The organism is Nitrosomonas nitrosa, assembly GCF_003051105.1.
GTDB classification, from domain to species: domain Bacteria; phylum Pseudomonadota; class Gammaproteobacteria; order Burkholderiales; family Nitrosomonadaceae; genus Nitrosomonas; species Nitrosomonas nitrosa.
In genome coordinates this window covers 1-42111 of the sequence record NZ_QAOO01000026.1, presented here as the reverse complement: position 1 = coordinate 42111, position 42111 = coordinate 1, and the positions used below count along the sequence as shown (strand labels likewise).

Below are 42111 nucleotides of genomic sequence, written 5' to 3'. Positions count from 1 at the left end.
AATCAGAGATGGGTGCTGGGTGAAATTCGTGTTTTTTATGCGAATTCTCTTAAAAAACACAATTAGGAACATATTTGAAGGAATAATTTCATTGCGCTTCTAGGAAGTGCTTAAAAATTAGGCAGCTCACTGTCGAAAAAATGGGGTTTTCGGGCTGACACTATCTAGGCTGTCTGCGCTACGATCGCTGCTCACAGACAACCTTAGATACAAAACATGCGCGTAGCATCGCTTCATGTCGCACATCTTATTACAAAATTTGACTTCAAGATCTCTCACACTGGAAAGTGGGTTGTTTTATCAGCATAACGTATTGCAACGGGAAGTTTTATTCGGCGCAATGGAAATTGCAGGCTACATCATCTGGTATGTTTTTTCCTCGATTTTTTGCACAAACGCCATTCAGAATCATTCCACCTGTATAACCATAACGATCTCGGCAAACCCAGACCACAAACAGTTTCTCTAATTTTTCAATGTACTGTGTAACCCAGCTACTTAAATTATTCAAATCTGCTATGAACATTTTTATTGATCTAAATCAATGAAAATAACCTGATTCGGCTCATAATTTTCTCTGCTTCCACATAAACAAAGGAGTCAATAACATTATGAGTTCATTAGATAAATCGAATGATTCTGAAACACTCAGAAATTTTGCTGTCAATATCGCAGTCATATTTGGGGTATTGGCGGGTTTGATAATGGCATCTATGTACTTTGCCAGTAGCGGAGGCTGATTTGCCGGCAAGTACGCGGCGTGAAATGCTGCCGCACTGGCTTGACTATAGCTCGCCCTGCTGGATCCGAGATAATCCGGCAGGGCAATCAGCCATCGCACCCAGAAGATACATGTGGGGCACGAAACCAGGCTTTACAGATGATTAGTTGCAGGGTTTTATACTGCGGCAAAGACGCATCAGTGTTTCCGACTTCCCTTTACCCACAATACCTTGGGTCAACAACCCAGTAAGCGCAAATATCGTCACCCTACACCCTAGTAAGCTGTCCGAGAATAGCAATCGTAGCGAGGGTGAGTTTGGCTGAGATGGATTTTCCGATCGTTTGAGGCGAATAGCCGCTCTGTTTAACGAAAAATATCGGCAAATCCGGCCAACCAGGCTCGTCCACAGTAGATCAGTCGCTATTCAGACAGCCCTCCCAGCTAACAACTTGACAGCGAAAATCAAAGCACTCCAAATCAAGTTGACTATCTATGACCTCAGCCTCTCTATCAGTTTCCTGGTGTGTTTAACGCGCTCTGCCACGTCGGGGATGTTCACTTGGATCCTCAACCGATCCTGACCGGCCAAACTATATTCCTTGCCGCTTTGTATGAGTGCGATAATTTTGGCTGCTTCTACCGGTGGATTGGGTGCAAATTGAATGTTTATGCAGTCTGCGGTAGCATCGATGCGCACGATACCCAGTGGTTTGGCCGCCACACGCAAGCGGTGGCAATCTAGCAACGCACGGGCTGGATCGGGCAGCAATCCGAAACGGTCGATCAGCTCGCGGTACATCTCATCCAGTTGCGCGTCATCAGTACAATTCGCCAGGCGTTTGTATAGCACCAGACGTTCATGGACATCATTGCAATAATCGTCAGGCAGCAAGGTGGGCACATGCAATTTAATTTCAGTAGCGATTCCAAGCGGGTGTTGCATATCCGGTTCGTGTCCTGCCTTGAGCGATTTGATCGCGTTCTCCAGCATGGTGCTATAGAGATTGAAGCCAACTTCCTGCATTTCACCGCTTTGCGACTCGCTCAGTACGGCACCGGCTCCACGGATCTCCAGATCGTGCATCGCTAAATAAAACCCTGAACCAAGCTCCTCCATCGACTGAATTGCTTCCAGTCTTTTCCTGGCCTGTGCGCCGAGCGCTTCTTCCTCCGGCGTCAACAGGTAAGCATACGCCTGGTGGTGGGAGCGCCCCACTCTACCGCGTAATTGGTGTAGTTGGGCCAGACCGAATTTATCTGCACGGTGGATGATGATGGTATTGGCGCTGGGAATATCGATGCCGGTCTCGATGATGGTGGTGCACAGTAGCAGATTGAAGCGTTGCTGATAAAAATCCCGCATGACATGCTCGAGCTCACTTTCCCGCATTTGCCCATGGGCGATATGGATACGTGCTTCCGGCAGAAGCCTGGACAGCTTCTCAAACATGTTTTGAATGGTGCTGACTTCGTTGTAAAGAAAATAAATCTGCCCACCTCGCTTCAATTCACGCAAGCACGCTTCGCGTATAACGCCTTCAGAAAATGGATGAACAAAGGTTTTAATGGCCAGCCGTCTTTGTGGCGCGGTCGCGATAATGGAAAAATCCCGCAGCCCGTCCAGCGACATCGCTAGGGTTCGGGGAATCGGTGTTGCGGTCAGCGTCAGCACATCGACTTCGGCCCGCAGCTTTTTCAACTGTTCTTTCTGACGCACCCCAAAGCGATGCTCCTCATCGATAATCACCAATCCGAGATTCTTGAATTTAACCTTCTCTTGAATCAGTTTGTGCGTGCCAATGATGATGTCTATTTGCCCCTTGGCCAGACCCTCCAGAGCCTGCGTTTGTTCTTTGGCTGAGCGGAAGCGGGAAAGCTCAGCAATTTTTACCGGCCATTGATCAGCAATCAAACCAAAACGATCGGAAAAATTCTGAAAATGCTGCTCTGCCAGCAAGGTCGTCGGCACCAGGACAGCAACCTGTTTGCCATCTGCTACCGCAATAAACGCGGCACGCAAGGCGACCTCGGTTTTACCAAAGCCCACATCGCCACAGATCAGCCGGTCCATCGGCTTCCCTGAAGTCAAATCACTGATGACCGCATCAATCGCCGCCGCTTGATCAACCGTTTCCTCAAAGCCAAACCCCTCCGCGAACGCCTCATAATCATGCTGCTTGAATCTGAACACGTGCCCTTCGCGCGCTGCGCGCTGCGCATACAGATTCAGCAATTCGGCCGCAGTATCGCGCACCTGCTGCATCGCCTTACGTTTGGCCTTTTCCCACTGCCCGCTGCCCAGCTTATGCAAAGGGGCAGATTCGGGCGATACACCACTGTAGCGGCCGATTACATGCAGTTGAGACACGGGCACATAAAGTTTGTCGCCCCCTTCGTATTCCAGCGCGAGGAATTCACTCGTCTGTCCCGGCTCGCCCTCCCCTAGATCCATGTTGACGAGACCGAGATAACGACCAATCCCGTGCTGCTCATGCACCACCGGGTCGCCCGGTTTGATTTCAGACAAATCACGCAGCATGGCATCCGTCGAGGATGCTTTGCGTGTTTCCCTTTCCCGTCGCCCATGTACATGCGTCGCGTACAGTTCGCTTTCGGTAATCAAAGCATATCGATCGGCCAGAAGGATATAACCGTTATTGAGTGGTGCGACACTGAGCATAAAAGGTTCATTGCTCGCCTGAAACTCTGCATAATCCTTACAAATTCCGGGAAACAATCCGTATTCATGCAGATAGTCAGCAATCAATTCACGGCGCCCCATGCTTTCCGCCAGCAGTAACACCCGCCCGCCCGATCGCGTAAATTCATCGATAAATACGCGCATTCTTTCCAAAGGATTATCCGCGTGGCGATCCACCCGGACGAGCGGCAAGGGATGCGTAAAGGATTCATCGGCAGCAGTTTGGTTCGATTGAATCTGAATACGCGCATAAGGTTTGAGCTTGCCAAAAAATCCATCGGCCGTCAGAAACAAATCGGTTGGCGGCAGCAAGGGCCGGTCCGTATCGCCACGTAATAATTGATAGCGGGATTGCGTGTCCCGCCAGAAATTATCGACAACGGGATGAATATCCTGATGCAGACACAGCACGCAATTCTCAGGCAGGTAATCGAATAGAGTCGCCGTCTGTTCAAAAAAAAGCGGCAAATAGTATTCGATCCCTGCAGGTGTTGCGCCCTTACTGATTTCTTTGTATATCCGGCTGCGTGAAGGATCACCTTCGAACTTTTCGCGAAAATGGATACGGAAGCGCGTGCGGCCCGTTTCATCCAACGGAAACTCACGCGCCGGCAATAATCTGATTTCTTTGACTGGATAAATGCTGCGCTGGGTATCCACGTCAAAGGTACGGATCGATTCGATTTCGTCATCGAGCAAATCCAGGCGATACGGTAGCGGGCTCCCCATTGGAAACAAATCGACCAACCCACCGCGTACGCTGTATTCTCCAGGTGATAGCACTTGTGCTACGTGCGTGTAGCCTGCTAGTGTCATTTGGCTGCGAAATGTAGCCAGATCGAGTGTACTGCCCTGTTTGATAAAAAAAGTATGCGCTGCCAGGAATTCCTTTGGCAACAAACGATACAACGCGGTAGTGACTGGCATAATCAATACATCGCACGCCCCATTCAAAACCTGGTAGAGCGTGGCCAATCTTTCAGAGATCAAATCGAAATGCGGTGAAAACGTGTCATAAGGCAAGGTTTCCCAGTCTGGCAACAGATGAACCTTCAGCTCAGGTGCAAAAAAAGGTAATTCATCGAGTAATCGCTGAGCATCGAGCGCATTGGCAGTAATGATCGTCAACGGCCTGGCCGATGGTGCAGATCTCGCCAGTTCGGCAAGAACAAAGGCATCGCTGGAGCCATCGAAGCCGGCATAGCGCGTCAACTTACCAGCGGTGGGCAACACAAGCTTAAAGTGCTTCATCTAAAAACTTCAATTTCCAAATAGGAGTAGCGCGCCACCCAGGCCAAGCGCCGTAACGATCATACCTAAGGCAGTGCGCTTGGCCAGCAGCGAACTACCGATCACCACTATCAAACCCAGCTTAAAAACAATGTTTGAAATTGTCGCCAACGTGATCGCTGTCACGGCCTCTGTCGCTTGTAGCTTACCCAGATCCAGCAAACGCAAGCTACTGAGTGTGATCGCATCGACATCCGTCAACCCGGAAATGACGGCTATCGCATAAAGCCCACTGCTACCGGCAATATCCGATAACCATGCGCTCAGCAATAACACCACTGCGTACAGCAATCCAAATCCTGCTGCCGTCGTGAATTCAGTGGGATTCTTAGTTTGGGGAATAGGCACTTCCTGTTGCCGGGTCAATGCATGCCACCAGAAAACCGTTACGATCAGCCCCATAACAAGACCGACCCCGAGTATAGGTAGTAGCAACGGCAAGATGGAAGGCGCAATGATCGCGCTGATCACCGCCAATCTTACCAATACCGTCAAATTGGCCAGCAAGATGACGACAACGGCCAGTCCCACCAAATCTGAATTTTCTTGGCTGCGGCGCGTAAATACCATGGTTGTCGCAGTACTGGACACTAGCCCCCCGAAAACGCCCAAGAGAACGGCGCCATAACGTTGGCCGATAAAACGCAATGCAACATACCCCGTTAAACTGATGCCGGAGATCAATATGATCATCAGCCAGACCTGATAGGGGTTGATGGCATCATAAGGTCCATAATTCTCGTTGGGTAAAATCGGCAGAATAATGAAAGTCAGCACAGCAAACTGCAACATCGAGATCAAATCGCGACGATCCAGGTCGTGCGTCATACCATGCAATTCGGTTTTAAAATAGAGCAAAATGGTCGTAACGATCGCAAGCATGCTTGCCAGTACCGTTTCTCCATACCAGACAATCGCACCCAAGCCATAGCATATGAGGATAGCGACGACCGTTGTGGTTCCCGGGTCAGCCAATTCATCTTGCTTTCTAAAATAAGCCGCGATCGTCATGATTCCGACCAGAAGCAGACCCCCCAATAGCAATAGGGGTGAATGAGTTTTTTGCGTCAGCATGGCAGTCAGCGTACCGAATAACGCAACCAAGGCGAATGTCCTGAGCCCCGCTCTAGCGGCTGGGCTCCGCTGACGTTCCAGGCCGATCAGCAAGCCGATAGCCAGGCTCGCGGCAAAATCCGCGAGATGCTCAAGCTCCCCGCCTGGTAAAAATGCGCTGTTCATGTTGTCAACGAGTCGATCGAGAGCCAGTGCTCCAGTAGCAATTGTAGTGTGGTATTACCGTTATATTCATTGGCTTGCACACGAAAGACAGCATTGATCCGCGGTGGCAGCAAATCTGTATGGAAAAACAAGATGGCATCGTAACGCTGATTTGAATCAAATTTCTTCAGCCGTAATTTTAAATGTTTTTCACCCACGACACGTTGGTTTTCCACATAAAAAAACGCGTTGAAACTAGGTTCGGGAAAACCTTGCCCCCAAACACATTCGGCCAAACAGCGAGCCAGCTCCAAGTTCAACTCGGCATCATCCAAATCGCCGTCAGTCTCGATGACACGGGTCAAATCGGCCGGCGTCAGCAAAGATTGGCTGGTCTGTTCGAAAGCAGCACGAAAATCCTCAAAATTCTGCTCAAGTAGCGTCAGCCCTGCTGCTGCCGCATGTCCTCCAAACTTGAGAATCAATCCTGGATGACGCTTGGAAACGAGATCCAGAGCGTCCCGTAAATGAAAACTTGGAATTGAACGTCCGGAACCTTTGATTTGGCCCTCGTTACCGGGCGCAAAAACAATCACTGGGCGATGAAATTTTTCTTTGATGCGTGAAGCAAGCAAACCGATTACGCCTTGGTGCCAGCTCGGATCATATAGGCATATACTGCAAGCAGACTCGGTCACTAATTCTTCTGCCTCGACAGCAGTTGCCAGCTTGACCAATGCATCCTGTTGCATATCGGCTTCGATTTCTCGCCGCTGACGATTCAATTCATCTAATTTTGCAGCTATCTGGTCGGCCGTGAATTCATCATCGGTTATGAGGCATTCTATGCCCAGCGTCATATCATCGAGCCGGCCCGCTGCGTTCAATCTTGGACCCAGCATGAAACCCAGTTCGTAAGCCGTCGCTTGCCGGCTGTCCCGTTTTGCCACGCGCAACAATGCATTGATACCTGCACACCCCCGCCCTCGACGAATACGCTGCAAACCTTGCTGTACTAAAATGCGATTGTTGCTGTCGAGCTTGACGACATCCGCCACCGTTCCCAATGCCACTAAATCGAGCAGACTGGCCAGATTAGGTTCCTTACCATCGGCAAGGAATGCGCCCCGTGCACGTAATTCGGCACGCAAAGCGAGCATCACATAGAAAATGACCCCCACGCCAGCAAGATGCTTACTGGGAAAATCGCAGTCGGGCTGATTGGGATTAACGATGACTGCCGCATCGGGCAACTGGTCGCCAGGCAGATGATGGTCAGTAATCAACACTTGCATGCCCAACTGATTAGCTTCCAGCACACCGTCTACACTGGCAATACCATTATCCACGGTAATGAGGATATCCGGCCGCCACCCATCGCCGCGTGAAGCTGCAAGCCGCACAATCTCGGGCGTCAAGCCATAGCCATATTCGAAGCGATTGGGGACGAGATAATCCACGCTCGCGCCAAATTTCCTAAGCGCACGGATGGCGACCGCACAAGCCGTCGCTCCATCGGAATCGTAATCCGCAATGACGAGTAGCCTTTTCCGCTCAGTAATCGCATCGGCTAACCGGGCCGCCATCAGGGTAGCATTGCGCAACTGCACGAAAGGCAATAATTGCGATAACTCCGTTTCGAGCTGTTGAGGCTGTTCGATTCCGCGCGCCGCATAAATACGCGCCAGAACAGGCGGCAATCCGTTGCGATTGAGTGTTTCGAAAGCGTGCTGTGGGAAGCTACGGGGTGTAATTTTGGGCATTTGCCCGTTATTTTATCACTTGCCCCGAATGAACGTGAGTAGAGCCGCATTAATTTACGGCACCCGCTTGCTTGGTCAACCGAAACAACGAGACCGCGATGAAAAACGATAAGATACCCAGTAGCAACAAGCAGATGAAACACTGAGAAGCACAAAACAAATAGCGCGGCTACACAACCAACCCTCAGAGCTGATATGACTGAGCCCACACTCTTTATGCTTTACATCTGATTGACTGCTTCCGAATCTGATGCGACCCGCTCCACCTTTAACAAATGCAAACGGCGACTATCGGCCCGTAACACGGTAAATAAGAAGCTATCGATGACGATCGTCTCTCCGTTCTTGGGCAGCCGGCCGAACTTACTGGTCACAAGTCCGCCTATCGTGTCGAAATCCTCGTCACTAAAAGCGGCGCCGACTGTTTCATTGAAGCTGGCTACTTCTGTAATGGCTTTCACACGGTAATAGCCGCTGGTATCGGCCACGATATTCGCTTCGTCTTCATCGAAATCGTATTCATCCTCGATTTCACCAACGATTTGCTCCAAGACGTCTTCGATCGTGACCAAACCGGCTACACCGCCGTATTCATCCACCACAATCGCAATATGATTGCGATTACTGCGAAAATCCTTGAGTAGGATATTGAGCCGTTTAGATTCAGGAATAAAGACGGCTGGCCGAAGCATGTCTCGCACATTGAACTCCTCTTCTCCTGCGTAGTAACGCAGCAGATCTTTTGCCAGCAGAATGCCGATTACCTGGTCTTTACTGCCATCGGTAACGGGAAAACGTGAATGCCCTTTTTCAATCACGTACGGAATGAATTCATCCGGCTTATCGCTGATATCGATGGTATCCATTTGCGAGCGCGGCACCATGATGTCGCGCACTTGCATCTCGGATACATGCATCACACCTTCGATCATGGCCAGTGCATCGGCATCGAGTAGATTGCGTTCATAGGCAGAATGCAGCAAAGCAACCAACTGCTCACGATCTTCAGGCTGACGCATCAGAAGTGAGCCTATATGTTCAAACCAACTGACTTTGGGCGAGGTATTACTCATGATTAATTTCAGCATTGAGTGATAAAGGCGCAAACAAGCGCTGTTGAAAAACTTGAATAATTATGTGAGCAGCTTTGCAGTATTTACTGTTCTTGCAATGGGCAGCAAATACAATCATCCCGAGCGAAATTGTCTTATTGCCAATACGATGAAAAGGATTGGGGCAATCTCTAACAAACTGCAGAGCAACGTTTTCTGTCGTCATGACGGCATTGAAAACAAGTTGAAAATACGTATTGAGACCTGAGTTCCCCTTTTTTGCCGGACGTTTACAAGGAGGCTGCCCAAGAATAGCGATGGTAGCGTGGGTGAGTTTAGTTGAGTTGAATTTTTCGATCATTTGAGGCGAACAGTCATCCTATTTAACGAAAAGGATCGGAAAATCCGGCCAACCAGGCTCGCCTGCAGTAGATCAGTCTATTCTCGGACAGCCCCCTTGTATCGACCACACATAATATATCTCTCGACAGCTTGTCAATGCGCATGGTAGGGATCGGCATAACCAAGCCGGGTAATAATATTTGTTTCAAGCTGCTCCATGACCTGGGCTTCTGCATCATGCTCATGATCATAGCCTTGCAAATGCAAGACACCGTGTACTGTGAGATGCGCATAATGCGCACGCAAATTTTTCAGTTGCTGTTGTGCTTCACGCATCACAACGGGTACGCAGAGTACGATATCACCAGACAAGGGCTGCAATTCGTCATAGACAAATGTCAACACATTGGTAGCTTGGTCTTTTCCCCGGAAATGACGGTTAAGTGCCCTACCTTCCTCTTCATCGACGAGCCGCACGGTAATCTCGGCAGGCCGTTCCAAGGCAGCGTTCACCCACTTACGGAACTGTGACCGGTTCGGCATCTCGGGAAAATCGGCAGCGTATTGCAGCGATAACTTGAATTTTTTAGTGTTTGTGGTGGGTGAAGGTTCGGAAACCTTACTGGCGTTCTTCATGTTTCTCGTAAGCATCGACAATGCGCTGGACTAGCGGATGGCGCACGACATCTTCGGTTTTGAAATGAGTGAAGGCGATCCCGCGTATTTTTCCCAATACACGCTCTGCGTCGACCAAACCGCTTCTCTGATTTTTAGGCAGATCGATCTGAGTGATATCGCCCGTTATGACCGCTTTGGAGCCAAAGCCTATTCGAGTCAGGAACATTTTCATTTGCTCCGGTGTCGTGTTTTGCGCTTCATCCAGAATAATGAAAGATTGATTCAAGGTACGCCCTCGCATGAAAGCCAACGGAGCTATTTCGATCGTATTGCGTTCAAACTGCCTGCTGGTTTTATCGAATCCCATGAGGTCATAAAGCGCATCGTAAAGCGGGCGCAAATAGGGGTCAACCTTTTGTACCATATCTCCCGGCAAAAACCCCAAACGTTCCCCGGCTTCGACCGCGGGCCGTACCAGAATAATACGCGAAACCGTCTCACGCTCCAAAGCATCGACTGCACTGGCCACTGCCAGATAAGTTTTCCCCGTACCGGCTGGCCCAATGCCAAAAGTAATGTCATGCTCCTGAATTTGTTGCAAGTATTGTGTTTGACGCGGGGTGCGGCCATGCAGATTGCTGCGGCGAGTAAGTAATTTCGGTACGGCGATCTCGGCAGAAGTGACTTCCCCTGTCTTCGTCTCTGCAAAATGATGCGTATTGGCAGCCTCGATCAAACCGAGTTGCACTTGTTCGATACTGAGATGGTGATGGGATTGGTTATAAAAATTCTTCAATACTTGCGCAGCAAGCTGTGTTTGATTCGCTTGGCCGCGCACACTGAAATGTTCACCACGACGGGCAATCACAACATCCAGTGCGTTTTCAATCTGCTTGAGGTTTTCATCTAGCGTACCACAGAGATTGGCTAGGCGCCGGTTATCAGCCGGAGAAAATGAAATCTCGACAGGTTTAGGTTTCAAAACAGTTGTTAAAAAAATGTGACGTATTGATTCTCGCAGGGGTTACGTAAGAATGCAAGCAGTAATAAACGATTCTCTTCTATCTCTACTACGCTATATTTAGCCGATAATTTCGCCACGCAACGAATGCGCCAAAGCCGCGGTGATTTTGAGATGTACAAATTGCCCGATCAGCTCAGGGGAGCCGGCGAAATTGACCACGCGATTGTTATCGGTCCTGCCACCGAATTCGTCAGAATTCTTTTTGGAGCGCCCCTCTACTAACACCCGTTGCGTTGTCCCCACCATACTTCGACTAATGGCTTGCGCTTGCTGAGTAATGCGTTCCTGTAAACGATAAAGCCGTGCAAGCTTCATTTCATGGGGCGTATCATCAGGCAGATCGGCTGCCGGCGTACCAGGGCGGGGGCTATAAATAAAACTGAACGATTCATCGAAATTAACATCTTCGACCAACTTCATCGTGGCTTCAAAATCAGCCTCAGTTTCTCCCGGAAAACCAATAATGAAATCAGAACTAATGGAGATTTGAGGACGCACCGCACGTATACGGCGTATGATCGATTTATACTCGAGCGCACTATAACCTCGTTTCATTGCCGCTAATATCCTATCCGCACCCGATTGTACCGGCAAATGCAAATGGCTGACTAACTTGGGAAGCTTCGCATAAACATCTATCAAGCGGCTGGTAAATTCCCTGGGGTGCGAAGTAGTGTAACGGATCCGCTCAATGCCTGGAATTTCATGGATATATTCGAGCAGTAACGCAAAATCGGCAAATTCATCCGCCCCTATTTCACCACGATAAGCATTAACATTTTGACCGAGCAAGGTAACTTCCTTGATCCCTTGAACCGCCAACCCAGCCACTTCCACCAATACATCTTCGAGCGGCCGCGACACTTCCTCACCGCGCGTATAGGGCACGACACAAAAGCTGCAATATTTGCTGCATCCTTCCATAATCGATACAAAGGCTGTCACCCCTTCTGTACGCGCAGGCGGCAGATGATCAAACTTTTCGATCTCCGGAAATGAGATATCGACCTGGGGCCGTCCCGTCGTTTCGCGTTCATCGATCATTTCTGGCAATCGATGCAACGTTTGAGGTCCGAATACGAGATCCACAAAAGGAGCACGCTTAACAATCTCAGCCCCTTCTTGACTAGCCACACACCCCCCCACTCCGATCAATAAATTTGGCTTGGCTTTTTTTAGATGACGCACACGGCCCAGATCATGAAAAACTTTTTCCTGGGCTTTCTCACGTACAGAACAGGTATTGAACAAGATCACATCCGCTTCATCGGGGCTGTCGGTCAACTCCATCCCCTTTGCAGCATGTAGCACATCTGCCATTTTATCCGAGTCATACTCGTTCATTTGGCAGCCAAAAGTTTTGATATATAGCTTGTTACTCACGGAATTAAATTTACAGAGATGATTATTTATACAATGCCAGAAAATTGCGGAGAAGCGCCTGCTGAGTACCCAAATAGGAAGCGCGAAAGCGCAAGTCTCCACTCGTTTTATTCACCCGATAAGCCGATACACTGTTCGCCCATAGCGTGTTGCATGACAATTTGAATTTCTACGCGCAATCAGCTTCCAACCTTCTTCTCGGGCACGCTCAACTAGGCAGGGCAAGTATATAACGAATCCTTTACCAAGACCATGGTAAACTATTCGTGCAGACTCATGTGTCTTTTTAGAATTACTTCAATTTTCAATACGTTAACCAGTTAGCCATGCCACAACAACCCGATTTATTCGCAGACGAAATTGCCGCCGCGGTTCGCCAACAAGCTGAAAACAACTCAGTAAGCGCACTAAAGGCCATCCCTCAAGGCACGCAACTTTCACCCAGCCAGCAGCGCTTCAACCGGATGCTCGACCGTATCGAGAAACTTAAGAAACAACTACACGAAATGCAAACAATAAGCGATGCACACCGTCCTGTTTACCATCAGACGATTGCACCGCTGCGCGCAAGTGGCCAGGCCCTCACGCGCGAACTCGTGTTATGGTTGGATAAAAGGCTGGCGCGCAAAGGGCTCAGCAACAATCAACAGCGTATTGCCGCTACGATTCTATGTCATCTTAGCGAACCACTTGCCATCCAGGGTGATGTCGAAATGCAGACGCTTCACGACAAACATAGCCCTGAAAGCCTCGCGCAGAAGGAACAAGCCGCCGTTTCAAGCATGCGCGAGATGATGGAGGATGTATTGGGAGAATCGTTCGCTGACGATGACTCATTCGATAACCTTCACGATGCATTGAACATTGGCATGAAGCGCTTGCGTGAAGCGGCCGAAGCCGAAGAGGAAAAACGTCGACAAGCTAAACAACGTAAGAAGAAGCCCACTGCTGCTCAGCTTAAAGCTGCTGCAGAACAACAAGAAGCAAATACTACGCTGCGTAAAGTATTTCGCCAGCTTGCGAGTGCACTGCATCCCGACCGCGAAAGTGATCCCAACGAGCGCGACCGCAAAACCGTATTGATGAGTGAGGCCAACGCTGCTTACGAACGCCGCGATCTGATCACACTCTTGCAAATTCAGCTACGCGTAGAACTCGCCGATCACACCTCCCTCGCCAGAATGGCAGAAGAAAAAATTGCTTCACTGCTTGTGTTACTCAAGCAACAAGCACAGGAGCTCGAAGACGAACTGTATCATCGCCATCAAGTTATCCGCCAAGAATTTGGCCTCAACCCCTACCAAAGCATTAGCAAAACCAGTCTCCAGCAAAGCTTAAAGCTGGCAGAAAATTCACTTAAACGAAACTTGGCTGCGATGGAAGAAGATTTACAAAAAATACAAAACGATCAATATTTAAAACGCTGGCTGAAAGATCAGGATCAGCTTTTTAATGATGATACTTTCTTAGATGAATTGGGTGATTGGCTAGATCCGTATAAGTATAGGTAGCGTTTATTGTGATGAGCGTTCATATTCTCAGCGCATTCCAATCTACCTTAACGATGAGTTGTATAAATTCGCACAATATCTATAACAACGCCTCCACCGCCGCTTTCCAACCACGATATAGCCGTTCGCGCTCGCTTTCGGCCATTGCAGGCTGGTAAACTCGGGCTTTACGCCAGCGTTGTGTTATGGCTTCCAACCCTGGAAGTATGCCTGTATAAAGACCCGCCAGGCACGCCGCACCGAGGGCAGTTGCTTCTGTCACTTCCGGTACCTCTACCGGTTTGTTCAGCATATCGGCAAGAAACTGGCACATGAAGGCATTAGCCACCAACCCCCCATCGATGCGGATGACTGTTGCTTCACACGCACTGTCCGCTTCCATTGCTGTCATCAAATCGCGCGTCTGATAACCTTGTGCTTCCAATGCCGCACGTACGATGTGCGCTTTGGTCGTCTCACGCGACAACCCCATGATTGCACCACGCACATCCGGCCGCCAATAAGGCGCGCCCAACCCAGTGAAAGCAGGTACAAAATAAACCTCGTTATTGTCGTGAACGCTCCGCGCCAGGTCTTCGCTCAATCCCGCGTCAGAAAAAAATTCCAAGCCATCCCGCAGCCACTGAATTGCCGCCCCGGCAATAAAAATCGACCCTTCCAGCGCATAGACCATCTTGCCATCCAATCGGTATGCGGGCGTAGTCAGCAAACGGTTTTGAGACACCCGAAAATCGGAACCGATATTCATCAAAGCAAAACAGCCGGTGCCGTAGGTTGATTTGACCATACCGGGTCTGACACAGCCCTGTCCGATCAAGGCTGCATGTTGATCGCCAGCCATACCGCAGATAGGAATTTCGCGTCCGAATAAGGCCGGATCAGTCACACCGAAATCTGCGGCATTATCAAGCACTTCAGGCAGAATCTGCTCTGGAATATCGAACAGCGCCAGCAATGCTTCATCCCACTTCTGTTCGACGATGTTGTAGAGCTGGGTGCGTGATGCGTTGGTCACATCACTGGCGTGCACACGCCCCCCCGTTAGACGCCACAGTAAATAGCAATCGATCGTGCCAAAAGCCAATTCGCCCCGCTCAGCCCGCTCGCGTGCGCCTTCGACATGCGCCAGTATCCAGGCAATTTTTCCAGCGGAAAAATAGGGATCGAACAGCAAACCGGTTTTAGCTTCCACCATGGGTTCGTGTCCCGCAGCCCTGAGTTGCTCACACAGCGGGGCTGTCCGGCGATCCTGCCAGACTATGGCATTGTAGACGGGCATACCGGTCTTGCGATCCCACAGAATAGTCGTCTCGCGTTGATTGGTAATACCGATAGCGGCTATTGCTTTTGCTTCATCGGGCAAGGAACGAACGATGCGACGGCACACATCGAGCGTATCACACCAGATGTCTTCAGGATTCTGTTCGACCCAACCTTTGTGCGGGTAGTGCAGTGCCAGCTCTTTCTGTTGTGTAGAAAGCACCTCTAGCTCAGCAGAAAACAGGATCGCACGGGAACTGGTGGTTCCCTGATCAATTGCCAGAATCAACGATGGCTTGTTACTCATGATTGAGCCTCCATTAAATTTCCTCTCACTCATGGTTTAGGATATTGTCTGCGATCACGGCAAATGATTGAATCGAAGCCATCGGTGTGGATCTTAGGGTTTGATGCGGTCGATCTGTCGATAGCCTGAAAAGATTCACAGCGTGCAAACAATAGAGCGGCTCACGACCGCTCAGTTACTGGGTGAGCACTTCACAGGATAAAGCGCGCTTAATTTCAATAATCCGGGCCTCGCGGACCTTAAGATTGATCAGTGCTGGCAAATCCGCTGTATCAACTGCACTGCCCTTAAGTTTGGCAGCGATAGCGCCTGCATTGACATTTCTAGCTGCGCTCAATGCTTTCATCAGTCTTTCAATGGGCGGATAGGGCTTATCGGCATAGCCAGGACGTCCATGAAAATCGCATGCACACGCTTGCAGAAAAGCTTCAAATCGGTAAGGTTTACGATAAGCATCTGTTGCCTGCAACATATCTGCAATCGTTGTGGGATGCAATGTTTCTGCCCGATGCACATCTCCATGAAAGCGCGCCACCAACAAGGCCAAATCACGCTCTTCCTTCGGAATTCGGATTCGCTCACATAAATCTTTCGTCAGCGTGACACTTCGCTTTTCATGTCCAATATGCTTCGGCCATTCTTCTGGCGGAGTCGTGCCTTTACCGAGGTCATGTGTAAGCACAGCAAAACGAATCGCCAGCGAATACTGCCGGGACGCGGCATAATCGATTGCCATCATGATATGCACGCCGGTATCGACTTCGGGGTGAGACTGGATGGGCTGCGGCACACCAAACAACGCATCGACTTCTGGAATGATACGTGACAATGCCCCACATTCCCGCAAAGCGTAAAACATGCGCGAAGGGTGGTGTTCCATCAAGCCACGTGCAATCTCCTGCCATACGCGCTCCGGCACCAGCGCTTCCACCTCTCCGTTATGCACCATTTCCCTCATCAAATCGAGTGTTTCGGGCGCAACGTGGAAGCCGAAACGTGCGGCAAAACGCGCGACACGGAGTATCCGAACAGGATCTTCCACAAAAGCTGGACTGATATGGCGCAGAATGCCAGCCTCCAGATCGGCAATACCGTTGAACGGATCAATAATGTTTCCAGTTTGATCTTTTGCAATAGCATTCACCGTCAGGTCACGCCGTGCTAAATCTTCCTGCAAGGTCACTTCAGGCGAGGCATAGACTTCAAATCCCTTGTAACCACGATAAATTTTGCGCTCAGTGCGCGCAAGCGCATACTGTTCTTGCGTTTGGGGATGCAAAAAAACAGGGAAATCCTTGCCGACAGGGCGATAGCCAAGCCGCACCATTTCCTCTGGATTGGAACCAACAACAACATAATCATGGTCCTTCACCGGGAGCCCGAGCAATTCGTCACGCACCGAGCCACCTACCTGATAAATTTTCATGAAAATAATTATTGCTTAGGAGAAACTGTACCTAAACGCTCCTTCAAAGTCGGAATATAGGGATAACCAAAATTATTGGCATAATAAACCGAATTATTCAGAACGACTTTGACATAGTCACGTGTCTCGTTAAAAGGAATCGTTTCCGCATAAATTGCGCCCTCCAGCGGTTTCAATTCATCCCGCCATTGCTTCGCCCTACCTGGCCCTGCGTTGTAGGCTGCGGCAGCCAATAAGGGTTGATTGTCAAACAAAGTCAGCACATGTTTTAGGTAATATGTCCCTAGCCGTAGATTCGTATTGATATCGGTCACCAGATGATTGTGAAAATTCTGCATACCCAGTTTTCCCGCAACCCACTTAGCTGTAGCCGGCATCAATTGCATCAGCCCCATCGCGCCCGCACTCGATTTGATATCTGCGATAAAGCGGCTTTCCTGGCGAATCAATCCATATACGAATGCCTCATCCAGATCGTGATAACGCAATACCTCTCTCATCTGATCACGGTAAGGCGCAAGGTAGCGTAAATTGAAATTATGCTCTGATACTGTCTGAATCGCAGTATTGATCGCTCGATCGTATAAACCATGGCGATAGGCTACTTCTGCAGCAGCCAGTAATTGCTGGTCCGTGAAATTACGGATTGTCCATATCCATTCACGATTGGCTTCGACGCGTTGATTGAGCTGATAAAGTGCAAGTGCACGTTGAATTCCCGGCACTTGTTGCATGGCGCTAATTTCTTGCAGGTTTGGCTGATAATTGGTGGGTGGAACGCTTAGCATCACACCCAATTCTTCTTTTGCCAATTGTCCATAATAGCTATGCTCATGACTGAGGTGCGCAAGTATTTCATTGGCGGCACCCAACTCACCACTGGCTTTCAGTGCCCGCGCCTTCCAGTAGCGCCACACATCTGTTTGCTGCGCTGAAGCTGGCATACTCTCAATACATTGCAGAACGAGGTCCCATTGACCTTCTCGCAGCGCAACCCGCGTCTTCCAAATCAATTTTGCTTCCGTCAGAGGATAGGGTTGCTTGCCGCTGGCAGCTTCCTTAAACCAACCCAGCGCACGCGTATCCTGCCGCAGCGCTGCCCGGTAAGCGAGATTGCCCATAAAATAAGATTGATCCGACTCTGGCAAGTGTTTACGGATTTTGTACCATCGTGCATAGGCATGGTTGGTACCACTACGCAACAGATGCGATAAGGCGAACAAGACAATCTCCCGGTCAGACCGGATTCTATAGTCATGTGGATTTCTCTCTAAGTAACGCTGGGGATCCTTCGCGGCTTCATTGAGCTTCTGTACGTTAAGTGTCTGATTAGCCGGCAAGTAGCGGCTAACATGCCGCGCGACACCGGTGTTACCCGCCTCGAGCGCCAATCTGATGCGCGTCCAAACGTCTTCCACCGAGAGTTGACCAGAAGTCATCAGTTGATTGAAGACCGGGGTACAACTATCGGGCATATCCCGCTCGGTAAACCAAAGCGATTTGGCTTCTTCGAAAGCGGCACGTTCTTTCGCAGCCAAGCGATACTGCAAGAAATAGCATGTTAGCCCCTCATCCTGATTAACCAGTTTGGGGTATTCTTCCGCAAATAACGACCATTGCTGCCTTCTTCCTAGTACTCTAAGCCAGTCTGCACGCAGCCTATCCGCAACCAAACTGTCATCGTAGCGCGCAAGAAACGCTCGGATCGTCCCTACGTCGGTCGTTTCAAGATACAGGCGTAACTGATAATATTCCACATAGGGCGCAAGCACATCATTTTGTAAACGTTTAGCGTAGAACGCTACTCGTGCAGCATCGCCTGCCCTGAACGCTTCCCTGATCGCCAAAAAATCTCCCCCTTGGTTTGCAAGGGGTGACGTCATGTAACAACACAGGAATAAGCTAAACAAAAATTTTCTCATGGCTAAACTATTCCTCTTAAATCCAGAAGAAAAATACGCAGTTATCAATTATCATGAACAGCCTGTCTCTAAAAATTAATTCTGGATTATCGCAGATTCATTGCGATAGCCTCCAACTTAGAGCGGTACAGTAGACTGAATAATCAAGAATCGCCGGATAAATTTATCAAATAACACCTTGAGCCAGCATTGCATCAGCCACTTTCACAAAACCTGCAATATTGGCACCATCGACATAATTAACACGACCATCTTCTTTTTCGCCGTACCGTAGACAGGCTTGATGAATCGCTCGCATGATCTCTTGTAAACGCGCATCGACTTCTTCATGAGTCCAAAAAAGCCGCATCGCTTGCTGGCTCATTTCCAGACCCGAAGTCGCCACCCCACCTGCATTACTCGCTTTACCCGGCGCAAACAGAACTTTCGCATGTTCGAAACGTTCCACCGCACCAGCGGCACAGGGCATATTGGCACCTTCCGCTACACAGATCACACCATTTTTGATCAGAATCGATGCATCGTCCTCGGTAATTTCATTCTGGGTCGCACAGGGCAATGCCACATCTACCGGTACATGCCACGGCCGCTCTCCAGAAAGAAATCGAGCACCAACCCGCTCCGCGTACTCTCCCACACGACCATAAAGTACATTTTTTATTTCCGCGAGGATAGCGAGCTTTTCCGGCGTAAATCCATCTTCATCGACCACCGTGCCGCTTGAATCCGAAATAGTTACGACTTTTGCACCAAAAGCCATCGCTTTTTCTATCGCATACTGCGCGACATTACCTGATCCTGAAACGGCTACGCGTAAACCTTCTAGGGATTGACCGACATGTTTCAGCATTTCGTCGACAAAATATACCGTCCCATACCCTGTCGCTTCAGGTCGTACTAATGACCCACCAAAACTGATTCCCTTACCAGTAAATACACAATCCGAACGATTAGTTAATTTCTTGACCATTCCTGACATATAGCCGACTTCTCGTCCTCCCACACCGATATCACCTGCGGGCACGTCAGTATCGGAGCCTACATGACGAAATAATTCACATGCAAAAGCCTGACAGAAACGCATGATTTCCCCGGGACTCCTGCCTTTCGGGTCAAAATCAGCCCCTCCCTTACCCCCGCCCATTGGCAAAGTTGTCAATGCATTTTTAAATGTTTGCTCAAATGCGAGAAATTTTAGAATAGATAGATTAACCGAAGGATGAAAGCGGAGCCCCCCCTTATAGGGGCCGATCGCCGAGTTATGTTGGATTCGGTAGCCTCGATTGACTCTCACTTCGCCGCTATCATCGACCCAGGCAACTCGAAAGATTACCACGCGCTCCGGTTCGACGATTCTATCGAGTAGGCCATGCTCGGCATAGCGAGGGTTATTGGTGATAAAGGGCCACAAACTCTCAATAACCTCGGTAACGGCCTGCATATACTCTGGTTGACCAGGGTTACGCTCAGAAACATCGTTCCTGAATTCCTCGATACTCTTGTATTTCATCCCGCTTTCTCCTCTAAAATTAATTGAATGAGCTGTTTTATTTACTTTATACATTCTGCCATCAATCCTGAAGTTTCACTGAATTTTTATGGCAGGACGATAAATTTCTTGACTAAAAAAACGCTATCGGCAGCTATCGCTTGTACAAACTAAATTATGAAACAAAAACAGCGTTAACAACGCGGTTTTTTTCTCTAGTAATAAAATACCAAGTTAAAAAACCCGTTACTAATTTTTTTCGAAAAAAATTAAAGGAAAATTGCCTTTGCAGGTTGCTGAAGATAAGGATTAGCAGAGTAGGGTCATCGGCAATCGTGAATTTTTTTGATCTATCTATTACTGGTTCCCTAGTTCCAGTGACAAAAGGATAGTCTGTACACGATTATTTGGCGCGCCATTGGTCCAAGCAAGCATGAACCCGGAGTCATGTTTAACCAATTGTGGAATACCGCTATCACGCCCTGGGTTTATATCAACCAGTCGCATCACAGGCTCCATTGTTCCATCGGTAAATAATTTCCGTCCTGCGAGACTCGCTTTTTGGGTTATGCGATCTATGGATGTTATCCATGTAATGAATGCCGTATGATCATTCAACCATGCGACTTTTATTCTGCCGGAAGGCTTATCGGCATCCACATCGATAGCCGTTCTGAATTGCAGTGGGTCACTGTCAGAAAACGCCACACGAACGCGTGGCCGATTGTTCTCAGCTGTGTACCAACTCGCCACGAGCTTATCGCCTTGCGCTGCTAAAGCCGGCCCATTGACCGGACAGCCATCTATCGACCATTTTTCCTGGCTAAGCGAAGAAGGTATCGTCCAATTATCTTGGTTCAATAGTGCAATATGATGATCCCGAACTTCATGGTCGCGCCGACTTCGCCAAGCAATTACCGGGCCGGCAGCTGTAATCGCTGTAGCGACCCAACAACAAGTGCACGTGCTCTTATCAATGACCTGAACCGTATCCAAGTGCCCATCACGGTACAGGCGTGTGTAACGTAGCGAAGTGCGGCCTGATTCATGATCAGATTCATCTAACCAAACAACTCCCGCCGCATTCCCAACAGGAAAGATCGCTACAAATCCATGACCTGCTGCAGTGCCAGGGCGATAGGGCATTTGTGGCCTGCTCCATGTCGCACCTGCATCCACAGAAATAGATAGCATGATGTCATGCTCATGACTGCGTCCGCTCTTAGCGCGTACTTGCCAATGCGCCACCCAGAATGTTTGATCTATCGGCGTCACCGCAGGAAAATCCGCCCAATTTGCAAACCATCCCGCACCCTGCGCCACTTCACCTCGCTGAAACCACTCCCCTTGCTTGAAAACCGCAAACTTAAGTACATGACCCGCTTCGAACGTTTCGGTCCAGCTCATCAATACCGCACCATCGGGAAGCGAGGCTAGACTCGGGAAACGCGCGCTTGTTTCTGACGGATTATCAATAATAAGTACCTGATCGATAGACTGCTCTACGGGTTGGCAAGATACAACAAGCACAATGATCACCGAGAACAATAGACCTTGGATTGCCCCCTTTAATGGAACGCCTTTTAACAAATTAAGCATCATCACCCTGAAAAAATCCACAAAACCAGCTTTCATTCTAGTCAGTTACAGCAACCTGGAAAATGCGGCAAATTGTCGCAGGTATGAATGGTTACCGAATTCCGGGCTCGGTCATTAGTCTCTTGATCAATGCTCAATCAACATCAAACGCCATCGCTCATAGAAAGCATTTGAATGCAAAATTGGCGAGAGGAGGCTAAGCACGTGACAAGAATGGTTCTGGCGAGCACGTGGCTGCCCTTCTTACCATCGATCTATTGGGCGAATAGCAAGCCGAAGATATTTGAGTGTAAAGCGAAAAACACTTGGACGAACTGCAGACCGGAACGTGATGACCTGCTTCCCTGATGATGCCATCCATGACACCGCCCCCGCTGATCTCTGGCTAGAGACCATCCTGGTTAGTCTGACTGGAATCCGGACAAGCAAAGCCACTCAAAGCGGCCTTTGCCCGTGGCGGATGAGGCAACAGTCACGTCAGTCGCGCGGTCGACTTCACGACACTTACGCAAAAAAGTGGGTTCAAACTAATTTAATTAGCAACACAATAAACAAAACAATCATTACCAGAGGAACGATCACAGCATTCCAATCCGAAGACGTCGCTTTCGGACTATTTCTCATCATTTCCATTGCTCTAGGAAATAATATTACCAAGAACATGACTAACGCTAATGCAGAGATAATTTGCATCCAATCCATATCCAGTATCCTTCCATTTGCTGTGCTCAAAAAACAAAACCCCGGATAGACCGGGGTTTAAAAGAGTTAAGTAAAGCGACTAACAACTAGTCTTCTCTACCCATAATCCCTAGAATTTGCAACAAGCTGATAAAGATATTAAAAATCGTCATATAGAGCCCGATGGTAGCTAACACATAATTGGTTTCGCCGCCATGAATAATACGGCTAGTGTCGTATAAAATGAAACCACTCATGATCAAGATAACGACAGATGATATCGCTAATGACATTGCAGGTATTTGCAAGAAAATATTAGCCAAAGCTGCAATTAATACCAACAAGAAACCAACCATCAAGAAGCCACCAAGAAAACTAAAATCTTTTCGTGTGGCAAGAGCATATGCGGATAAACCCATGAATATCACGCCTGTACCGCCTAGTGACAATGTAATGATATTTCCACCATTAGGCAGTGAAGCATACATAGTCAACATTGGACCCAGTCCAAATCCCAATAAACCTGTAATCAGAAAAACAATTCCGATCCCAGCTGTAGAATTGGCGAAACGAGGCAATACAAACATGGCAATCACCATGCCACCTATCACAGAAATCAAATAAGTCATTGGTGGCATATTTAAGAACATTGAAAGCCCAGCGGTTAGACCGCTGAACAATAGCGTCAACGATAACAGCATGTAAGTATTACGCAATACTTTGTTAGTTGCCAACTCAGATGTTGATCTTTGAGCAACTGTTGAATAACTTCGATTCATGTTAATGACCTCCAATCATAAATATAAAGTGCTGCTGTTTCTGATTTTAACAGGCAATCTGACACAGATGCCTTATTTATAGTTCATTTGTAAATATAACCTCAGTTGCACTCAGCTGTTTTAATTAATATTTTCATTTTGCAAAAATACAATTTACCAAACCTAGAAGATAGAAGAAAGCTTGGTGATTTCAAGTTTCTCCATTCATAGAATATCAGTTGTTTCCTTCGGATCTACTCATGCAAAGAAAAAACTATTTGAATAGTCTACTTTTAAGTTATTGATCTGTATAGATGCTATCTTGGATATTTACGAACTTCAACCCTCAGTTAGCTGCGAAATCTTAGACAATAATAGCGTAAAGAGAGAAAAAATGAGCGAATTTATGGGATTTCTTGAAACCGCCAAACCCACAAGAATTCATAGGAATTCACGCAAACACGCGTCGGTAGACGAAAAAATTAACCGCATGAAGGGTTGGTCTTTGGTGTTGGTGGCGGAGTGGAAACCCGCATCAAATCAAACCATATCAATGCGTTATGGGCAGCGCGAATAGCTGATCCTCAGCACAAGTCATACCAAACCCCTCGGCCACTGCCATACTGGTTCAGCGTGCCCCGTTCGACCAGTGCACGGAAATGCTGCTTGAGCGTGTTGCGGCTGGCTCCGGTCAATTTAATGGTCTCACCGATGGTGATGCGTCCGTGCTCGCGGGCGAACTCGACGATCTGTAGCTGCAGTTCAGGCATGGCCGCCAGCATGATCTTCTCGCGCTCGACCTTCTTCTCCAGGCGCCGCACCTGCTCAGCCAGGGAGCCCAGAAAGAACACCAGCCACGGCTGCCAGTCCGGCGATTCCGTGCGGATCGTGCCCTGAGTCTGCCGCAGTGCCAGGTAATAAGCTTCCTTGCTCTGTTCGATTACGCTCTCCAGCGAGCTGTATAGCACATAGGCGTACCCAGCCTGTAGGAGCAGGAGCGTGGTTTGCACCCGGGAAAGTCGCCCATTGCCATCCTGGAACGGGTGGATCTTCAGGAAAACGACAACGCACAGAGCGATAATCAACAACGGATGCAGCCGGGCCGTCTCACGCTCCTGGTTCACCCAGGCCACCAGCTCAGTCATCAGGCGGGGTGTGTCGAAGGGTGACGCTGTCTGAAATACGATGCCAATCTGTGCGCCGGTTTCGTCGAAGGCAGCAACGCTGTTCGAGTTGATCTTGTAATTGCCACGATGCCAGGTATCCTTCTCGCTGTAGCGCAGCAGGATCTGATGCAACTGCTTGATAGGATTCTCGGTAAACGGGATGTCCTGCCACTTTGACCCCACTAGATCCATCACCTCGGCATAGCCGGCCACTTCCTGCTCGTCGCGGGTGGCGAAGGACTTGATCTCCAGGTTCGACAGCAGCTGCTCAACCTCCCGGTCGGACAGCTTGCTGCCCTCGATACGGGTTGAGGAGCCGATGCTCTCGATGGTGGCTACGCGGCGCAGGGCTGACAGCCGATCCGGCGCAAGCGTACCCAAGGCGCGCCAAGCGCCTTTGAACTAGTCGATCCGAGCGATGAGGCTCAGGATCTCCGGGGTGATCTGAATGGTGTCGGTTCGCAGCATGAACCAATATACACCCATTTACACCCATTTTCGAGTCGCATCCATTAAAACCAAGGTAGATATTTTTCGGGCGTGAGGCAATCGAATGTGACCCCAATTGCTGCACGTAGATTGAATATGTAGAAATACATGGAATGTATTACACTTCGCTATCATGAAAACTGCAGCTCCCGCCCTTAATCATCATCGATCCACCGGTAGAGCGTGCGGCGGCCTATACCCAGCAAAGCAGCGGCGCGGCGTTTATTGCCATCGACTTCCTCAAGAATCATTCTGACATAGCGTTTCTGCAGTTCATCCAAAGTTGGAAGCATTGGCCCGGCTAGCAGTTTACTTTCATCAACATTTTTGCAACTGACTGCTTCAGTTTCCTGCGCGATATAGGCATCGAGTAATCGGCTCGGCAAGTGCTCTAGCTGAATCCTATCTTCTGCACAAAAGGCGACAGCGCGTTCTATGACATTTTGCAGCTCGCGTACATTACCGGGAAAAGCATAATGTTTGATCCGGCTCAAAGCTGGTTCTGTAAAACCACTGACGTGTTTACCTTGTGCGGCAGACATTTGCCGTAAAAATCGTAGTGCGAGTAATTCACGATCCTCCTCTCTTTCTCTTAAAGGAGGAACAGAGAGGGTGAAGGTTTCCAACCGGTAGTACAGGTCCTCACGAAAACAACCTTCCTCTATTTTTTGCCTGAGGTCCCGATGGGTTGCTGCAATAATCCTTACGTCGACCTGTTCTTCCTTATCCTGCCCAACCGGTCGAATTGAGCCATCCTGCAGCGCGCGCAGCAATTTTGCTTGAAGCGGTAACGGCATTTCACCTATTTCATCCAGCAATAGTGACCCTCCATGCGCTTCTTGCAGGAGTCCTTTACGCGCTTTATTGGCACCGGTAAACGCTCCAGCAGCGTGACCAAAAAACTCGCTTTCCAACAATTCTTGCGGAATACCCGCGCAGTTCACGGCCAAAAATGGACCGGTTGAGCGATCACTTTCTGCATGTAACGCTTTTGCAACCAATTCCTTGCCTGTTCCACTTTCACCCGTAATCAATACCGGTCCCTGAGCACGGGCTATAATCCGAATTTGATCGAAAAGACTTCTCATTGCACGACTTCGACCGAAAATACCGTGAAAACCTTTGCTTTTTGAAAGCTGGCGAAAGTGAAACAGTTCGTCCTTTAAGCGGCGGGTATCCATGACTCTTTTAACACTCAATTGAAAATGATCCAGATCGAGTGGTTTGGTAAGGAAATCATCGGCGCCCGACTGCAATGCTTCAACAGCCTGACGAACACTGCCAAAGGCCGTGATTACGATTATTCCTGGACGCTGCTCTTCTGCAAAACGACTGACAGTGCGCTTGACCAACTCCATTCCATTGCCATCCGGCAAGCGCAGATCGGTTACGATTATCGCCGGACAGGCAGTCTCCAGCCAGCCACGCGCTCCCGCCAGATCATTCCGCACCACAACATTCCATCCTTGTGTCTCCAGTTCATCGACGATGAGCTGAGCGAGTGCCTGATCATCTTCTACCAGTAATAAGGGCAATTGCTGTTTTGGCATTAGGTACTTTCCACCGATTGTGCCCTCGGAAGGGGAAAGACAAGCTCGAAACGTGCGCCGCCGAGCGAACTGTCTTTCACCTGCGCACTTCCTTGATGCTCTCTCATGACCCTTTGCACAATTGCCAATCCAAGGCCACTCCCTTCACCCGGTATTTTGGTTGTGACAAAAGGCTCAAAAATCTGTGGCCGCAGCGCCGGATCGATACCAGAGCCAGCATCCTCTACATAGAGAATCAGTTTTCGCGCAACCCGATCCGCCTCCCAGCCTAAGATAACCTTTCCATCCGGGCAAGCCTGACAAGCGTTACGCAGCAGATTGATTAACGCTTGCTCGATACTCAAAGCATCTCCTTCGATTTGGGCTGCCGACCCAGATATTAATTCAATATGCTGTCGTCCCTCTTCACTAAGCAAGCGCCTGGCTCGTTTAACCAGCATATCAACATCCAGCATCCGTTTTGGCGCACGGGAGGAGCGTCCGTAAAAAAGGAGTTGCTTGATGATAGATGTCATGCGCGCGACTTGATGCCTGATATCCTCAAGCTCTCGCCTATCTTGCTGATCTCTCGCTCTGCGCAGCAAGCGGTTCGCCCTGCCATCTACCACGCTCAGCGGCGCCCCAAGCTCATGCGCGACACCTGCAGATAACTGGCCGAGCGCGGCCAGCGTTTCAGTCTGGCGGAGTTTTTCTGCCATCTGGGCTCTTGCCTGACGTTGAGCATTTTCACGCTTCTCTGCTTGTGCGATGGCATCCAGCATTTCATTGAGACCTGCTGCTAACTTTTTTACTTCTGCAGGCCCCTGCTGAGAAGCACGATGATATTTTTCTCCCGCTTCGATTCTTTGCATAGTCCGTAGCAATCGTTCCAACGGATGCCCGATTGCCCTTTGATGCGTCAGTGCCAAAATACCAAGAATCAGCAACGAAACAACAGCAAACCCCCCCCAGGCCCAATATCTGAGTTCTGCCAAACTTTTATCAATGTCACTGCGCTTACGCGTCACCTGCAGCAATCCACTAGGCTGCCCCGCTAAATCAAACAATGGCAGAAAGAAGGAATATACTTTTCGCCCCTTAATCCGCTCATACTGTGCAAATTCACCATCCAGCGTCAGTTCGAGTGCTTCTGTGGCCTGCCGTCTAGTTGGATTAACCACACCGAAGCTAACCAACCGCCTTCCATCTGCATCAAACAAATAAGCGCCATACACTTCTGTCATACCAAACACTGAGGCCAAACTACTCTCAATTTGCTCGATATCATTTTTCTTTAGCGCTTGACTTACTGGCAAATGAATAGCTCTTGTAATGAGCTGCAAGTCACGCTGCATGCGCTCTTCTATGAATTGGCTGATCAAATTTTGACCAACGATCAGCATCAGTGCAAGCACCATTAATACTGGCAATGCGACTTGCACCATGAGCACAGTTCTCAAACTACCGAATAAGGTAGAAAGCCTTGTTCTTAACATTTTGCACACCAGATTTTAATGACACATGCGCCAAAATGACACATCTTAATGCAGTGAGCAAGCCCCCTATATTTTTACCACAGATGATGAGAAATAAAATATTTATTTAATAACAAAATGTTATAAAGAAAATAACAAAACTGGCATGATTTTGGCTTAAGTATTAATGTCTACATCATTGATTAGGAGAATTAGCATGAAAACATTAATGGTCAGTATTGTTATCTTTGTAGCTAGCATGGGATTGATTTCTGGCACTAACGCTCAACAAAGCTACGGCCAGGAAGGCGCAATGCCCCCAGCTCAGCAAAATAACTATGGCGCAGATGGTGCGATGCCGCCTGCTCAGCACCCCAACCCAGCTAATTTTAGCGAAGCTGATTTACAAAAATTTGCTGCTGCACAGAAAGAGGTGGAAGTTATAAGGAGAAACTATACTACTCGCCTTGAAAATGCGGGCAACCCCGACAAAGCACTTGAGCTACAGCAAGAAGCCAGTGAGGTGATGGTAGACGCCGTTAAAAAACAGGGATTAGAGATTGATACCTACAACAACATTGCCCGGGCAATGGGAAGCAACCCTGATTTACGTAGAAAACTAGAAGCGATGCAGTAGTCATCGAGCACCTCATTTACCACGGAGATCAGTATTTGTATAGCAACACACAATCACTGATCAATGTCATTCAACAGAAGATGTAGAACACTCCCCGTCTCTTTCCAACAGAGACGGGGTTTATATTCAGCGGAAATTTGATGTCGACTAATAGATGCATAAAGAAATAAAATCTTCCAGAAAGCTAAAATTGAGATTTTCAAACGAACTCACCATACAAAGGCGTTAATGAATCGCGGCATAACGCTATCAGAGATGATATAGCAACACACCTGACAAACATAATTGAGCACCATTTATCGCTATGGCGCCGCGATGGAAGTAGGTCGTATTCTGAAAATCTATGCTTTACGCTGGATTGTCAAGGTTTACTTGAAATAAAACAAAGGCATACTTGGCCTACTCAAGGAGCAAACAGCAAAATTTTATTCCCTCCTGCCCCCCCCCAATTTGAGGCAATGCTATCGATCAATCACTTCCAATTGACTGGCGAGCAATTGAATCTCCCTTGAGAGCGGAAGATTGAACCCCTTATATAAAACCCGGTAACATTGCCGATAGACTTGCAACGCCTGATCCGGCTGACCAAGCATGACGTAATACGACATAAGTCGTCTGTAATTTGATTCCACCAACGGGACCAATTCCATTCCTTTGTTCAATAACCAGCAAACACGTTCATGCTCTTTCGATTTTTCATGAAAATTTATTGAGCGCTCAAGAGCATGGGTAAGCTTATTCAATAGCTGCGCTTGCTTCATAAACGCCAGCCCAGAATCAGAATTTTTCATGAATGTATCGGTGTAGTAGGATAATAACCGGTCAGTCAACTTTTGGATCAATGCCGAGTTCCCGCCACTTAACGCTTTCTCCAGATCAATCACAGTCGCTTCAAAAGCCCATAAATCCAACCAGCAATAACTGTCATTGAGTGATATCATTCCCGAATTCAGCATGATCGCATCCTTACCAATGAGCTTGCGCAACCTGTGCAGGGCTGTTTCCAAGGATTGCCGTGCCATGTCACCGTCAGCTTCAGGCCAGAGTACCTCCGTCAGATCATCACAATTGACGTTACGCCCACCCAGCAGGATAAGCGTTTCCAACAGCTCAAGAATTTTCTTCTGAGTTTTACCTGTTTGCTTGAGAAGCTTGCCTTCAATCGCTATCGTGAGCGCACCAAAACTATGGATTCGTACAGTCCATGGCCAGCTCTCCAGATAGAACGGCGGCGGGGATGGCATTAATTGATGCCGCTTTAGTAACTTGATTGCGAACATTTCCTCAATCCCATTTTCAACTGCGATCAGACAAAACGTTACAAGCATCTTGGGACGCCAATTAAAAAAAGTATATATTTGCTCTGCGCTCAATATCTTAAATAACCGATGAATTGCTGCCACAGCCTCCCGCTCGTTTTGTCGCAAATGAGCCAACCAAGCTTCCGCCACGTAATACTGAATCAAATTAAACTGGTTCCAGCAACTATTTCCTATAATCGAATTAAGCAGCAGCAAAGTATTCTCGGCCTTCTTGAATTGTGACAGTTCGGCCAAAATTTGCACTTTAAGTGATAATGAACAAACATGACCAATCTCCAAATTGATTAATCTTGTCAATCGGAGTGATCGGCCATTTTGCTCCAAGGCATAATGGAGATTCCCGTCTAGTGCTGCCAGCCAAGCTGCGTATGAATGTATCATGGAAACCGATAGACGTTGGTGGGTGTTCCCATTTTTCAGCACATACTGCAGGATGTTTCTAGCTTCCACCAAGTTTCCATAGCCGATATGGCACCCAATACCGTTTGCCAACAAAATATCTTCAAATAAATAAATACCCGATGCTCTAGATAATTCAAGACCTTTACGCACAAATTCCAGCGCAGCAATACTTTCGGCAAGATAAAGTTTTTGAATGCTTAATAGATAGGCACACATAATTCTTGGCATCATGGGCAAGGATTTATCTTCTAAAGCCGACTCCAGAAAAGGAGTGATTGCACGTAATTTAGATAAGCGGCAGGTCAACAAGTAATGGTGTGCTAGCTGTGTGCTAAGCAACATCTTCGTTGTTTTTGAAGGACTTGAGTGGAACACCCGCTCGCATATTCTGATCATACTTCGCAACCAGGGATGTTGGGGATTATAAATGGAAAGGCCATAAATCGCTGTTGCATAAAACTGAATCTTCAGATCAATTGATGGACAAACAGGAAATCGCTGACGCAGTTCACTTAGGCGAGCAACCCAAATTTCGAACCTAGAAGTGTCATCCCAGCTCACAGCAATCGATTCCACTGCAGCCTGCCATGCAGAATACACACCCATGACATCACATTCAGCCGAGAACTGCCGGTAGCAATGCTCTAATTGCTGCTCTGCCAGCAAAGGACTTGCCGGTTTCAATGCTGCAGCATACCAATATCTCAACCATGCATCCTCACTCAAATATGCTTGCGGCAACACTTCCACCCATTGCATAACGATGTGATGCCGCCCAGAAGCTACCAGTTTGCTTGCATGCTGCAGCAACAACCCTTTCAAGGCTGGCCAATCCTTTAGCTCCTGAAGAATCATCATGGCTTCGATAGCGCTTCCTTCTTTAATCAAAATTGTTGCCGCTTTACGTTGCAATTGCTGCCAATATGCCCGTTCAAACATTAAATCAGCTTGCATCAGCAACAAATCTTTAAGCAGGGGATGGAACCGATAAATTGGCTTAGTGCTTGCGATACGCTCAATTAGAAAATTTCTGGAAACTAATTCATCAAGGTAAAGCTTTGCTTGCCGGCATTCTGTCAGCGCCAGCCCCATTTCCGCAGTAAGTTGGTTAAACAACGCACTTATCACCAAAAATTCACGCAACTCTTTTGGTAAACGCAGCAAGATCTCCGATACAAGATAATCAAAAACATTTGACTCAGTATTGATAGCTTCGGAAAAACCCAAAAAAGCATATTGCCTTGCCATCATCACCATGCCTGCCGCCCAACCCTGTGTTTTTGATTGGATTTGCTGGATTTGATATTCGTCCAGTTGTGGATCCAACCATTTCAGAAAAGCATGACTCTCCTGCGCGCTAAATATCAGCTCAGAATTACCGATTTCGAGCATCTCGTTACTTAAATACCAGTGACTGAGCGCTGCATGTGGCCGACTTCGACCAATACAAAAGAAACGCATCTCTTGTGGCAACTCATTAACTACAATCTGCAACAAATCAATAAACAGCGTATCTTTTTCCAGCTCATGGCAATTGTCCAACACGATAACGGACTCACGCGTCAATGAAGCAAATAACTGACGAAAAAATACTCGCGCAAAGCCAAGGATGTCATTCGCGTATTCAGAAGTAAAAATGGGCAATCTTATTTTTTTATGCGGATTGTTCTTTTGTGCCGCCAGTCCCAAAAAATAAAAAATATCGGCAAAATGGTTACCACTATTATCGATTCTGTACCATAGAAACGATTCACCTTTAGTTTTCAGAAAACTAGCGACAAAAATAGTTTTCCCTGCCCCAGGCGGTCCATGTACCCATATCACTTTTGCCGTCTTGCTTCGTTTGATTGAGTCGAGCAAATGCCTACGTTCAAATACTCGCTCGTAATCAGGCGGCATGATTTTGGTCGGATATCGTTTCATCACCGTTCCCTATTTAACTCGCTCAATTCATGTATTTTTTAATCTGTAAGTCATTTGTAAGCTTGCTCTTGCTAAATTAGCTTTATGGATAAGCATGCCTGACTGAAAGTTAAAACTTGCAATGACTCAAAAAATAGCCATGAGGGTAATCAACCAAATATAGACTAGCTATTTCTTATAAAGAATACAATTAACGACTATTTAACAACAGTTAGATACTTAATCCAAGCATTTAATAACAAATATTTTCTTATGAGCAATGATTCATTCATTGCATTTAAATTGCAGCGGGTTTTGCCACAGCCAAATAATGGCGAGCGTGGCATTTGAGTAAAGATATGATTTTTCTAGAAATAGCTATCGCCAACGATAGATTGTTAAATAGTTATAGGAGATAAGAACATGAATATGTTTTATCCAAATTTAATAGCAGCCATACTGACACTTTTGGTGGCGGGTGGCGCTCTGGCAACATCATCAAATACACTTATTCAAAATATGATCGATCCCAGAACCCAAAAAACATGGGCCGATATCACGGATTTCACCATCACCAAAACGCCTAAAAAAGTTGATGTGGCGATCACTGCAGGCGGAATCATTCCAACAGATGGCTCCTTGGGTGCAATTGGTTACGGCATCATCACTGGCTTTACCGATGACGGTCAGCCTGAAAACGTGCTTGTCCTGACTTCACATCTCTGTGTAGCTGACAGCTTCGAACAAAAAGCAGCAGAAAGATGCGATACCACGGTCGGCTTATTAGCTAAACTATTTGAAGGCGTTATTAACGAGGAACACAACGATGCCACCTGGCACGCTCATTTTCTCGATCTAAAACCGATAACAGAAAGCTCGGACTGCGCAAATGTCTCAGACAATATTGGTTTAGAAGTCGACCTTGAAAGAACGCTGGCGACAAAAAATAATGTAAGTCCCGATAATGATGTTCGTGTCAACAACAATCGTACCGAACCTACCATTTCAGTTAGCAATCTCAATTTAAGCGATTTTCATAATACTGATTTCAAAAAGGGCGTTTTTGTATCATTTGGAATCCGTGGTTTTGCAAGCGGCGAAACGGTAACCCACCTTTGCCTCACGACCCCACCGCTACCGCCGAGCAAATAAACGACGAACCACTCAAAACCTTTTTTACACAGGCTCTAGGCCAAAAGATATAAATTGTTAATCTAGAGCTTTGTTTATCAGCAAATTACAAAACTTAGACTCTAAGGGAACACATATATTTGCTTATGTTATTTTGATAGATCAAGCATTCGCTAATCTAAGCAAGCTACGAATATCATACTGAGCTCTTGATATCCACAGAAACCATCATACCTCAGCAGATTATGTCTAAAGCATTTCGGTCTTTGCTTTTTTGCAATTAAGAACCAATAAGAGGTTCCGCAAATACAGACAAATCAATTCCATCCACACATAGCCGATTACATTGAACCACACCAGCCATTGGTCTCATTGCACTAGTCTATTCAAAATAATTCACTTATTATTTTTTAATTTATAATCAAATAGCATGATTTCCTCATAATTTTTTGGATATCATTTACTGCCGAAATGTAAGCTATCTGTAAGCTATATATTGCTATATTGCCTGAAAACATAAAGAAGCTGATGAAAAAACAGCAGCCTATGAAATTTAAATATCATTAACTATAAACCAAAAAATTTTATAGCAAACTGACACATAAGCTAGCGAGCTATCGATCGATCGTCTTGAGGAGTACACGCATTGCTCGGAACGAGCGGCACGCTTCCTGTATCGACAAGCAAGCCAGAGAAACAAAAATTTTTATGCCCATCGCTTGATTGAGTCAATCGAGGCAATCGACATTCGAAAGCACTCTGTTTTTCGATAGGCCGCTCTTAATCAATCGTATTATGTCAAGTAAATTAATTAAGAGTGGATTGTATTAACATTAAAAAAGAGGAAAATTTTATGACTTCATTGACTGAAATGACTCGCTGCACCGTTCCATTTGCTGCAGCATGTTTTATAGCATTATCCGCAGCTGCCGGTGCAAGTAGCGACAACCATCATACGCCACTACCAACCTACCAATATCCCAATATCTATAATAATTACTTGCAACCGGTAGTGACTGCGATTGACTATCATACCCGCATGCTCTACCTCATAAACTATGAAAATGACAAATTGATTACTGTAGATCCAACTAGTATTGCCGGTTGGCCCGGAAACATTCCGTTACAGCATACCGTCGTCCTTCCAGAAGGAAATAAAATTTTTGTTACTTCGGACAACACACACGACCACCCTGCCTACATTATTGCACTAAGAGTAGATAGTCTTGATTGGGAAACCGGTAGCGTCGGGCTCACCTTGGAAGCTGCACTCCCCGCAGATAATCCAGGCACCCCAGCTGAGCTACCATTCGTTGAAGCCGTCAACAATATACAGGCAGTACCAGGCTGGCTATTGGCTCAATCGACACAAATTCATGGACCTACTTTGCTGCCTTACTCGGATTTTCTATATTTCACTGAGTTTACATCAGATAGAGTGCGCGTCGTCAATCATAAAACAAATGAATTTGCTAGCGTTGATCCAATCAGCATTCCTGGTTATACAGAGCAAACACACGGGATCAATTTTAACAAGTCAGGCACCATTGGACTGGGCACAGGATACTTTTTCGATAACAGCGTCATTGATGTTTATAAATCAAACCGAGAAACGGGCGAATTACAAGTAGTCGGCCAAATTATGCTAGGTGATGAAAAACGGCATGCCGCATTTACCCATTTCGTCTATTGGTTAGATGAACGCTATGCGCTGACGGCCTCGATGCAATTCGACAAAACATCGTTAACGCCTGACACCACTAAGCAAATCATCCCGCCCAGTGTTTGGTTACTGGACACGTTAGAAGGCACCGCAACAAAAATAATTAGACATACCAACCATCCGAATGGTCAAGGTATCTTTCGTTCCGCATCGGATCTAGCGGTTGTCAATGGCAAACTCTATATCGCAGAGGAAGACACGATAGATAGCACTTTCGCTGACGACGGATATGTTTCTATTTTTGATTTAAGCGACCGCTATAAGCCACGCTTTATCAAAAGAATGAAGCCTGGCCATGAGCTTCCCACAGGCTATGCAGTCGCACATACACTCAGCCCGACTCCGGATAACCGTTACCTCATGCTGGCCAGTTGGGCTTCAGGCTATATTGTAAAAATCGATACAACAACAGATACGGTCGTCAAAGTTTTTGGACCAAATGACGGTCTCGTAAAACCACATGGTATATTTGCTGCAGGAGGCAGTCGCTAACCCTATTTAATACCACGACCTATCTTTATTTCGCCAGGAGGCTGTTCGAGAATAGCGATCGTAGTGAGGGTGAGTTTGGTTGAGTTGGCTTTTTCAATCATTTGAGACGAATAGTCGTTCTATATAATGAAAAGGATTGGAAATTCCCGCCAACCAGACTCGTCCGCAGTAGATCAGCCTATTCTCGGATAGCCTACTAGCGTACCATCCACACGAAAATTAGAGAGAGGTCGATTCCAGGAAACCAATCCGGTATAGAGCCCCATGAATAGAAAGTAGGGAGAAATATCAAGATGGATTATTCAACTACTATACGTCGTAAAAAATCAAAAAAGGGTTGTTAAAATGAAACCAAAATTCTTAGCAAGAAAACATATTTTGATGATAGTAATCCCCTTCCTTTTTTTCATACAATCTACCCTTTATGCAGCCACCATTATCTTGCCCCGCCCTATCTCATTACAAGCTGATACCTTAGCTCATTTGAGGCAAGCACAGCCAACGGGAAACGAACAATGGCAACTTGTCGTTTTTGGGTTTACCCACTGCAAGGATATTTGCCCGGCATCACTTGCCAATCTTTCCATGCTGGTCAAAGCTGCAAATAACGAGCAAATCAAAATAAGGGGTATTTTCGTAACGGTTGATCCAGATAGAGATACTGATGCACGCTTAGCCACCTATACACAAAACTTTGGGTCTAACATTGCCTATCTCCGCTTCGAAGGCGAAGCCCTTGAGCGATTCAAGGCAACATTTGGTGTAGAAGCCGTTTTTTATACGAAAAATGCAGGAAACCAACATCACTACCAAGTTGATCATAGTACGACCGCATTTCTGATCGACCCCGCAGGAAGAATCAGAGTCATCTTTGATGCGCTCGAGGATGTCGCTCATGTAGCCAAATTATTCAAAGAAAATAAAGTACTTTTTGAATCATGAAAATAGTCCTAGCGGTGCTGTTATGGCTCGCGATAATAAGCATGCCTGTTTCAGCAATGAATATGTATGATGATCCACGCATGATTTTATCGTTCCTAGATAAATCTTTACCCCCCGAACTCGATATCTTGCGCGTCACAACTGACATTGCGTCAGATAATGAACTGGTATTTCAAGTCAAAACAAAAGGTGAGCGTGAAAGTGGTCAAGAACAGGATTATCTATTACTTCATATTGTGCACGAAAAACATTATGTCCTGCTTATTTCGGTAAACAAGGAACGAGAAAACAAAGTAGCTTTGTATGAAGATTCTCTCCATCCAAAAAGCGGTGAAAATCTTAGACTTCCGCAAACCTTCAAACTATCCCCCCTTCCAATGGGTTTTTCTGCCAAACATATCCCCCAAGGCGCAGAATTCAATCTACCGCTCGATTGGCTCAATTTCGGTGCCCGTTTAGGTTTTGACGCATACACGGTACAAGCACGTATTGATGGCAACTCATTAGAGATTAGCAAAATATACGATCAAGCAAGGAAGGGGCGGCAAGGGAATAAACTCATTTCAACGATTACCCTACTCAATAAAATCTGCTCACCGCAGCGGTAATATTCGCCGAATTCACAACACGATGCATGCTAAAAACAGTCATGCCACTTTTTTTGCAGAAATTTGAAGTACGGCATGTATTATTGCCTCAATTGGATCGAAACGGGTTTATTTGGGAAGGCTGGGACGAATCGAGGAGTTTCCATGACCCTGCAACCCTCATGCTAATTCTGAATCAAATCGCACTGTAAACCGGGTGCCTTGTCCTACTTTACTCTCGAATGATACTTTCCAGTTGTAATATTCACAAATACGCTGGACGATTGGCAAACCAAACCCCCTTACTTTATTGATATTAGCATCCCGTAAGCCAGCTTTCGCATGATGGTTAAATATTTGAGTTTGGGTAGAAGAATCAAACCCGATGCCGGTATCAGTGATCGTGACTTTATTGGGTGTTATTACTACTTCTGCAATACCCCGTTCTGTATATAAAAAAGCATTTCGTACTAGATTGGCTATTAACACGCTGATAACCCCAGATGGCGCAGATACATTTAAGTGTCCTTTCTCCTTGACGATTACCTCCACCGGTTTGTTACCCAACCATACACGCTGTTGCTCGATTACCTTTCGGACAATGGGCCCTACCTCAGAAACAACATAATTGTCCCTGGAAGATTTATCAGAGCCACGCGCCAACATCAGGAAGGTTTCGATCAACTCAGACATTTCGTCAACAGCCCGTTGAATTCTTTGAATTCTATTGTATTCTTCTGACGATAGATTTTTTTTCATGGCAAGTATTTGTGTGGCCAAGCTGATGCTCGTAACGGGAGTTCGCAGCTCGTGGCTCACATTTCTCGCAAACTCTTTTTCGCGTATCAGCATTTGCTGCAATTGCTCGTGATAATGCTGAATTTCTTTTGCCAGGAATCCTATTTCGTCGTCATTAAATTGCGACAAATCAAGTAATGCACCCGGTTTATTCTTAAAGGTTATGATCTGGTTCGCGAGTTGTTTGATAGGGGAGATAATTTGATGCGATGCCTTCCAACCGATCAGAAGCGCGATTATCAAGATGGTGATCGAGTATATCCAGACCAAATGGATGAACTCGCTTTCGCGCTCATGAATACTAGTGCCGTCAAATTTAACGACATAACGTTTCTCGCCAATATCTTTGACTAATACCCGGAAATTGTGATTTTTATACTCTAGATCATGTGTTCCCTGAGAAAGGTGACGCACATGCTCAGGCAGCAGGGAAGGGGCAGCGAGAGGTGCAAAGTAAATACTTGTTGTGCGAGAGTGATAAGATTGTTGCGCCAGTGTATTTTCTATCTCTGATCTATAATGCTGAAGCTCAGCATCCAATAACTCATCGATCATACATTGCTCTACAGACTTAAACGCGGCGACAAAGCTCAGTCCAAGCATAAGGGTCAGCACAACCCCAAAAATTAGAAATACTAGAACAATACGCCGGGTAATCCGGTTAGTCGTCTTCTGCATGCCTATCAGTCAGTTTGTACCCAAAACCACGTACAGTGTGTAAAAGAGGTCTGTCAAATGGCTTATCAATTGCTTGACGCAGATAGGAAAGATGCGTCCGCAAAGCATCACTATCCGGGGGGTCATCCTGCCAAATCGCGTATTCTATTTCTTCACGCTTAATGACTCGATGAGGATTCTGCATTAAATACAACATTAGCCGAAACAATGTTGGGTTGAGATTAATAGGTCTACCGGCTCGCGTCACTTCATGCGTGCCCACATCAAGAGTCAGATCCCCAACCTGTAACTTGGCAGTTGGCATACGGCTGATACGCTCAGACAACACCTTAACACGAGCCGCAAGCTCCTTTAAATCAAAAGGTTTTGTCAAGTAATCATCTGCGCCAGCATTAAAGCCATCCAACTTATTAGCCAACGAATCTCTGGCTGTTAACATGAGTACTGGAATAAAACGCAGCGCATCTTGACGAAGTCTGCGACAGAGATCAATCCCATCTATCCCTGGCAACCCCAGATCCAAGATGACGACATCGTAATCGTTTGTAACTGCCAGATGCAGCCCTGTTACTCCATCGCCAGCTGCATCGATGGTATAGCCTAAAGATTCCAGATAATCATAGATGCTCGCAGCAATATCTTTGGTATCCTCTATAATTAGCACATTCATAAATGTGTTCCTATAGCTTCCCTCTTCACTCAAATCGTAACGGAGAGCTATAGTGTAGTTAAATAAATGTCAAAAAAATGTTAAATAACTTTCAATCTGCAAAAAAACTGTATTAGTCAATCAATTAACTTATGAATTATATTTTCTTCGCATGGCAATATAGGCTAAAGCAGAGCCTATAGAGGCTTAGTCAATGCTTTTACACGTGCCGCCAGTTCCTGCAAAGCGAAAGGCTTAGTCAAATAATCGTCTGCCCCAGCGTTAAATCCTTCCAATTTATTTTCCAACGAATTACGAACCGTCAACATAAGCACAGGCATCACCTTCTGCGCTTCTTGACGAAGCGTTCGACAGAGATCGACACCGTCCATATCCGGCAAACTCAAATCTAAAATAATGGCATCATAATTATTGGTCACTGCCAGACGCAGACCAGTGGTACCGTCACGAGCGGCATCAATCGTATAGCCAAAAGTTTTTAGGTAATCATAGATACTGGAAGCGATATCTTGGTTATCTTCTATGATGAGAATATTCATCGGCGCGCTCCTTCCTAGGCAAAGCACAACCCAAACAAAAATTTACAGACCAAGATTTTGTATAGAAAATTTTTATAACAACGATAGGATTTATTTACACTCATAGCTTCTCCTACGTTCTGAAGCTGTTTTAGGATGCTGTAACAAGGGCCTCCTAATATCGGGCTTAGAAGCATCGCTAGCTAAAAATTGCTACATACCCGCACCTCTGAATGACAAGCTATTTCGATCTCAGGAGGTACAGGTATTGTCCCAATTGTATGAAGAATGCTGCTAACCGATGGGAAGTTGGAGAACCCCCTACATGGTTCAGTTATCAATTCCTCGATGTTATTGCACTGGATATGCAGTAATCAGTAGAGTAGTGATTAGAATATAAACTGGAATTCCAATTGTGACGTTATAAGTAAATGTCAGACCAAGCGAAGCCGCTAATGGCAGGGTCGGACTTGCTTCTGGGATTGCAATTCGCTGAACTGCGGGCACAGCTATGTATGACGCAGCACCGCACAACACGGCAAAAAGTACATAAGTTCCGACTTCAAAAGGATGGCCAAGCAACATGCTATAACCATGAGCTACAAGAATGCCTGTGGAAGCGAATATATTGGGCGCAATAATACCAAATGCGACAAAACCTTTGCCTCCCATCCGTAAATCTTTAAGCCGCGAACAAGCCGTCATCCCCATCTCTAGCAAAAAGAGGCAAAGGACACCTTGGAATAGAACCACAAAAAAACGATCGGCGGCCTGGGTAACTTCAACACCCTGCAAGCGAGAAATGTAGCCTATTGCGATACCACCAAACAGTAAATATAGCCCCGGATTGAAAAATATCTCGTGCAGAATTTTTTTGCTGAGAATGCTCTGTGATTCACCAGGTTGCAGATCCTGAGCCTTAACGGTCATAGGATTATATCCTGGTTCTCCTGGCATATTACCTGCTTCATCCATCTTTCCAGAATTACGGAGGCGAGAAACTAGATAAAGTGCGACGAGGCAGCCAGGTATTTCCATCACTGCAAGTAACACAGGCATATAAGCGGCATAAGCGATGTTAGCCGTAGCCAGGACACCAACGCAAGTCACAAAAGTTCCAGCGGAATCTGAACCATAATAACCTGATACCGTCGCAGCATCGATCTGCCGCATATTGGTACCGGCCCGCAGAAAGTAATACGCAATGATTCCAATAAATGTATTAGTAACAAACCCGATTGCCATAAAACCACTAGCATCTATAAAATCTTCAGGTGAGAGATCTGCAAGCTCTTCTCCCCCATGCCAGCCTATTGCGATCAATAAATAAATAGTGAGTGCCTTGTATAATGCCGGCGGAAATTCAAGCGGCACTTTAAGTATCGGTATCAGAAACCCTAAATAGAAAAAAAGCAATATTGGCTTGAACAAGTTATTTGTAAAATTATAGATAAATTCTTCCAACATCTTTTTTGTTACTCCTTATAAGCTAGTCATGCTTGATAAAAAAATAGTTTGTCGATTTGTAAAAATGCATAAACCAAAGTTTTACAGGAGGTATAAAGCCAAACTACATATAGGCTTCTTGTAGTCATGGCTTCTTTGCTGCATTTCTAGAAACAAGACTAAGCTTGCGCGTGTTAGAAAGGCATCAACAAAATGCTAAAAGAATGTTAAGCAGGATTCTTGAAACTACGAAACCTGGCTTATAAAAATGCTTACATAAATTTTCCCAAACCAAGCGCTATGTATTCAAAACGGTAAGATGACGGTGGCTCTCTGGAAAATACCGATGAGATCAAAAGCAATAAACGTAATGTGAAAATAAATGTAGCTGCAAAATGACGCGTTTGCTGCTTTAAATAGCATCATCGTACAAACGGGGGTATATAAGGAGGGTGACACTCTAACCAAACTCGTGGAATAGATACGCGCACTTACCCACTCACCGATACACAACACAAAAAAATCAGGGAGTTGGCAAGATTTATTTCACAACGAATGCGAATGCGAATGCGTGAATTTTGATTAAACCGATGTGCCAGGGAATGGATTAAAAGGGAGCAGAAGACATGAGATAGCTGATCAACGACGCTGCTTCTCTTCCAAACGAATTAAATGTCTAATCGTAAAAAGCGCAGCGATTAAGCTCAGAACCACGCCCAGTTTGGGCTAATTTTGCTTTCTGGCGTAGTAAAAATGCTCATATGCCTAAACTTAGCTGAAGTGAGGATTAGCTAATTATTTGAGCAACTATATCAATAAATCAATATATGAGACTTACAAAGGGTATGAATCACGACAATCCATTTTCATACCCTTTTAATAACAAAAAAGTTTAAGCTTTAGCCGGTATTGCCATTACGCTTATTTTGCCTTCAAATTCCTAGCGCTCTTACATTAAGGAATTGTAAATAAATAACTGTAACAAATAAGTCGGAAAATAGTATCATGTCTTCATGATAATTGAAGATAACACCATTGAGTCAATACGAATCAGATTTAATAAACTTGCATGGACATTGGATGAGCGCATGAGGCGGTTGTTTGCTGCCGCTGAGGCTTCGGCATTAGGGAGAGGC

General features: G+C 46.6%; 30 protein-coding genes and 1 pseudogene. 9 read left to right on the top strand and 22 right to left on the bottom strand.

Going from position 1 to position 42111, the window contains the following annotated elements; genetic code table 11:
- Window positions 1-611 precede the first annotated feature (611 nt).
- A complete protein-coding gene (locus C8R30_RS16465) occupies window positions 612-740 on the top strand; it encodes a hypothetical protein (RefSeq protein WP_258192041.1) in 129 nt (42 codons plus the stop codon).
- 474 nt (window positions 741-1214) lie between these two features.
- On the opposite strand, the gene mfd is transcribed toward C8R30_RS16465, so the two are convergent.
- The 8 genes from mfd to miaB all read right to left on the bottom strand — a co-directional run bounded on the left by mfd (window position 1215) and on the right by miaB (window position 12115).
- Entirely contained in the window at window positions 1215-4676 is a 3462-nt protein-coding gene (mfd, locus tag C8R30_RS12750) for a transcription-repair coupling factor (protein WP_107790258.1), read from the bottom strand.
- 9 nt (window positions 4677-4685) lie between these two features.
- Window positions 4686-5954 (bottom strand): MgtC/SapB family protein, encoded by a 1269-nt coding sequence (locus tag C8R30_RS12745; RefSeq protein WP_090669842.1) that lies wholly within the window; start codon window positions 5952-5954, stop codon window positions 4686-4688.
- Window positions 5951-7696 carry a single-stranded-DNA-specific exonuclease RecJ gene (gene recJ, locus C8R30_RS12740; protein ID WP_107790257.1) on the bottom strand — a complete coding sequence of 582 codons (1746 nt, stop codon included), beginning with the start codon at window positions 7694-7696 and terminating at the stop codon, window positions 5951-5953. The genes C8R30_RS12745 and recJ overlap by 4 nt, the downstream gene beginning before the upstream one ends.
- 221 nt (window positions 7697-7917) lie before the next feature.
- A complete protein-coding gene (locus C8R30_RS12735) occupies window positions 7918-8769 on the bottom strand; it encodes an HlyC/CorC family transporter (RefSeq protein WP_090669836.1) in 852 nt (283 codons plus the stop codon).
- Window positions 8762-9109, bottom strand: coding sequence for a hypothetical protein (locus tag C8R30_RS12730; protein ID WP_090669834.1), 348 nt, complete (start codon window positions 9107-9109; stop codon window positions 8762-8764). Before C8R30_RS12730 ends, C8R30_RS12735 begins: the two co-directional genes overlap by 8 nt.
- 134 nt (window positions 9110-9243) lie before the next feature.
- Window positions 9244-9726 carry an rRNA maturation RNase YbeY gene (gene ybeY / locus C8R30_RS12725; RefSeq protein WP_244888067.1) on the bottom strand — a complete coding sequence of 161 codons (483 nt, stop codon included), beginning with the start codon at window positions 9724-9726 and terminating at the stop codon, window positions 9244-9246.
- Window positions 9710-10690: a PhoH family protein gene (locus C8R30_RS12720; protein ID WP_090669828.1), complete on the bottom strand. Its 981-nt coding sequence runs from the start codon at window positions 10688-10690 to the stop codon at window positions 9710-9712. Before C8R30_RS12720 ends, ybeY begins: the two co-directional genes overlap by 17 nt.
- A gap of 99 nt (window positions 10691-10789) precedes the next feature.
- Entirely contained in the window at window positions 10790-12115 is a 1326-nt protein-coding gene (miaB, locus tag C8R30_RS12715) for a tRNA (N6-isopentenyl adenosine(37)-C2)-methylthiotransferase MiaB (protein ID WP_107790256.1), read from the bottom strand.
- A 326-nt stretch (window positions 12116-12441) separates the two neighbouring features.
- Between miaB and C8R30_RS12710 the strand changes: the two genes are divergently transcribed.
- Window positions 12442-13626, top strand: coding sequence for a hypothetical protein (locus tag C8R30_RS12710; protein ID WP_107790255.1), 1185 nt, complete (start codon window positions 12442-12444; stop codon window positions 13624-13626).
- A 79-nt stretch (window positions 13627-13705) separates the two neighbouring features.
- On the opposite strand, the gene glpK is transcribed toward C8R30_RS12710, so the two are convergent.
- The 6 genes from glpK to C8R30_RS12675 all read right to left on the bottom strand — a co-directional run bounded on the left by glpK (window position 13706) and on the right by C8R30_RS12675 (window position 23089).
- Window positions 13706-15193, bottom strand: a complete 1488-nt coding sequence (gene glpK / locus C8R30_RS12705) for a glycerol kinase GlpK (protein ID WP_107790254.1) — start codon at window positions 15191-15193, stop codon at window positions 13706-13708.
- 175 nt (window positions 15194-15368) lie between these two features.
- The gene (locus C8R30_RS12700) at window positions 15369-16619 is read right to left on the bottom strand and encodes a multifunctional CCA addition/repair protein (protein WP_090669816.1); all 1251 of its coding nucleotides are present in this window, start codon (window positions 16617-16619) and stop codon (window positions 15369-15371) included.
- Window positions 16620-16627: 8 nt separating this feature from the next.
- The gene (locus tag C8R30_RS12695) at window positions 16628-18541 is read right to left on the bottom strand and encodes a transglycosylase SLT domain-containing protein (protein ID WP_107790253.1); all 1914 of its coding nucleotides are present in this window, start codon (window positions 18539-18541) and stop codon (window positions 16628-16630) included.
- Window positions 18542-18707: 166 nt separating this feature from the next.
- Window positions 18708-20051 (bottom strand): NADP-specific glutamate dehydrogenase, encoded by a 1344-nt coding sequence (gene gdhA, locus C8R30_RS12690; protein ID WP_090669810.1) that lies wholly within the window; start codon window positions 20049-20051, stop codon window positions 18708-18710.
- Between the two features lie 336 nt (window positions 20052-20387).
- Window positions 20388-21632: a hypothetical protein gene (locus tag C8R30_RS12685; RefSeq protein WP_219908882.1), complete on the bottom strand. Its 1245-nt coding sequence runs from the start codon at window positions 21630-21632 to the stop codon at window positions 20388-20390.
- A gap of 785 nt (window positions 21633-22417) precedes the next feature.
- Entirely contained in the window at window positions 22418-23089 is a 672-nt protein-coding gene (locus C8R30_RS12675) for a Bax inhibitor-1/YccA family protein (RefSeq protein ID WP_090669802.1), read from the bottom strand.
- Window positions 23090-23462: 373 nt separating this feature from the next.
- Here C8R30_RS12675 and C8R30_RS12670 point away from each other — a divergent pair, with 373 nt between their 5' ends.
- Window positions 23463-23645 carry a hypothetical protein gene (locus C8R30_RS12670; RefSeq protein ID WP_107790252.1) on the top strand — a complete coding sequence of 61 codons (183 nt, stop codon included), beginning with the start codon at window positions 23463-23465 and terminating at the stop codon, window positions 23643-23645.
- A gap of 7 nt (window positions 23646-23652) precedes the next feature.
- On the opposite strand, the gene C8R30_RS12665 is transcribed toward C8R30_RS12670, so the two are convergent.
- The 3 genes from C8R30_RS12665 to C8R30_RS12655 all read right to left on the bottom strand — a co-directional run bounded on the left by C8R30_RS12665 (window position 23653) and on the right by C8R30_RS12655 (window position 27748).
- Entirely contained in the window at window positions 23653-24615 is a 963-nt protein-coding gene (locus C8R30_RS12665; protein ID WP_258192040.1) for a Fic family protein, read from the bottom strand.
- A gap of 263 nt (window positions 24616-24878) precedes the next feature.
- Window positions 24879-26273, bottom strand: a complete 1395-nt coding sequence (locus tag C8R30_RS12660) for a sigma-54-dependent transcriptional regulator (protein ID WP_107790251.1) — start codon at window positions 26271-26273, stop codon at window positions 24879-24881.
- Complete coding sequence (locus C8R30_RS12655) at window positions 26273-27748, bottom strand: sensor histidine kinase (RefSeq protein ID WP_107790250.1); 1476 nt, start codon at window positions 27746-27748, stop codon at window positions 26273-26275. The genes C8R30_RS12660 and C8R30_RS12655 overlap by 1 nt, the downstream gene beginning before the upstream one ends.
- Window positions 27749-27944: 196 nt before the next feature.
- Between C8R30_RS12655 and C8R30_RS12650 the strand changes: the two genes are divergently transcribed.
- Window positions 27945-28364 carry a DUF4168 domain-containing protein gene (locus tag C8R30_RS12650; protein ID WP_177182330.1) on the top strand — a complete coding sequence of 140 codons (420 nt, stop codon included), beginning with the start codon at window positions 27945-27947 and terminating at the stop codon, window positions 28362-28364.
- 461 nt (window positions 28365-28825) lie between these two features.
- Here C8R30_RS12650 and C8R30_RS12645 read toward each other — a convergent pair whose 3' ends face one another.
- Window positions 28826-32011, bottom strand: a complete 3186-nt coding sequence (locus C8R30_RS12645; protein WP_090669788.1) for an AfsR/SARP family transcriptional regulator — start codon at window positions 32009-32011, stop codon at window positions 28826-28828.
- Between the two features lie 402 nt (window positions 32012-32413).
- Between C8R30_RS12645 and C8R30_RS12640 the strand changes: the two genes are divergently transcribed.
- From C8R30_RS12640 to C8R30_RS12625, 4 genes are all read left to right on the top strand, one after another.
- Window positions 32414-33142 (top strand): hypothetical protein, encoded by a 729-nt coding sequence (locus C8R30_RS12640; protein WP_090669783.1) that lies wholly within the window; start codon window positions 32414-32416, stop codon window positions 33140-33142.
- Between the two features lie 832 nt (window positions 33143-33974).
- Window positions 33975-35336, top strand: a complete 1362-nt coding sequence (locus C8R30_RS12635) for a YncE family protein (RefSeq protein WP_239654135.1) — start codon at window positions 33975-33977, stop codon at window positions 35334-35336.
- A 381-nt stretch (window positions 35337-35717) separates the two neighbouring features.
- Entirely contained in the window at window positions 35718-36278 is a 561-nt protein-coding gene (locus tag C8R30_RS12630; protein WP_107790260.1) for an SCO family protein, read from the top strand.
- Complete coding sequence (locus C8R30_RS12625; protein WP_239654136.1) at window positions 36275-36886, top strand: DUF1292 domain-containing protein; 612 nt, start codon at window positions 36275-36277, stop codon at window positions 36884-36886. The genes C8R30_RS12630 and C8R30_RS12625 overlap by 4 nt, the downstream gene beginning before the upstream one ends.
- A gap of 159 nt (window positions 36887-37045) precedes the next feature.
- Here the strand turns inward: C8R30_RS12625 and C8R30_RS12620 are convergent, their stop codons facing one another.
- The 4 genes from C8R30_RS12620 to C8R30_RS12605 all read right to left on the bottom strand — a co-directional run bounded on the left by C8R30_RS12620 (window position 37046) and on the right by C8R30_RS12605 (window position 40996).
- Complete coding sequence (locus C8R30_RS12620) at window positions 37046-38341, bottom strand: sensor histidine kinase (RefSeq protein ID WP_090669777.1); 1296 nt, start codon at window positions 38339-38341, stop codon at window positions 37046-37048.
- A complete protein-coding gene (locus C8R30_RS12615) occupies window positions 38325-39011 on the bottom strand; it encodes a response regulator transcription factor (protein WP_090669774.1) in 687 nt (228 codons plus the stop codon). The genes C8R30_RS12620 and C8R30_RS12615 overlap by 17 nt, the downstream gene beginning before the upstream one ends.
- A gap of 176 nt (window positions 39012-39187) precedes the next feature.
- Window positions 39188-39550, bottom strand: coding sequence for a response regulator transcription factor (locus tag C8R30_RS12610; RefSeq protein WP_090669771.1), 363 nt, complete (start codon window positions 39548-39550; stop codon window positions 39188-39190).
- A gap of 330 nt (window positions 39551-39880) precedes the next feature.
- On the bottom strand, window positions 39881-40996 hold the full coding sequence (locus tag C8R30_RS12605) for a sodium-dependent bicarbonate transport family permease (RefSeq protein WP_107783444.1): 1116 nt from the start codon (window positions 40994-40996) through the stop codon (window positions 39881-39883).
- 992 nt (window positions 40997-41988) lie between these two features.
- On the opposite strand from C8R30_RS12605, the pseudogene C8R30_RS12600 reads away from it, so the two are divergent.
- A pseudogene (locus C8R30_RS12600) lies at window positions 41989-42111 on the top strand (ISAzo13 family transposase); the annotation flags it as partial.

Coding starts and splice junctions, on each gene's coding strand:
- C8R30_RS12620 (WP_090669777.1), bottom strand. CDS start 38,341: ATGCAGAAGACGACTAACCGGATTACCCGGCGTATTGTTCTAGTATTT.
- C8R30_RS12640 (WP_090669783.1), top strand. CDS start 32,414: ATGAATATGTTTTATCCAAATTTAATAGCAGCCATACTGACACTTTTG.
- C8R30_RS12615 (WP_090669774.1), bottom strand. CDS start 39,011: ATGAATGTGCTAATTATAGAGGATACCAAAGATATTGCTGCGAGCATC.
- C8R30_RS12695 (WP_107790253.1), bottom strand. CDS start 18,541: ATGAGAAAATTTTTGTTTAGCTTATTCCTGTGTTGTTACATGACGTCA.
- C8R30_RS12625 (WP_239654136.1), top strand. CDS start 36,275: ATGAAAATAGTCCTAGCGGTGCTGTTATGGCTCGCGATAATAAGCATG.
- C8R30_RS12675 (WP_090669802.1), bottom strand. CDS start 23,089: ATGAATCGAAGTTATTCAACAGTTGCTCAAAGATCAACATCTGAGTTG.
- C8R30_RS12645 (WP_090669788.1), bottom strand. CDS start 32,011: ATGAAACGATATCCGACCAAAATCATGCCGCCTGATTACGAGCGAGTA.
- mfd (WP_107790258.1), bottom strand. CDS start 4,676: ATGAAGCACTTTAAGCTTGTGTTGCCCACCGCTGGTAAGTTGACGCGC.
- C8R30_RS12730 (WP_090669834.1), bottom strand. CDS start 9,109: ATGATCGAAAAATTCAACTCAACTAAACTCACCCACGCTACCATCGCT.
- C8R30_RS12710 (WP_107790255.1), top strand. CDS start 12,442: ATGCCACAACAACCCGATTTATTCGCAGACGAAATTGCCGCCGCGGTT.
- C8R30_RS12605 (WP_107783444.1), bottom strand. CDS start 40,996: ATGTTGGAAGAATTTATCTATAATTTTACAAATAACTTGTTCAAGCCA.
- C8R30_RS12610 (WP_090669771.1), bottom strand. CDS start 39,550: ATGAATATTCTCATCATAGAAGATAACCAAGATATCGCTTCCAGTATC.
- C8R30_RS12660 (WP_107790251.1), bottom strand. CDS start 26,273: ATGCCAAAACAGCAATTGCCCTTATTACTGGTAGAAGATGATCAGGCA.
- C8R30_RS12745 (WP_090669842.1), bottom strand. CDS start 5,954: ATGAACAGCGCATTTTTACCAGGCGGGGAGCTTGAGCATCTCGCGGAT.
- C8R30_RS12630 (WP_107790260.1), top strand. CDS start 35,718: ATGATAGTAATCCCCTTCCTTTTTTTCATACAATCTACCCTTTATGCA.
- C8R30_RS12655 (WP_107790250.1), bottom strand. CDS start 27,748: ATGTTAAGAACAAGGCTTTCTACCTTATTCGGTAGTTTGAGAACTGTG.
- C8R30_RS12735 (WP_090669836.1), bottom strand. CDS start 8,769: ATGAGTAATACCTCGCCCAAAGTCAGTTGGTTTGAACATATAGGCTCA.
- glpK (WP_107790254.1), bottom strand. CDS start 15,193: ATGAGTAACAAGCCATCGTTGATTCTGGCAATTGATCAGGGAACCACC.
- gdhA (WP_090669810.1), bottom strand. CDS start 20,051: ATGAAATACAAGAGTATCGAGGAATTCAGGAACGATGTTTCTGAGCGT.
- C8R30_RS16465 (WP_258192041.1), top strand. CDS start 612: ATGAGTTCATTAGATAAATCGAATGATTCTGAAACACTCAGAAATTTT.
- C8R30_RS12650 (WP_177182330.1), top strand. CDS start 27,945: ATGAAAACATTAATGGTCAGTATTGTTATCTTTGTAGCTAGCATGGGA.
- C8R30_RS12635 (WP_239654135.1), top strand. CDS start 33,975: ATGACTTCATTGACTGAAATGACTCGCTGCACCGTTCCATTTGCTGCA.
- ybeY (WP_244888067.1), bottom strand. CDS start 9,726: ATGAAGAACGCCAGTAAGGTTTCCGAACCTTCACCCACCACAAACACT.
- C8R30_RS12685 (WP_219908882.1), bottom strand. CDS start 21,632: ATGATGCTTAATTTGTTAAAAGGCGTTCCATTAAAGGGGGCAATCCAA.
- C8R30_RS12670 (WP_107790252.1), top strand. CDS start 23,463: ATGAGCGAATTTATGGGATTTCTTGAAACCGCCAAACCCACAAGAATT.
- C8R30_RS12700 (WP_090669816.1), bottom strand. CDS start 16,619: ATGAAAATTTATCAGGTAGGTGGCTCGGTGCGTGACGAATTGCTCGGG.
- recJ (WP_107790257.1), bottom strand. CDS start 7,696: ATGCCCAAAATTACACCCCGTAGCTTCCCACAGCACGCTTTCGAAACA.